This is a genomic window from Pseudaquidulcibacter saccharophilus (assembly GCF_019455445.1).
GTDB lineage: Bacteria > Pseudomonadota > Alphaproteobacteria > Caulobacterales > Aquidulcibacteraceae > Pseudaquidulcibacter > Pseudaquidulcibacter saccharophilus.
Window position 1 is genome coordinate 519,044 of record NZ_JAHWUS010000001.1, and the last position, 57,671, is coordinate 576,714.

Genomic DNA, 57,671 nt, shown 5'->3' on the forward strand with positions numbered 1-57,671 from the left:
AATATTACCGAAACTAAGGCCGCCATAATTATGGGTCATACCGATAAGGCCATCAAAATTTACTTCGCCATAAAATTCATTTCTTGTCATTGGTTTCCTCTTGGCAGCATTCTTATCGAGCCTATTTTTAAGGTCAATATAAACTGCCACAAACATTGGCGCACTCTTTGCAAATATTAGGGCAAATATGTGGTTGCAAAAAAGGATTTTGAACTATGCGTACCAAATTGGGATATATTTTGCCATTTTTATTGATTGCCACACCGGCATTGGCGCAAAATTGGTCATATAAACCTGCCCCTGGTGAATGGTATGTGCCATCTGCGAATGCGCATCGTGACAATATTCCGGAAACTACTGCACCAGTTGCAACAGAAGTTAAGCAAGACAAAGCAACGGCAAAGAAAAAAACAAATCCAATTGCGGCGCGCAAAGAAATGGCCGAAACCACCAATGATGTTTCGGATTGGCAATCAGTATATGGCCAGAAAAATGGTGAATTTTCACAAGACGCAATAAAAATTGATGATAAAACCGAAATCCGCAAGGCTAGCCAAATGGCGCAAAATAGTGTGGGGCTTCAAAAGGCATTAAGTTGCGCTGCGTCATTACAAATTGCGGCGCTTGCCGCCCCAGATTGGTCTGCTGAGCCAGGCGTTGCACAGGCAACCAATTTATGGCTAGAGCGCGTCTTTACCGAGGCCGACACCGCAGGGGTTGCCGGTGATAAAGTAAATGACATGGTTAAACAAGAAATGGATAAACAAACCAATGATGCGGTTTCTAATCCACAAAATTTAAACAAACGGGCCTTTGATTGCGCCACCAATATGCCAAGCTAGTTAATATTGCGCTTTGCAGTAAAATCTCCTAAACGGCTTTATGCTAAAACCCGCGCTTGATATAATTTTTAATGACGATGCAATAATTATTGTCAATAAACCTTCTGGACTTTTAAGCGTTCCTGGCAAGGCAGAAGATAATAAGGATTGCGTTGCATATCGAGCGTTGGAATATTTTCCCGATGCGTTGGTTGTTCACCGCCTTGATATGTCCACCTCTGGGCTTTTGGTTTTGGCGCGCGGGCTTGTGCCATTACGTCGGATTTCGCGGCAATTTGAAGATAGAAAAGTTTCCAAAAAATACATCGCCCTTTTGCATGGTGAATTGGAGCACGATGAAGGCATAATTGATGCGCCATTAATTGCTGATTGGGAAAATCGACCACGGCAAAAGGTTGATTATGAAATTGGCAAACCAAGCCTTACTAAATATCGGGTTTTATCACGTGAAAATAATGTTTCACGGGTTGAGTTTACACCAGTAACGGGACGCAGCCATCAATTAAGGGTGCATTCAATTCATATTGGACATCCAATTTGTGGTGATAAATTTTATATTGGTGAAGATGGTTTTGATCGCCTAAAGCTTCATGCAACTTATATTCATTTTGCCCACCCAATGACAGGTGAAAAAATATTTTTTGAATCCCCAGCACCATTCTGATAGAATGTAAAAATGGCAGAGATAATAAATCTAAAACAATTCAAAAAACAAAAAGCGCGCGAAGAAAAAGAAAAAAGCGCGCAAAATAATCGTATTTTATTTGGCACACCAAAATCTTTAAAAGACACCGCCAAAAAGCAGAATTTGCTTGAGCAAAAGCGGCTTGAAAGATTAAAACTAGATCAAGAAAAATCAGATGAGGGTGATGAATGATGCCCCTTTTGAAAAAATCATTCACTCTTGAAGGTCACAAAACCTCGGTCGCATTGGAAAGCGAGTTTTGGGAAATAATCCTTGGATATGCCGCCAAAAATAATCAATCTTTGGCCAGCATAATAAGTGATATTGATTTAAACCGTGGTGCAGAACCATTGGCAAGTTCGTTACGGCTGTTTTGCCTCAAAATTTTGCGTGATTAAACTTCACGTCGTGCCTTTAATGCCGCCATCAATGTGCCATCATCAATATGGTCTAGCTCACCACCTATTGGCAAGCCATGTGAAAGGCGGGTAACCTTTACCCCCTTATTTTCAAGAACTTCAGCAAGGTAATGCGTGGTCGATTGCCCGTCAATTGTTGCCGAAAGCGCCAAAATTACTTCGTTAATCTTGCCGTTTTCAATGCGTTCAATAAGTTGCGGAATGCGAAGGTCGCTTGGGCTAATGCCGTCCAGTGCATTTAATAAACCACCAAGCACATGATATTGCCCACGGAACCCGCCCGAACGTTCAAACGCCCATAAATCTGCAACATCGGCAATTACGCAAAGAACATTATGATCGCGTGTTTCATTGCTGCACACCGCGCAAGGATCAGAGGTATCAAGATTACCGCAAATCCCACAGGTGCAAACCTCATCATGGGCTGCCTGCATGGCGTCAATTAATGGTGCAAGCAAAACATCACGCTTTTTCAAAAGCTGTAACACCGCACGGCGTGCCGATTTAGGTCCAAGACCTTGGACCTTTGATAGGATATCAATCAGCTTTTGTAATTGTGGGCTAATATTATTACGAGACGTTCCAAACATATGATTGCTATGCCTTAATTCGTTTTGCTTTCAAAGTGGCTTTGACAATTGGCTTAAGATTTGCTTAACCTTGATTAATAATTGGTTAAAGGTGCGTTTTGATACATTTTGCACAACATCTAATGGAAGTATTAACCCAAAGTCTTGGGCCGCTTTGCGTTTTGTTTGCGCCAACCATTGCGATTGAAAAACACCTTAAAAAAGCTATTGAGAAGCATCAAACAGAAAAATCTTGCGAAAATCTCTAAAATTCAAAAAAATCTTGCATATTTTGGTTTGACACACCTGCTTGCCCGTTTTATTGCAGGGCGCATAAAGGTGTGAAATGACAAAAACTCTATTAACATTGCCAGGTGACGGTATTGGCCCCGAAGTTATCGAACAGGTAAACCGCGTTATTGATGCATTGAAATCTCGTCATGGTCTCGAGCTTTCGGTTGAAACTGCGCTGTTTGGGGGGGCATGTATTGATGCCGCCGGTGAACCAATTCAGGCTTCAACCATTAAACGTGCCAAAGAGGTGGAAGCGGTTTTGATGGGCGCTGTTGGCGGACCAAAATGGGCAGGTGTTGCCCGCGAAATTCGCCCCGAAGCCGGTCTTTTAAATCTTCGCAAGGAAATGGATGTTTTTGCGAACCTTCGCCCTGCGTTATGTTTTGAAGCACTTGCCGATGCATCTTCATTGAAAAAGCCGTTTGTCGAAGGGCTTGATATTATGTTTGTGCGCGAACTTTGCGGCGGTGTTTATTTTGGCAAGCCTAAAGGCGTTGATACCTTAGCAGATGGCACAAAAATCGGTTATGATAATGCGGTTTATACCACTGCGGAAATTGAACGCGTTGCCCATGTTGCCTTTAAATTAGCGCGTAAACGCGGCAATAAGGTTGCAAGTCTTGAGAAATCAAACGTTATGGATTCAGGGCTTTTATGGCGCGAAGTTGTAACCGAAGTTCATGCCAAAGACTATAAGGATGTAGTTTTGGAACACGTGCTTGCCGACAATGCGGCAATGCAATTGGTGCGCGATCCAAAACAATTTGACGTGCTTTTGACCGATAATTTATTCGGCGATATTTTGTCAGATTTGGCAGCGGCCTTAACTGGTTCGATTGGTCTTTTGCCATCTGCGGCACTGGGTGCGGATGGTATGGCGGGTCTTTATGAGCCTATTCACGGCTCTGCGCCTGATATTGCTGGTAAAGGTTTGGCAAACCCAATTGCGGCAATATTATCGCTTGAAATGGCGCTTCGCTATTCACTTGATGCGTCTGAAATTGCGGATAAATTGTTTGCGGCGGTTAAAGCAGCCCTTGAAAAAGGTGCCCGCACCAAAGATTTGGGCGGCGAATTATCAACCACGCAAATGGGCGATGCGATTATCGCGGAATTATAAAATTATTTAAACACCCACCCCCGCATTATTGTATAATGCTTGCTCAGGTGTTTAATAAAAAACGAAACAATTTTTTGAAAATACGATTTCCAAAAATTATTACATGCCAATCAAAAAGCCCAAGCAATGCTTGGGCTTTTTTAATCTGGAAGCGAAATAAAATCGTAAATGCAGTTTCCGATTTTATTTTTCGCATTTCTCAATGCCGCTGAGTGTTTAGCGAAGCGAGGCGGGTGGGGTTTAATATTACTCCGCCGCCACAGCCTTCACAGGATTTTCAAGGCGGGAAAGCATTTCTTTTGGAACTACTTGCCACACTTTTTGAATCTCAATGTCGAAATGTTCAAGAATGTCACGACCGCGTGCCGAGTTGGTGTTTTCAACATGCTCAAGCACCAATGATTTAAACATTTCAAGATAATATGGGGTTTCGATACGTTGATAGATTACGCTATCCGAATTGATGTTTTTCGGAAGCATATCATCCTCATCCCAAACAAAGGCCATACCGCCGGTCATACCTGCTGCAAAGTTGCCGCCATGTTTACCAAGGATAACCACTGTACCACCGGTCATATATTCGCAACCATTTGCGCCAACGCCTTCAACAACTGCGGTTGCGCCAGAGTTACGAACCGCAAAACGTTCGCCGGCACGGCCTGCGGCAAATAATTTGCCCGAAGTTGCACCATACATACAAGTGTTTCCGATAATCGCATTTTTATGCGGGGTTAGACCCGATGAACGGGAAGGGCGGAGCATGATGGTTGCACCTGACAAGCCTTTACCAACATAGTCATTTGCATCGCCAACCACATCAAGGGTTAGACCTTTTACACCAAATGCACCAAGTGACTGTCCGCAAGAACCCTCTAGTTTAACTACAAGGCGGCCTTCGGCAATGCCGTCCATACCAAATTTACGAACAATGTGCGATGATGCACGGGTTCCGATTGCACGCTGTACGTTGCGTACACGGTATGCCACTTGCATTTTTTCGCCACGTTCAAAAAATGGTTCGGCATCGTTGATGATTTGCTCATCCAATGCTTCTGGAACTTCGATGCGTGGTTTTGGTTTTGAGAAGTCAGAAGGAATAAAGCCTTCAACCTGTACCATAAGCGGGTTTAGATCGAGGTCGTCTAATGAAGACGGGCCACGTGAAACCTGTGCCAATAAATCGGTACGACCAATAACTTCATGAAGGTGTTTAAAGCCAAGTTCCGCCAAAATTTCGCGTACTTCTTCGGCAATGAAGCTCATAAGGTTGACCACTTTTTCAGGGTTCCCAGTGAATTTTTTGCGCAATGCCTCATCTTGAACGCAAACCCCAACCGGACAAGTGTTTGATTGGCATTGGCGCACCATGATACAGCCCATGGCAACCAATGATGCAGTTCCGATACCATATTCTTCTGCACCCAACATTGCCGCCATTACGATGTCGCGACCGTTTCTTAGGCCGCCATCAGTACGCAACAAGACTTGGTCACGAAGATTGTTAAGGGTTAGGACCTGATGGGCTTCGGCAAGGCCAAGTTCCCACGGTAAACCTGCATATTTGATTGAAGTTTGTGGTGATGCACCAGTACCACCAACACCACCAGAAATTAGGATGATGTCCGCTTTTGCTTTGGCAACACCTGCTGCAACAGTTCCAACACCTGCTTGTGATACCAATTTAACGCAAACTTTGGCGATTGGGTTGATTTGTTTCAAATCATAAATCAATTGCGCCAAATCTTCGATAGAATAAATATCGTGGTGTGGCGGTGGTGAAATAAGGGTAACGCCAGGGGTTGCGTGACGAAGTTTTGCGATAAATTCAGTCACTTTAAAGCCCGGAAGCTGACCACCTTCACCCGGTTTTGCACCTTGGGCGACCTTGATTTCAATTTCACGACATTGGTTCAGATATTCGGCGGTAACGCCAAAACGACCAGATGCAATCTGTTTAACCGCAGAGTTAGGGTTATCACCATTTGGTAATGGTTGATAACGTGCGCGGTCTTCACCGCCTTCACCAGATACAGATTTTGCACCGATGCGGTTCATTGCAATGTTCAATGTTCCGTGTGCCTCAGGTGATAATGCACCCAAAGACATGCCGGGGGTTACAAAACGTTTGCGGATGTTATTGATGCTTTCCACTTCTTCAAGTGGGACAGATGGATTGATTGGCTTGAAATCAAGCAAATCACGAATCTGCATCGGGTCACGACCTTCATAAGATTTAATATAAGTCTTATAGGCGTGGTATGATCCGGTATTACATGCGGTTTGTAGCAAGTGGATTTGTTTTGCTTCAAGCGCGTGTTGTTCGCCACCCGCGCGCAATTTATAAAAGCCGCCAATTGGCAATACATTGCGTGCGCTTTCCCATGCCATTTCATGTAATTCATAGCATTTTTTGGCAATACCAATCAGACCGATACCAGATACGCGTGATGGCATGCCGGGGAAGAACTCACTTGCCAAGGCACGGGAAAGCCCCAATGCCTCGAAATTATAGCCGCCACGATATGATGAAATAACCGAAATTCCCATTTTGGAAAGGATTTTCATTAGGCCAGCTTCGATAGCTTTTTTATAATTAACCACCGCTTGGTTAAGGCTTAAATCGCCCAAAAGACCACGTGCATGACGGTCGGCAATTGCTTCTTGCGCGATATAGGCATTGACGCATGTCGCACCCACACCAACCAATACCGCAAAATAATGGGTATCAAGACATTCCGCAGAACGCACGATGATTGAGCAATAAGTACGAAGACCCTTATCAACCAAATGCGCATGAACCCCGCCAGTTGCCAAAATCATTGGCACAGGGATTTTGCTTGCGCTTTGATATTCATCAGTAAGGATAATTTGGCTTTTGCCAGAACGAACTGCATCCTCAGCCTCGGCACGGATGCGTGATAATGCCTCTCTAAGGCCATCACCTGCTTTGGCAGGGTTTTTAGGCTTGTCAAAAGAGCAATCAATGAATGCCACGCTATCACCAAATACCGGAAGCATGCGGATATAGGTTCCGGTAGAGATGAATGGGCTTTCGACCACAAACACATCGGTTTGGGTTTCGTCTTGGGCAAGGATATTGCCAAGGTTTTTAAAGCGTGTTTTCAAGCTCATGACGCGCTCTTCACGAAGCGGGTCAATCGGTGGGTTGGTCACCTGAGAGAAGTTTTGCTTGAAGAAGTGCGATAAAGGACGATATTTTTTGGAAAGAATTGCCAATGCGGTGTCATCCCCCATCGAGCCAATTGCTTCTTTGCCTTCTTCTGCCATTGGTGCAAGAATGGTTTCCATATCTTCAAATGAGAAGCCAGCACCAACCTGACGGCGACGGAATTCATCTTTATCTTTGAATAATAAAGGCTCTTCACCAGGCCCGCATTTTTCTTCAAGTTCAAATACGTTTTCTAGCCATTTTTCATATGGGTGTGCCGCCGCAAGTTTATCAACCATTTCTTCGTGGCGATAAAGTTTTTTGTTATGAGTATCATAGGCAAGCATTTCACCAGGGCCCAATGCGCCATGTTCAAGCACGATTTTATTTTCAAGCGGGCACATACCGGTTTCAGAACCAACCGCCAAAATTTTATCTTCAGTGATTGAATAACGGAGTGGGCGTAGGCCATTTCTATCAAGACCGGCAACTGCCCAACGACCATCATAAATCGCCAATGCCGCTGGGCCATCCCATGGCTCCATAACCGCATTGCAATATGCATATAATGCGCGGTGTGATGGTTTCATAACCTCTTCATGTTTTGCCCACGCTTCGGGTACAAGTAATGATTTTGCCATTGGCGCACTGCGACCTGCGCGCACAAGAATTTCAAATGCGGCATCAAGTGCGGCCGAATCCGAAGAGCCCGGCTGAATAACTGGCTTAACATCTGGGCCATAGTCACCAAAAGTTTGTGACGCCATTTTTATTTGGTGGCTTTTCATCCAATTGATGTTGCCTTTGATGGTGTTGATTTCACCGTTATGGGCAAGCATACGGAATGGCTGCGCCAAGCGCCATTGTGGGAAAGTATTGGTTGAATAGCGTTGGTGATAAATCGCCACCGATGAAACAAAGCGTTCATCTTGAAGGTCAGGGTAGAAGGTATCAATATGTTCCGCCAAGAACATGCCTTTATAAACCACTGAACGTGATGAGAATGAGCAGATATAAAAATCAAGCAAATTCGCGGTTAATGCTTGTTTTTCGATACGGCGACGGCAAAGATAAAGTGCACGTTCTTTTTCGCCTGGGTCGCGACCTTGTGGGTCATAGAATAGGATTTGTTCAATTTCTGGACGAGTGTCATTTGCTTTTTGTCCGATAACTGAAATATCGACCGGAACTTGGCGCCAGCCATAAAGGTAAAAACCCGCGCGCAAAACTTCTGATTCAACAATGGTACGGGCGCGTTCTTGTGCGCCAAAATCGGTACGCGGCAAAAAGATTTGCCCTACGCAGATTGGCTCGTCAGATGGTTTGTGACCAGTTAGGCGCACTTGCTCACGGAAAAACTCTTGTGGCACATCAATGCGAATGCCTGCGCCATCGCCAGTTTTGCCATCGGCATCAACCGCACCACGGTGCCAAACGTTTTTAAGCGCCTTGATTGCCATTGCCACAACTTCACGGCGCTGAGTGGAATCAAGCGATACCACCATACCAACACCACAGGAATCTTTTTCATCCTCTGGGTTATAAGCGCCATTTTCAATAAGGGTGTCGCGCATTGCAAGATAATGTGCGGTTACATCGGAAACTTGGTTTTCTTTGGTCATCTGTGGAAACCCTTAAATTTATGCAGCTTTTGAATTAGCAAGAGATTTTAAATATTTGTGGATTTGGTCGGCGGCATCTTTGCCGTCTTTAAGTGCCCAAACCACCAATGATGCACCGCGTACAATGTCGCCTGCGGCGAAAACATTTTCCAATTCAGTTTGGAAAGTATTGGCGTTAACGCGCAACGTTCCCCATTTTGTGGTTTTCAATTCCGGTGCGCCAAAAGCGTTTGGCAAATCTTCCGGTTCAAAACCAAGGGCAGAAATAACCATATCCGCAGGAACAACTTCTTCAGAATTTTTAACTTCTTCGATGCCTTGACGTCCTGATCCATCCGCCTCGGTAAGGCGCATTTTAACAATATTTATGCCGGTGATTTTGCCGCCTTCTAGCACCAGATTTTTTGGTGCAGAAAGCCATTTGAATTCTACGCCTTCTTCTTCGGCGTTTTTCACTTCGCGGGCAGAACCCGGCATATTGGCTTTGTCGCGGCGGTAAAGGCATGTAACTGATTTTGCACCTTGGCGGATTGACGTGCGGACGCAATCCATGGCGGTATCGCCGCCGCCGATTACGACAACATTTTTACCCGCAGCATTCATTTCACCACTTTCAAAAGCGGGAACCTTGTCACCGAAACCATTTTTGTTGGAGGTAATAAGGAAATCCAACGCTTGTAGTGCGCCTTCATCGCCTGCAAGGCCTAATTTGCGTGCCTTATAAACACCAGTAGCGATAAGAACCGCATCATATTTTGCTTTTAAATCAGCAAATTTAATTGTGCCGCCAACATCGGCATTAAGTTCAAATTTAACACCGGCTTCTTCAAGTTGTTTAATCCGGCGGGTTATGACATCTTTTTCAAGTTTAAAGCCTGGGATGCCGTAAATTAACAATCCACCCGCACGGTCATGGCGGTCATAAACCGTAACTTGATAACCAAGGCCAGTTAAGACCTGTGCTGCTGCGATACCCGCAGGGCCAGAACCAATAATAGCAACCGATTGGTCACGTTGTTGTGGTGCTTTTAAAGAGCCAACCCAATCATTTTTAAATGCAGTTTCAGTAATAAAACGCTCAACTGCGCCAATGGTTACTGCGCCATGGGTTGATTGTTCGATTACGCAATTTCCTTCGCACAATCTGTCTTGTGGGCAGATGCGACCGCAAATTTCAGGCAAAGGATTGGTTGCTGATGAAATCTGATACGCCTCTTCAAGGCGGCCCGTTGCGGTCATGCGCAACCAGTCTGGAATATTGTTTTGCAAAGGACAGCCAGATTGGCAGAACGGAACGCCACATTGTGAACAGCGCGATGCCTGTTCTTCAGCTTTTTGTAAAATAAATTCGCCGTAAATTTCAAGAAAGTCGCTGGCACGCGTGTCTGCATCGCGCTTTTGCGGCATTTGTTGGTCTAATTTGACGAATTTAAGCATTGGTTCAGCCATGTTTGCACCTTTGGATTTTGGGGCTTGTAATTTATCGGGGGTTTTATCGACTAAAAACCATGATTTCAAATGAATTATGCAGAAAAGGGAAATGAAGAGCCCTAATTGTGGTGCTTGTAGTGAGTTGATTTTTTATAAAAGCAATTGACAATGCTTGAAAAGGGCGCAAAGTTTCCTTTAATTTATGTGGCATTATATTTTGTCAATTGCTAAAAACCATGCAATAGGAGCATGATAATCCTTATTAACAAAGGAACAAATATGAGCGCGCTAAAAGATTTTATTGATGCGGTAATTTTAGGCATTGTTGAGGGTATAACCGAATTTTTGCCCGTTTCTTCAACAGGACACCTTATTCTAGCCAAGGATTTGATGGGAAATAATTTCCCCGATACATTTGAAACAATGATTCAGCTTGGCGCAATTTTGGCGATTTGCGTGCTTTATTTTAAAAAACTCTGGCAAGTGGTTCTTGATTTACCGTCAAAACGTCAGGCGCAAATGTTTGCGGCGGGTATTATAATTGCATTTTTGCCGGCAATGTTAATTGGTGCAGTTGCACATGATTTTATCAAAGAAAGATTATTTAATCCGATTGTCGTTTCGATCTCTTTGATAGTTGGCGGTGTTATCATTATTCTTGCCGAACGGTTAATTCATAAAATTAAATTTGAAACAGTTGACGATATTGATATTAAAACTGCTTTTAAAATCGGTGTTGTGCAATGTCTTGCAATGATTCCTGGTACATCGCGTTCCGGGGCAACCATCATCGGTGCGTTGTTTTTAGGTGTTGGACGTAAAGCGGCGGCCGAATTTTCATTCTTTTTGGCAATTCCCACAATGGTTGGCGTATTTGCCTATGAGGCATTCAAAAGTCGCCATGAATTAATGGCATCCGGTGGGCATGAATTAATCTTGACCGCAGTTGGTTTTGTAGTTTCATTTATTTCTGCACTATTGGTTATCAAGCCATTTTTGAATTATGTGACACAAAAAGGATTTACCCCTTTTGCATATTACCGAATTGCAGCGGGTGTTGTAATGCTTGGCTATTTTTTAACCATCGGTCGGGGCTAAAGCACTTTTAAAACTATTTTGCCCATGGTTTGATTGGCGGCGATTTTTTCCAATGCAATTGACGCATCCTTTAATGGGAAAATCTCGTCAATCATGATTTTGTATTTGCCATTTTCAATCATGGGCCAAATGTCTCTTTGCACTTTTTTGGCAAGAGCGCCTTTTTCCTGATTGGCACGTGACCGCAAAACCGATCCAGTAATTGTAAGGCGTTTAAGCATTAGGCGCATTAAATTAACTTCGGTTTTTGCGCCTTCCAAGAATGCAATATAACAAAGCCGACCAAATTCATTCATTATATTGATATTTTTTTGGACATATTTCCCGCCCACCATATCAAGAATAACGTCAACGCCACCATTTTCTTTGACTATTTCTTCAAAGTCTTGGGTTTTGTAATTAATTGCAATATCCGCACCCAATGATTTGCAATATTCAGCCTTTTCGTCAGAGCCAACAGTAACAAAAACTTTTGCACCCCATGCCTTTGCCATTTGTATTGCCGCCGTTCCAATACCAGATGCCCCACCGTGTATTAACAATGTATCACTTGGTTTTAGTGCGCAGGCATCAAATATATTGGTATATACGGTGAAAATAGTCTCTGGCAGTGCAGCAGCTTGTTCAATCTTCAATCCTTTGGGTATGGGTAGGCAACAACCATAATATGCGGTCGCATATTCGGCATAGCCACCGCCTGATAATAGTGCGCAAACCATATCGCCAATCGCTAAGTTCTTAACATCCTTGCCAAAAGCGACGATTTCCCCCGCAACTTCAAGTCCCAAAATGGGTGATGCGCCTTTTGGCGGCGGGTATCCGCCTTTTAATTGTAATAAATCAGGTCGATTTACACCAGCAAATTGAACCTTTATCAAAACTTCGTCATCTTTTGGGACAGGTGTTTCAATTTGCCCCAATTGCAACGCATTGTTTTCAATAATAATTGCTTCACATTTTGGCATTCTTAACCTCATTGTCCCAAATTGATGGTTTGTCTTGAAATTATGGTTTTAATCTGTCATCTAATGAAACGGAAGTCCCCAATTAGTTGATACACATTAGGTAATGGAATCTAAATATGACAGATGATGACTTATTGCCAAAGGAAAATGCCAAACCATATGACCTTGACATTTACTCGATTGAGGAGTTGGAAGATAGGATTATACGCCTAAAAGAAGAAATCATTAGGTGCGAAGGCAAGATTGTATCAAAAAAAGCATCACTTGATGCAGCAAACGCGCTTTTTGGCAAAAAATAATTGTCGCCAAAAAATTTATATCTGGCATGGTGCTTGCAAGTAGCATCTAAAATAATGGGTAATTAGATGGTCATAGATATAGCAAATACCAATGATGAGAATGACAGAATTCGTGCTTTTGCCGGTTCAGACATGTTTGAAAAATTATTTACTGATGGCATGGATTTAGTTGAGGCCACTGCCGCTTACCTTGATGGAGAAGGGCGTTCGGAATCAAAAAAGCTCGATAAGGTTTTGGCATTGCAATATGCATCTGAATCTATGCGCCTTACGACGCGTTTGATGCAGGCGGCAAGCTGGCTTTTGGTGCAGCGCGCGGTTCGTGAAGGTGAAATGACGCCAACTGATGCCCGTGATTCCAAATATCGTATTGGTGCAAAGGCAATTTGTCTTTCTAGCCGCCAAATTTCATCTGAACTTCCAGCAAAATTGCTTGATTTATTGCATAAATCTGATGCACTTTATAAACGTATTGATCGCCTGGATAATGCAATGTTTGTTGAAAATGCCGAAGCTCCTGCTAATCCGGTTAGTGAGCAGATTCAGCGTCTTCACTCGGCATTCGGTTTTGGCGGTAAATAAGATTTTATGTCGGGTTTAAAAACCACAAACCCGACCACAAACCCCGAAATAATCACAAGAAAATATTGCGAAATCGGCAAAAGACCGTTCATTTTGGCTTTTAGCAATAAGTCAAAGCCATAAAGAATTGTGATTGGCACGATTATGCTAATTATTACCACCTGCCAAAGCTTTTGCATTTTAGTAATTAATGGCAAAAGCCATAATAATATGGCGGTTGGTAAAAAACCAAATACAAGACCAACCACACCACCGATTAACCCATTAAGCAATAGGGCGAAGATCTCATAATCGGTTGCCATAATTTCCTGATGTGGTGGCGGAAAAATATAATTATAAATCGCCAAGACGCAGGCAATTAAAAAGCCTGAGAAAATTGCATAAAATAATGATTGCAAAACCACCACCAACCATTTTGGCGTTGGCTTTTCTTGTGGTTTTGGTTTTTCATACCAATCATTATTATTTGTGGCTTGGGTCATGCTTTCCGTTAAATAATAGGCGTCAAATTGTCAGACTTGTGTGTTTTATCCTTTAGTCCTAATTATTATTGCAAAACATTCTGATAAACAATATTTAAAGGATGCAAAGCGCTGAATTTGCGTTTATAGGATTGCGCCAATAGAAATTTATACAAGCGGAACAAATATGCCAAACACAAAACCAAAAGTTATTGTTACACGCAGACTGCCAGAAGTGGTTGAAACCCGTATGAAAGAACTTTTCGATACGGAATTATCCCAAAATGACGAACCAATGAGCTATGAGCAATTGGTTGATGCTGTGGGGCGTTGCGATATTCTTGTTCCAACTGTTACCGATAGAATCGATTCCAAGGTTTTGTCCCGTGCGGGTGATCGCCTTAAACTTATTGCCCAATATGGTGCAGGTATTGATAATATTGATGTTGAAACCGCAAATCGCCGTGGCATAACCGTTACCAATACACCAGGTGTTTTAACCGAAGATACCGCAGATGTTACTATGGCGCTTATTCTTTCAGTTCCGCGTCGCCTGATAGAGGGTGCGGAAATTATTGATAATGATAAATTCACTGGCTGGTCGCCAACTTGGATGCTTGGACGTAGTGTTTCAAACAAACGCCTAGGCATTATCGGTATGGGGCGCATTGGTCAGGCGGTTGCCCGCCGTGCCAAGGCATTTGGCATGCAAATTCATTATCATAACCGCAAAAAAGTGGCACCTGCTATCGAGCAGGAGTTGGAGGCAACCTATTGGGAAAGCCTTGATCAAATGTTGGCGCGTATGGATATTGTATCGGTAAATTGCCCGCATACACCTGCGACTTATCATTTATTATCGGCGCGCCGTCTTCAGCTTTTGAAGCCTACTGCATATCTTATCAATACTGCACGTGGTGAAATTGTGGATGAGGCGGCATTGGCGCGTATGCTTGAAAAAGGTTTGCTTGCCGGCGCTGGTTTGGATGTTTTCGAACACGAGCCTGAAATTAATCCAAAACTTAAAAAGCTTTCAAATGTTGTATTGCTTCCGCACATGGGTTCTTCGACCATTGAATCACGGACGGCGATGGGTGAAAAAGTAATCATCAACATCAAAACTTTTGCCGATGGTCACAAGCCGCCTGATCGTGTTATTCCCGCGATGTTATAATTTCTTTGATTGTCGTCAAATTAAATAGCCCTGCAATGCAGGGCTATTTTGCTATTATAAAATAGATTTAATAATCATAATCTTGTCACAATCTTATATTGTGATTAGCGTGGCTGTTACAGGAGTTAGGTATGAAAAAATTATTCCCGCTTTTAATCGCCACGCCATTTTTTCTTGCTGCTTGTGTTAATGTAAATGTTGGCAAAGATATGGTTTTAATAACCAACAAAAATGCAGAAGAACATAAGATTAATTTTGGGACGCAACGCACTTTTGACCAAGTTAAATTGCCTTATAATTTTAGTACGCAAAGGGGTGAATTGCAGGCTTCATTTGGTAAAATTGCATATTCACAGATACAGACAGATCGCAAAAAGCCGCTCGTGGTGTTTTGCGGTGGAAATGCATTTCGCCTAAATCACAGTGGCTATAAATATGCGCAAGCGCTCGCACAATATGGCGATGTTTTTGCCTTTGATTACCCTGGGCTTGGCGATAGTACCGGCGAAGCAACTAGGGCGCAATTTGAAGAGACTTTGAAATTAGTTTCGCAAAAAACCAAAGAAATTGCCGCGCAAAATAACGGCGGTAAGATTATTTATTATGGGCATTCATTTGGTGGTGGCGTATGTTCATCACTTGCACATGATAACCCTGATGCGATTGCATTAGTGCTTGCAGGAACTTTTGCTGATTATAACGACTTTGCAAAAACCAGATTTCCCGTTAGGTCCATCATTGCAAGATTAAATATCGCCGAAGATACCCCACAATTTATCATCCCGCAATTATTAGGGGAATTTAAAGGCCCGGTATTTGTAATCGCATCAAAAATAGATGACAGCGTTAAGTTCGAGGCAACGAAAATGCTTTATAATAAACTTGTGAAGCAGGGAAATACCGCAACGTTTATCCCGCTTGAAAATGCACCACACGGCTCTTTACCTGCCGATGCAGAAACATTGTCAAAACTGGCAATTTCATTACAAAGTTCTGGAATTGAATAATTAGGCGCTAAGTTTTGCCAATGCCGCAGCATATTGTGCCGCTTGTGAATTATAGGCCGCTACCGCTGCGGCACTTCCGGTTTTAGAACTTTTGGCCGCGGCTTTACTTTGTTTGCGTGCTGCAACCATATCTGGGTCATCGGAAATGGCGCGATAAGCACTTCTAATGCGGCTTAAAACACTCGATAATTGGCTTGAAACCAATGTTGCAGAAGCCTTGTCCGAAGTGTCAACTTCGCTTGGTAATTCAAGGGCAACAACAGGGATATTATTAGTTCCGGTTGTTACTGCGGTGGTTGATGCGGTTGAACCATTGGTAATAAAGCCTTCGTTTAGACCCAATTGTGCGAGAGCATCGGCCTTTGCACTGCCGGCCTTAAGCTCAATTGTGTTAGCGTTTTTGGCGCTTATTGAAAGATATTTATTGCCATTAGAGCCAGAAACGCTAGTGGTTCCATTAGAGCCAAGGTATTTCTTTATTTTATCTTGCAGGCTAACAAGGGTTTCCCCACTATCAATTGTAATTTTGCGATCGGTTTTACCATTTACTGATAGGTAGAAATAATCGCCCGCCCGAAGCCCTGTTAAATCAGTAAGCGATTTTGTGTTGTCAAAATTAAGCTCACCTTGCGGAAGGCCAAGAGCCTGCAATGATTTTGATTGGTTTTGGGTCGAAATAACGGTAACGTTTGAATTTGCCTCGCCAAGTGCGGCCACAGAATAAACCTGTGAACCATCGTTTAAGGCAAAGCCTTTTAACAAGGTTTGACGTGCAGTAGTATCTTTTGCCAATTCATCGGTTGTGCCTTCAAGGGCAACATTTACCAAATTGCCATCGACACTAAAGTTACGAACTGGGCTGCCAGCCAAATCTTCTGAGAAGGTTGTGGCCCCTGTCAAAAGATTTATCCCGCGTATTTGGTCATTAACATTACCAAGCGCTGTATTCCCGGCAACAATTGCATTGCCTGCGGCATCAATTTCAAGCCCCGAAATGGTTGCAACGCCGTTGCTGGAAGTTAGGTAGTCCGCGGCAGCGAAATTACCGGTTGCAGTGTCAAGGCGGCTTATATGCCCTTCTGTTTCAGTATTCCATGCAACATAGGCTTGGGAACCATTAACTTCGATGCCAACGGGTACGTCATTTCCAGAGGTGCCAATGGTTTTGGTGTAATTGACCGCGCCAATACTATCAAATGATTGAACATATACATCGGTTCCGCCATTAGTATCCGCGCCACCATATGCCATAGAGGTTTTACCAAGTACAAGGAGGTTGCCGCTGTCATCAAATTTAAGGTCTAACGCTTGGTCGGTTCCATACGCGCCTTTTTGATAATACCAAAGATCTTTGCCATCGGCGTCAAAAGTTGAAACAAATGAATCTGTGCCATTGCCTGTTGTTGATTTTTGGGTGTCACCCAAACCATTTACAGAGCCTGCAATTGCCACGGTTCCATCGTTTGAAACCGCAATTGAGTAACCAGTTGCCGAAGCCTCTGACCCCAAAGAGCGTGACCACACAACATTTCCAGCAGTGTCAATTTTTTGTAAAACTACGTCATTGGTATCTTTTGCGGCAAATTCTAGATTATTGGCATTGGTATATTTGCCATCAATGTTCGCAACAACATAAATATTGCCATCGGCATCTTTGGTCATTGCTTTTAAATTAAGGCCTTCGGTTGCGGTGAATGCGGTTGAAGAAACTTTTTCAGTTGACCCATCAGAGGCAAGGTCAATACGCGATAATACGCTTTGCACAACTTCATCGGCTGTCGATGTTGTGGTTTTAGTTGTTGTTGTGGTGGTTGATGTTGATTTGTTATAGGTCGCCGCACCCGCAACATAGATTGCGGTTTCTGTATCATTGCTGGCAGGGCCAAAAGTAACGTGTTCCCCGTTGCCAACAGTTACTTTAAAACTTTGCTGTTTGGTGTCGGCAACACCTTTAACGGTTGACGCCTTGGTGGTTTCCACACGGCTAAAACGGGTTTCAACACCGATTGTTGATAATTGCTCATTGATATAATTTGCAACATTGCCAACAGTTCTTTCAGTGCTTCCCATGCCAGAAAGGTCAACATCAACACTTTTGGTAACGTTATCCTCAGTAACAGAAACAGAAAATTTCACATTGCCCAAGAATTGTGATGGCACGGTATTTTCATCACCATTTGCAAGTACGTCGGTAGTATAAGTGGTAAGGGTTGAACCTAATTTATCGGTCTTCAAAGATGAATATTTTTTACCGGAAATTAGTGTTGCGCCATCAAGGCCATTTTTACGGCATTGTGCATCAATCTCGGCAAGACCGTCCTCAATGCGTTTTTGAACTTTCTCACGCATTTTGTCGGTCATGGTGCTGCTCGTTGCATAATCGGCAAGGGCTTTTAATTTATCAACCGCATTATAGAGCAAAAATAATTCATGGTCATTTGCACTTTTTACGCCAGAACCTGCACCTGAACCTAAGCCACCGGAAAATAGTGACGGTGTATTAAGTGTTTTGGTTGCGGTTTTAACAGTATCCGCTTTAACAACACTCGAATCCCATGGGGTAAGCTTTGTAATATTTGTTGTCTTCGGTGTTGTAGTGCTAGATGTGCTAGACGTAGTTGGGGTATAGCCTGAATATGAACTCAGGATAGATAGCGCTGTCGCTGCTGAATAGCTCGAAATTGCCACTTGTTAATACCCACAATACAAAATTATTTTGGGATAATAACAAAATAAAGTTACCCGAACTTTAATTAATCTTGCTTAATTTAAACGAAATTGGCTTATTTGATGCCGCGATAATCGGCAATTGCTTGTTCAATTTCATACATCAAATCCATCGAACGGTAAATAAAACCAGTATAGATTTGAATTGCCTTTGCACCTGCTTCAAGCTTTTTAACGGCATCATCACCTGACATAATGCCGCCAACGCCGATTAAATCAATTTCATCACCTAATTCAGATTTAAAAGCCTTCAAAACCTCGGTTGATTTTTCAAATAAAGGGCGACCTGATAAACCACCAGGGCGGGTTTTATTTGGGTTTTTAAGGGTTTCTGGGCGATCGATAGTCGTATTTGAAACAATTAATGCGTTAATTTTTGCCCATTTTACAAGTCGTGCAATATCGGCAATTTGTTTTTCATCCAAATCTGGCGCAACTTTTAAGAATAATGGGCGATGGCCGTGGGTTTTGGTCTGAATATCGCGGACTTCATTCACCGTTCCCAGTAAATCTTCCAGAGCGCCTGCACCCTGCAAATCCCTTAAACCCTTGGTGTTTGGGGAGGAAATATTCATAGTTATGTATGATGAGTGCAGCCACACGCGACGCACACCAAGCGCATAATCATTAATTTTATTTTCGGAATCCTTGTTGGCGCCAACATTTGCCCCAATAATGCCCGGTAAATGCGCGCGCTTACGTAAATGATCAACAAAGTCATGCAAGCCAACATTATTAAAGCCCATAGCATTAATAATGGCATCATCTTCCTTTAGGCGGAAAATACGTGGTTTTGGATTACCTGCTTGCGGAAGTGGTGTAACCGTTCCACATTCCACAAACCCAAAGCCAGCACGGAATAATGCGTCTGCAGCTTCTGCGTTTTTGTCAAATCCTGCGGCCATACCGATTGGGTTAGGAAGTGTAAGCCCGGCAATCTTGGTCTCAAGGCGTTGTTTTCTTTTAAAAACTGGCCCCGCACCAGTTGATAATGCTTTTATGGTTATTCGGTGCGCCGTTTCAGCGGGCAATTTCCTCATAATGCTGGCAGCTATTTTATACTTCATTTTTTTCTGCTCCTGATTTGGTTTGCCCGTTTTTAAGATATTCCAACATGACTTGCGGAATTATTGGTGTTGCCCCGTCATAATCGGCATCAAAGCATTCAATAATCTGGTTCATTTCAAGTGGGGCGTAAATATGTGGAAATTGCGCACCCCCGCGCGAAGTTTCCCATTTTATTGCTTCGCCACATTTTGCCAAATCAACCATTATAATCAAAAGATTATCAATCCCCGTGAAATATAATCGCAAAGTTCCGTTAAGTTGGTCTAGTGTTGAAAGGTGAATAAAGCCATCCTTCAAATCAAGTGCAGAACCAAAATAAGTCCCTGTCTGCTGTGCTTGTTGCCAGATATCTTTACGTTCGATTTTATAAGCTATTGATTGCATAGGACTAAATATGAAAATGTTCGAAATTTACGTCAAGGTCAATATTCTTCATTTTACTGTTATTGTGTCCATTTGTATATAAAATAAATCTGCCCAAAACGCATTATAATACAGTTTTTAAAGCCATGATTTAACTTTATTATATGCCCCGTCAATGTCACCTTTATCTACACTTGCCTTTAATTCTTTGGCACGGGTAACAAATACTTGCTCACTTTTTGAAGAAGGTTTTGCAGTCGCGCAAATCGCCAAAAGTTTTGAATAGGCATTTTCATAAGAATTGCGGTCAAGCATAATCAAGGATGAGGCAAAGGCGAATTTAATCATCACATTGTCATTATCTAACAGCATCGCTTTTTTATATTCATTGATGCCACTGTCTGCACTTGCGCCCAAAATTGCTGCTGAATTGCCACCGGTTGAAACTGCTTCCATGTGCCATGCCGCGCGCAATGCCCATGCTTCCCCATAATTTGGGTAAAGGCTTATGATATTATCAAGTTTCAATTTGCCAAGCTGTGGCAACCCTGCGGCAAAGCCTTTTATTTTCCCGGCCTTGCGCGCTTTTATAAGAGTAATTATGGCATCAATCAGTAATGCTTCTTTATGGGTTTTATTGATTTTTAGCGCCTTATTAACAAGTGACTGCGCCTCATTAAGGGTTTTATCACTTGCTTGTGACGGGCGATAAATTGAGGCTTCGGTAACCAAAGCCCGCGCTGCGAGCGCATAATTATCGGCATCATTGCGGGAATTGGCAATTGAGACAACGCCGCGATAATCACCATTATTAAATAATTGAAGCGCCCGCGGATTTAATTCTGCGGTTGCGGCACTTGTAATAAATACATTAAGGCAAAGACCAGATATTATTAAAGACCGCATTTTTGACGTCATTTCAATTTCTCATCAATCAGTGCAATTGTTGATTTAATACCGAAAAGGGCCGCAAAATTCCCGAATCTTGGACCAGTTTCTTGCCCCAAAAGCACTTCGTATAATGCTTTAAACCAGTCCCGCAAGTTTTCAAAGCCATTGTTTTTGCCAATTTCAAAAACTTGGGTTTGAATTGCCTCACCATCGTGGCTGTCACCCATTTCGGCAAGAACAGCACGAAGTTCAACAATTGCTTTACGCTCTTGTTCGGTTGGCGCACGGAATTTTTTGGTTGGCAATACAAAATCACGATAATATTCGATTGCATAGCCCGCAAGCTTATCAAGCAAAGGAGTTGCTTCTGGGCTTGCGTCAGGGGCATAAGATTTAATAAAGCCCCAAAGAACTTCTTTTGAACCCGCATCAGCCGCCGCAACAAGGTTTAGCAAAAGGCTGAATGAAATTGGTGAACCGACAGTCGGAACATTGCCCGAATGAATGTGCCACACTGGATTTTCAAAACGTTCCACCCAGCCTTGCTTTTGATAGGCGTCAAGGAATTGCAAATATTCGTCAACCGCTTTTGGAATTACATCAAAATAAAGTTTTTTGGCGGTTTTTGGTTTTGTGAATTGATACAGCGCCAGTGATTCTTCGGGTGCATATCTAAGCCATTGTTCAACCGCAATCCCGTTGCCTTTTGATTTTGAGATTTTTTCCCCCTTATCATCAAGGAAAAGCTCATAAACAAATTGTACCGGTGCTTCTTCGCCCAAGACTTTACAGATGCGCGAATAAACGCTGGCATTGGTTTGGTGATCTTTGCCAAACATTTCAAAATCAACGCCCAATGCCGCCCAACGCATACCAAAATCTGGCTTCCATTGAAGTTTTGCATTGCCGCCAGTTACCGGAATTGTGGTTTCGGTTCCGTCTTCATCATCAAAAGTGATAGTGCCGGCTTCTGCATCAATTCGTTTCATCGGTACATAAAGCACGCGACCAGTTTTTGGTGATATTGGCAAAAATGGCGAATAGGTTGCACGGCGCTCTTCACCCAAGGTTGGCAACATAATTTTCATTATGTCATCATACTTTTTTAGTGCGTTTAAAAGTGCCGCATCATATGCGCCAGATGTATATAATTCAGTTGCTGATTTGAATTCATATTCGAAACCAAAACTGTCCAAAAACCCTCTTAGCATTGCATTATTATGGTGGGCAAAGCTTTCAAATTTTTCAAATGGATCTGGAACTTTGGTCAATGGAAGTTGCAAATATTCCTGTAATTTTTCGTAATTCGGAATGTTATCAGGAACTTTGCGCATGCCGTCCATGTCATCAGATACGCAGATAAGTTTGGTTTTAACTTTGCCTTCGGTTAAAACTTCAAATGCATGTTTAACCATCGTGGTGCGGCAAACCTCACCAAAAGTTCCGATATGTGGCAAACCAGATGGGCCATAACCAGTTTCAAAAATCACGACATCCTTTGGCTTGCGTTTTAGGCGCTGTGCAATGGCGCGTGCCTGTTCAAAAGGCCATGCTTTTGCATTTTGTGCTAATTGCGCGAATTGGGTGTTATTGTCGCCAATATCAGTCATAATCTGCTTTCTGTATTACTACTTAAATAGAATTGTGGTTTTGTTTGCAAACCCTTTACATCAAAAATAACTTTTTGCCACATTTAAACGGCAGAATTTTCATATAAAGAACGTACATGGATAATATTTTTAAAAATTCTGCAATTGAAAATTTGGTTATATTTCGCCATGGCAAGGCGCAAAAAATTTATGACGCCGATGACGACTTTTCGCGCCAGCTTACGGAGCGTGGGCAAAGGGATGCGGAAAATCAGGCCGTTCGTCTGAAAGAGGCTGGCTTCAATGCCGATATGGCCTTGGTATCAACTGCGGCACGTGCTGCACAAACATGGGAAAAGGCGCATGGGGTTTTCCCTGATTGCCGCGCAAAATTATTGGATAAATTTTACCTTGCATCCCCAAAAGTCTATTTAAACGAGGCAATTTCATGCGGCGAAAAAAATGTGATGTTAATTGCCCATGATCCAGGTCTGCATGAATTATGCCGTTATTTTATGTTTGGTGGCGGGGCAATTAATTCTGAAGATATCAGCAATGAGCAGGCGTTATTATTATTTGAACTTCCAACAGCAGGGGTTGCATGGTTTACGCGCGATGATAATTCTAAAAGCGGCATGGTTTTAAAACATTATTTCAAACCTATAAAACAGGCGCAATAATCATTTTCCCCTGAATTATTTCTCGCACCGGTTAAAAACCCTGCCCTTTGAATTGTCATTGGTTGCAATTCCGTCTTTGACCATAATTAGCGGTGGATTATCAGGTAATTGCCCGATAAACGACCATTCTTGAATTTGATTTTGGCCAAGGATTTTATATTTCTCATAAGTATGATTGCACCCGACCGGCGCGCAGACACGGGTTTCAATTTCTACAAATTCACCTTTTATATCTGCTTTTAACATTTCTAGGCGTTCACCTTCGCCCTTTGCGCCATAGCCAACTTCGACTTTTGGTTTTTGTGGGTTGAAAATAAAGGATTGGAAATTGCCATCTTCATTACATTCTGTTGTACGCCAAGCCGAATTTTTAAGATATTGGGCCGCAGCCTTAGAATAGATTTGTGGTTTGGCTTTGGCATTATTTTTTGGCGCAGCAAATGAATTATTGACACCAATTGTTATCAAGCCAACCAAGCAAAGCGCGACCATCGTTTTAAAGTTTTTAATCATTTCATGCGCAATCTAATAAGTATAAATGAAACACCTGTGGAATTCATTATGATATGCAGGTAAAGATTATATAAACCTGTAAACAAGTGTTAAAAAAAGTATTTAAGGCACATGAAGAAAAACCTGTTTAAAACCATGCACCCGATCCTGCTTCTGGCGCTAATATGTGCCATGCTTGCAAGGATTTCGTCACCTGATTGGGCGAAAGTTATGCAATGGATTGTGCCAGATAATGATGATGCAATGCGTATTCTCGAAGTGCGGGCATGGCTTCACGGTCAGGGATTTTATGACTTATTAAATCACCGCCTTAACCCACCAAATGGCGGCGATATTCACTGGTCACGTGTGGGTGATTTACCGCTTGCGTTTGCGGAATTGGTTTTGCGCCCTTTTATGGGGGAAATACAGGCGGAAAAAATTGGGGCGTTTTTTACACCAGTTTTTCTGGGTGGCATTTTCGCAATTTGTCTTGGCCTTGTCGTTAGCCGCTTTGAAAAAGAACCTTTTTCTTATTATATTTCTGCGTTTTTGGGGCTTTTAACCGTTGGTGCGATGACCTATTTCCAACCGGCGCGGGTGGATCATCACGGTTTGCAAATTATTTTTGCGCTTTTGGCGCTTTGGGGTTTATTATCGCAAAATAAAAAAGGTGCTTTGGTTGCGGGGCTTGCGATTGCTCTATCGATAACCATTGGCTTTGAAACCGTGCCGATTGTGGCGGTTATGATTATTTGGGCTGCACTTGTATGGGGAGTGCGGGGCAATGGCGAATTCACCGCGATTTTTACGCTCTCCTTGGCATTTTTTGTAATTTGCGGCTTCTTAATAAATGTTTCACCACAAAACTATCTTATTGGGCAAAATGACAAGTTAAGCATTGCGCAAGTTTTGCCGATTTTGGCCGGCTCGGTTGGATTATTCCTATCAACCTTATTATTCTCATATACTTCGACAAGAACACGTTTTATCGCCCTTGTTGTGATTGGAATTGCCGTAATATTGGTTGCCGTACAATTCCCGATTTTGCTTGAAAAGCCATATTATCAAACTAGCCCATTATTGCATAAATTATGGCTTAATGCCGTTACCGAAACCCACCCACTTTATAAAGCACGTCCAGAGACGTCGATTACTTTGGGCTTTTTTGAGGTTATGGCATCAATCGCAGTTGCCATTAAAATCTTTATTCTATGGCGTGATAAAAGACGCGAAGAAATGGCGCTTGAAAATTGGCTATTATTGGGTGCAATTTTAATTTCTTTGACCCTTTTGGCATTTTTCTGGCAATTGCGTATGGCGGGTTTGGCACAAACGTTTGCCGCGGTTGTTGCCGCCGCACTTTTTGTAACTATTTTGAAAAATCAGGGGCTTTTGAATGCCCTTTTGGTATTGGTTGTAGTCAATCCAATGGTGCCAAATATGGTTGCCAATTTATACAATAAGGCAAAACCAAAAACCAGCAATTATGCAATTGGCGGCGGCGTAAGTTGTAAAGGGGTGAAGGCATTCTCGGCCCTTGCCGCATTGCCAGATGGCTTGGTTGCCTCACACATTGATTTTGGTGCGCAGGCCTTATTAACAACAAACCAAAAAGTGCTTGCTGCACCATATCACCGCAATCAAGGTAATATGGTTGCCTATTCAATTTTCCTTGCCAAACCTGATGAGGCACTGAAAATAATTCGTTCTCATGGGGTTGATTATTTGGGGCTTTGCACCAAATCTGCGGAAACTGAAATTATAAGCCGTGAAAGCCCAAATGGTCTTATGAAGCAATTGGTAAATAAAAAATATCCTGAATATCTTGAATTGGTTCCATCGCCAAACGGTTCAGGAATTGTGATTTGGAAAGTTAAAAAATGATTTTTGAAAGCCAAGTCGATTCCCAAGGTGTGAATTGCTTTTTTAGTGGTGAAAAACCATTATTTGCCTTTGGTGACGGTCAAATTTTTTATGATGACAAGCATTTAATTACGCTTGAAGATGGGGTTTATTCCGCCGCTTTATGCCCATTATCATTTGGCATGATTGCTTTGGGCGATGATGGCAAAATAACCCGTGTAAGATTAAATGGAAAAACCGAAGAAATTCACCACCTCAAAGGTGACTTTGCCGATTCAATAAAAGTAAATGCAAATTCAAAATTCCTAGCAGTGGCGCAAAGCCGTAATGTTGCTGTGATAAATCTTATTGATAATAGCCTGATTTTTGAATTCACCCCGCCCATGTCCCCCAATTATATTGCGTTTGATCAAAAGGGGGATAATTTGGTGGTTGGGCACGGCAAGGGAATGACTATTTATGACCTGAAAACCGGTGAAGATCCGCTTGATTTTCCAGTTCCAGGTGGTGTTTATGCCTGTGAATTTAGCCCAAATTTACAATTCATCGTTGCCGCATCAGGAGAACCGGCAATGGTTGGTTGGCGCTTAACAGATGGGGTTGCGTTCCGCATGGCTGGCTATCCTGCAAAACCGACATCTCTGGCATGGGTAGAAGGTGGCGCTGGTCTTGTGACATCTGGTGGGCCAGTTGGCGTTTTATGGCCCTTTGACACTTATGAGGGGCCGATAAATAAACCCGCCAAAACTTTCCGTACCCGAAGCGGCCTTGTTACTACTGTGGCATCGGCAAAGCATATGATTGCGCTTGGCTATAATGATGGTGGTGTCGATTTAATTGAAATCGGCGATGAAACCCCGCATTATATTGCCGGACCTATGCAAGATAATAATCAAGAAATTAACTTGCGGGCAGGCGATGCGCGCATTGTTGATTTGGCGTTTTCCCAAAATGCGCGCTTGCTTGCATATATTGCCGAAAATGGCAAGTTTGGTCTTAAAAAACTATTTTGACAAAAACTCACGAATTTTTGCAATGATATAATCTTGGGTTTCTGTATCCATATATGGGTGCATCGGTAATGACATAACGGCATCTGCCATATGTTCGGTAACAGGTAATTGCCCATAACCAGTGTTTACAAAATCAAGATATGGTCCCTGAACGTGCATTGGAATTGGGTAATAAGCGGCACTTGGGACACCATTTTCACGCAGATACGCCATTAATGCATCACGGTCAGGAACTTGGATTGTATATTGCGCCCAGTTTGAAACGCCGCCATCAATTACGATTGGTGCAACGCAAACGTCTTTTAAACCTTCATAATAACGGTCTGCAACAACATTACGTTTTTCAATTTCTTCGGAAAAAATCGCAATTTTTTCAAGTAATACTGCGGCCTGAATGGTATCAAGGCGGCTATTCATGCCAATGCGCATATTCATATATTTAGGGTCATGGTCAAAATTTTTGCCTTCAAGGTCATTTTTAACCGCTTTACCGTGAACACGGATTGAATCCATCATATGCCAATCATCTTCAGAATTTGTAATAACCGCGCCACCATCACCATAGCATCCCAAAGGTTTGGCAGGGAAGAAAGATGTAGTTTGTGCATCCGCCCATTCAATTGGATGTTTGCCGTTTAGTGTGCAGCCAAAACCTTGTGCCGAGTCTGAAATAAGTTTCAGGTTATATTTATCACAAATCGCGCGGATTTTTGGATAATCTGCCGCCTGCCCAAATAAGTCGACCGCAATAACGACTTTGGGCGTTAATTTTCCATCGGCAACAACTTTTTCAATGGCTTCTTCAAGTTTTACTGGGTCGATATTGTAAGTATCTTCAAGGATATCAACAAAAACGCCGGTCGCACCAGTCCATGGAATAACCTCTGCGGTGGCAGCAAATGTGAATGATGGGCAGAAAACGGCATCTCCGGCACCAATGCCCCATGCCATTAACGGTAAAACGATTGCATCAGTTCCATTCGCACATGAAAGGCCATATTTTGCGCCCGCGAATTCCGCTATTTTTGCCTCAAACTCTCTTACTTGTGGTCCCATTACAAAAGCACAAGAATCAACAACGCCCATAACCGCATTGTCAATTTTTTTACCAAGATATTCACGCTGTGCCTTTAGGTCGATGAAATTAATCGGCTTTTGCGGTTGGGTTGCCATGGTAAATCCTTATAAAAAAACTAATAAAAAATAATATATTGCGGCTTAATAAACCCAGAAATTCAATTAATAAAGTCACAAAATATTTTCCATTGTTACCACATTTTTTGAATTTTTAGTTAAATGTAAAAACCCTTAAAAAAACAGGAAATATATCAATTTGGGACTAAAAAATTACAATTTATTTACCTGTGGATAATAATATTAGGATTCACAAATAAAAAAAATCGTAAGGCAGAGCATTAATTTTCAGGTCAATTTCGAGGTGTAGGATGTTTTCGAAGAATAAAGGCAATACAAACGCAACTCTTGATGCGCTTAACGCGTCACAGGCTGTTATTGAATTTACCCCAACGGGTGAAATTTTAACGGCGAATGAAAACTTTTTAAAAACTGTTGGATACACCCTATCCGAAGTAGTTGGTGGGCATCACAGAATGTTTTGTGAGGCTAAATTTGTAAATAGCCCTGATTATAAAGAATTTTGGAATAATCTTGCAAGTGGTCGATTTAATGCCGGCGAATTCAAACGCATCGGCAAATCTGGAAATGTTATCTGGCTTCAAGCATCTTATAACCCAATCAAAGATGATCGTGGTAATGTGGTTAAGGTTATTAAATTTGCTGCCGATATTACCGATGCCAAAAATAAAGCAATCGATTCCCAAGGTAAAATTGATGCCATTAACCGTTCGCAGGCTGTAATCGAATTTACGCCAAAAGGTGAGGTGTTGTTTGCCAATGAAAACTTCCTGAAAACCCTTGGCTATAACCTTGGCGAAATTCAACATAAACACCATTCAATGTTCTGCGATACTGCCTATACCCAAAGCCCAGAATACAAAGCTTTCTGGAATGAACTTGCGGCAGGTAAATTCCAAGCTGCTGAATATAAGCGTATCGGTAAAGGCGGCAAAGAAGTTTATATCCAAGCATCATATAACCCAATTTTTGATGACACTGGTGCGGTTGTAAAAGTTGTTAAATTTGCAACCGATATTACACCAACCGTTCTTAAACGTCTTGCCAATGAGGGTTTAAGCAAAGGCATTAACGAAGATCTTGGACAAGTTGTAGGTGAAGTTAATACAGCATCAGAGATGACATCAAAGGCATCTGCTGCATCTGCTGAAACTGGGGCGATTGTGAATTCAGTTGCCGCCGCATCAGAAGAATTAAGCCAAAGTGTTCGTGAAATTTCTGCGAACATGACCAATGCCAAAGCAGCAGTTGAAAACGTATTTGAACATGCCGAAAACGCAAATAAATCTGCTGATATGCTAAACCGCTCAGCAGTTTCAATGAATGGCATTGTGACCATGATTCAAGAAATTGCACAGCAAATTAACATGCTTGCACTAAACGCAACAATTGAATCGGCACGTGCCGGTGAGGCAGGGCGTGGCTTTGCGGTTGTGGCATCAGAGGTTAAAACCCTTGCCAACCAAACCACAACCTCAACCCAAACCATCTCGGCAGAAATCCAAAAAATGCAAAGTGTTTCAACCGAAGTTGTGGAATCACTTGGCGTTATCTCAAGCTCTATGACAAATGTTTTGGACAATGTGGCATCGGTTGCGACCGCGATTGAGCAGCAGAATGCAGTTACCGGCGATATATCACAAAATATGCAGTCTGCAGTGGGTGCGGTGAACGAAATTACCCAATCACTAACCGAAATCAACAGCACATTTGAAACTGTTGCGGCGGCTTCTGATAAGGTTAAAAAAGACGTTGAGGCATTGGTTGCATAATTTGCAACATAGCCAAAAGAAAAGCCCCCGTTTGGGGGCTTTTTTTATGCCATTTCACCCAAAATTCGTACCCATGAACGAATTGCTTTGTTAAAGCTATTCACGTCATATTTTTCATTTGGGGAGTGAATATTATCATCCGGCAATGCAAAGCCAACCAAAAGTGCATCCATATCAAGGATTTCGCGAATATCGCTAACCACGGGGATTGATGCGCCGCATCCCATTAATGCCGGTGGTTTTTGCCATTCGTCATTCAATGCCTTTTCAACCGATTGTATCAATGGGTTGGTGGTGTCGATGGCAACACCGCGACCACCAGAATATTTTTTGAAAACAGCTTTGCAATCAGGTGGTAAAAGCGAATTAATATGTTTTTCGAACGCTTCCCAAACCTTGTCAGGATTTTGATTTCCAACAAGGCGGAATGAAACCTTGGCAAAGGCTTCGGACGGGATAACGGTTTTAAAACCATCACCAGTATAACCGCCATGAATGCCGCAAATCTCTGCGGTTGGGCGCGCCCATAATTGCTCTAGTGCAGTTAGACCCTTCTCACCCGCAGGTATAGAAAGCCCAACATCGCCCAAGAATTTTTTATCGTCAAACCCGAGAGATGCCCAATTTGCCTTTATTTCAGGGGTAAGGACAGGGACGCCATCATAAAAACCTTCTAAAGTAATATGACCATCATCATCGCGCATTTTGCCAAGCATATCGGCAAGCAAAACAATCGGGTTACGCGCCGGCCCGCCATAAAGACCAGAGTGTAAATCACGACTTGGGCCAATGATTTTTACTTCACCGGTAATATTACCACGCAAACCAATGGTAATTGCGGGTGTGGTTTCATCCCAGCGATCTGTGTCACAGATAAAGGCAACATCGGCTTTTAATTCTTCTTTATTTTCATGCATGAAAGGAATTAATGAAATCGTATCGGATTCTTCTTCGCCTTCTAAAAGCAAGGTAACACGGCACGGCAATTTCCCAGTGGTTTCAATCCATGCACGACATGCCTCAATAAAGGTAAGGGTCTGACCCTTATCATCAGACGAGCCGCGCCCAAAAATAACATCCTTGCCATTGATGTTTTTTATGCATGGTTCAAATGGTGGGCTGCTCCAAAGTTCAAGTGGATCAACTGGTTGCACATCATAGTGACCATAAAAAAGCACATGTTTATCGCTTTCGGTATTGTTATAATGCGCAACAACCAGCGGAAGCCCTTTGCCATCGCGTAATTTTGCCTCAAATCCAATCTCATTGAGCATATCAACAAGATATTGCCCGGCACGGATGCATTCGGGACGAAATTCCTTTTCCGAGGAAATTGAAGGGATTTTCATTAATTCAAAAAGATTATCGATAGATTTTTGAAGATTTTTTTCGGTAAAATCCAAAGCGCTAGAAGTTTTATCTTGGGTCATAGCTATATAATAGGAATTTTTAGCATTTTGTTAACCCATATATGTGAAATATTTAAATGAATGAACATTCATAAAGGATAAAATTATGCGCCGCTCTCCGCAAAAAGTTGAAGATATTGAAAAACAAATTGCCGATGCGGCACTGCGTCTTGGTAATAATATCGATGGTTATTCAATTCAGGAGCTTGCAAAAAAAGCGGAACTTGCAGTTGGAACGATTTACCGCGTTCTTCCAAACAAGCAGCAATTAGACAAATTGCTTGAAGAAAGATGTGAAGAAGTATTTTGTAAATTTATACTTGCGCCAATTCCTGCACGCCTTGATATGAAAGGTCGCTTTGCGCTTGTATTTGACCGCCTAACAGATTTTATCGAGCAAGAGCCAGAAGTTGCCGAATACCTTGCAACCCATGGCTTTAAAGATGATAGCAAGTTTAAAACCGCGATAACGGCATTCATTGATGAAGCGGCGGTTTCTGGCGATATAGATATTAAATTAAAGCCAATTGCCTTGTCTTTGATTTGGGGGCCGATTGCATCACTGCTTCAATGTCGTGGTGATAAAGAAAGCGCCAAAATACTTAAAGAAAGTGTTTGGGCGGCGTTAAAATCATAATTATTCGGCGTTTAATTTCGCCCAATAGGAATCTTCACCTAATTTCGCAATAAATTCCTGATGGGCTTTCGCTTCATCGGGGGTGATAAGGCTGGGTAGTGGTTTGGGGCGAATGCCACGCTTTTCAAACTCTTTTATCAAGCCGCCACGGCCGTTGCGCCCGCTATTATTATTTAAGAAGCCAAAACTCCGTTCACGGCCCCCTTTTAATTCCAGATAGACGGCCGCCAAAAGCCGTGCGTCGAGCAATGCGCCGTGCAATGTCCGATCTTTTAGGTCGATGTTAAAACGGCGACAAAGGGCATCAAGGTTTGCCGGTGCACCGGGAAATTGTTTGCGTGCAATAAGAACCGTATCAATACAGCGTTCTTTGGTGATTTCTGGCAAACCAAGTTGTTTTAATTCATAATTTATAAAGCCACGGTCGAATTCAGCATTGTGTGCCACAAGCTGGCTATCACCAATAAAGTCAAGCATGGCATCCGCAACCCGGGGGTCGCCAAAAGTTGGAAAGTCGGCAAGAAAGTCAGCGGATAGACCATGCACCCGAAATGCCTCCATTGGCATATCGCGCAATGGGTTGATATAGGTATGAAATGTCTTACCAGTCGGCACAAGGTCCATAAGTTCGACCATGCCGATTTCCACCAATTTATCCCCCTCCTCGGGGTTTAGACCCGTGGTTTCGGTATCGAAAACAATCTCACGCATTTTAGCCCCTAAGCGTTCTGTCGATTTGTCTTACTTTTCGTTTTGTCTCTTCAATTGATTTTGATGTATTAATAACAAAATCAGCACGTGCCGCTTTTTCGTCACCCGGCATTTGTTTTGCGACAATAGAAAGGAATTTCTCCTCGGTCATATTTGGTCGCAATAAAACGCGTTGTTTTTGGGTTTCAAAATCACAATTAACGACAATAATCTTGTCAAACTGCGATTCTGCTTTGGTTTCAAATAATAAAGGAATATCGACCAATACATAAGGCGGGTTCGATGGCGCAACTTCATTATAAAATTCTTGGCGGTTTTGGGCAACAAGTGGGTGAATATAGCTTTCAAGTTTTTTTAATGCATCGGGGTTGTTTAAAACGATTTTGCCCAGTGCCTCACGATTAATTTCTTTTTCGCCCAATATTACATCACCAAATTCTAGCCCCAACAATTCATAGGCGCGCCCACCCTTGCGATAAAGTTTATGAACCGCACTATCGGCATCCCATGTCGGTACACCAAGTTTTTTGAACATTTTAATTATCGTGGACTTTCCTGTGCCGATTGAACCGGTAATTGCGATTCGTTTCATGCCCCTTGCTTTCATTTTAATTGTGCTTTTAGGCGTTCAAGCCCCCGCATAAAATCGGGGCGCGATCCAAACCAAAATTCAAACGCCAAAACCCCTTGCCCTGCCAACATGCCAAGCCCGTTTAGACCACGTCTTTTTTGGTTGTTTGCCGCAATTGTGAATGCAGTTGGCGTTGGCATATAAACCATATCATAAATAATTGCGTCTTTGGTGGTTGGCGATAAATCAACATCCAATGCACCAACGCCTTTTAAACCCAATGTAGTGGCATTTATCACCAATGATGCACCGGAAAGGCCCTGTGCCATTTCATCCCAACCAAACACACTAAAAGTAATGTTGCGATTTCCAGCAAGAATTCGCCCGATATTCGCCAATTCTTCGCATTTCGAAATTGTGCGCCCAACAAAACGGATTTCACGTACTTCATCGCTTAAAAGTGCTGAAATAACGCCACGTGCCGCACCACCTGCACCAATTATGGCTATAATTTTACAAGCACTGCGCCAGCCTTTGAAATTATAATCCAAATCCACGGTCAAACCGATGCCATCGGTATTAATGGCTTCAAAATCGTCATCTTTTGCACGGATTGTGTTTGCCGCACCGATTGTTTTCACTTCATGGGAAGGGAAAGCAACAAGTTTTGCAATATCTTCTTTTAATGGCGCGGTTATGTTGCCGCCTTTAAAGCCAACTTTCTTCAAGCCATTCAATGCCTCGGCAAAATCTTGGGGCTTAACCTCCAGCCCGACAAAGACGGCATTTATGCCAAAATCATTTATCCACCCATTTTGCAAAATCGGTGATAGTGAATGTTTGGCGGGATAACCAAAAATCCCATAAAGTTCGGTTGATGCTTTTATCTTGCTCATGCTGCTACAATATTATGATTTCGTAAGAATGTCAGCAGTGGCAATAAAGGCAAGCCCAAAATTGCAAAATAATCACCGGAAATTTCTTCAAAAAGCTGTATACCCAAACCTTCTAATTGATAACAACCAACCGAAGAAAGAATTTTATCACCACTTTGGATGAGATAGCTTTCAAGAAATTCATCACTAAAGCTGCGCATTTTTAATTTTGGGGCGCTATCATGGCGCCATATAAATTCACCGCTTTTATAAATCACGATTGCATTTTGTAGATAATGGGTTTTGCCTCGAAAATGTTTAAGACGTTCGCGAGCTTCATCCATATCGGCTGCTTTGTCAAAAACCTCGCCATCAAGGGCCAGCATTTGATCGCAGCCAATTACAAAGGCATCGGGGTATTTACGTGATAGTTTTTGCGCCTTTAATTTTGCTAGTTCATGTGCCTGCTCGGACGGTTTTAACCCAGCTTCACGAAGTGCAATTTTTGCCATTTCCTCATCAACATTTGATGCAATGGCTTCAAATTTTACGCCCGCATTTTCAAGTACATGGCGACGAATTTTTGATTGGGAGGCAAGAATAAGACGTGTTTCACTCATGCCCGCAGCATTAGCAGAATTGTATTGATGGGCAAGGGGGGATTTAAATCAGTTCCAGTTCGGGGTTTGCTATTTGCTCTTTGGCAACTACTGGAAAATGGCAATTAATCCTTAGTTTTTCATTGTTGGACAAATCAATAGCGACCCAACCGCCGTGCATTTCGACAAACTTTTTAACCAATACAAGGCCAAGGCCGCCACGTTTTGAACCTTCAGTAAAGGCATCAAAGTCAAAATTACCAAACAGACCTAAATTGCTGTGATTAGGGCTCTCGATGAATAACTTAACGCTTTCGCCAATGCGTTTTGCCCCAATTGTAATTTCATCACCGGCAACTGCATTTCGCATCGCATTGCCTAAAAGATTGGCGACAATTTGCCTAAACCGTTTATCGTCCCCGCGAATTTTACCGACATTATCAGGGCAATCAATTACAAGATTAAATGTTGTTTCATTTAATTTGGTGGTTGAAGTTTCGGCAATTGTGGTGATGGCATCTTTTATATCAACATCGCCTAATTCTAATGCCGCTTGTCCTGCATCAATTATTGCAAGGTCAAGCAAATGCCCAACCATGGTTTCAAGCTGCTCACCGGCTTGTTTAATAAATTTCATTTGTTCGGTTTGGATATCGCTTAATTCACCCGAGAAGCCAGATGTCAATAAATCTGAATAGCCCAAAATAGTATTCAATGGCGTCCGTAATTGATATGAAACCTTTTCAAGGAAGGAGGTTTTAAGGCGGTCGGCCTCGGTTAAGGCGAGGGCTTTTTCGCGCAATAATGCCTCAATTTTGTGATGTGCTGTTACGTCAACAAAGGCAACCAAGGTTGCACCATCAGGTAGTGGGCGGGTAAGCCATGTTAGGTATGTGCCGTCATTACGCTCAATAGATCCTTGGGTTTCACGGCGGCCCTCAGGTGATGGGTCGCATACGCGTGCCCATAATTCGTCCCAGAAATTCTCATCGCCATAAAGGGTTTTAAGATTTTGGGCGAGGGCGGCAAAATCCCTATGCTCATCCATTGCGGCATCATCTAACTGCCACATTTTGCGGAATGAAACGTTTGCCAAAGTAAGTTTGCCATCACTGGAGAAAACCGCAATGCCTTCACGCAATTTATCAAGCGTGGTTCTTTGCACCTCGATTTGGGTTTTAAATTGCGCTTGTAATAGGGTTTTGTCGGAAATATCCTCATACAGGACCAAAAGACCACCGGTCGGTTGTCTTTGGCGCATTACGCGTAAAATGCGCCCGTCAGGCAGTGACCAAGTTTCGTCAGGGATTGCCTGTGTGGTTTGGTAATATGCCATTTCGGCGTTGCGCCATTCGATATAATTTCTTTGGTGTGGAAGGCGCGCGCGTTCGCGTAGGCGATCAAGAATTTCTGAATGGGTTGGCGCCTCATCCAGATAGCTTTCTTCAAAGCCCCATAGGCGCGCAAAAGCGTGGTTATAGGTTTTTAATTCGCGCGATGCGTCAAAAACTGCAACCGCATCAGTAAGCTGGTTGAGGGTTTCAAGGTTGGCACGTGCCTCACGTACAAGGATTTCATTGCGCGCATACTCATCCTCAATATCAATTGCCGCGCCGATAATACGGTCATAAATTGGGGCAAGGAAAATACGCATCATGCGGCGTTTGCCATCAATCGAAATTGCGCGTGTGTCGGTTACATGCTTGCCTTTTAGGGCGTCAAGAATGTCGGTGGCAATTTTACTATCAAGGCGGGCGTTTTCTTTTACCGCGTCATCGATATTTGCGATTTCAACGGCGTTTAAGAATGCCTTATTGCCCCATAAAAGTTGACCTTCTGAATTGCAAATAAAGACAGGGAAAGAAAAACTATTTGTGCCGCGCGCGCCGTAATTCACAGGTGCTTGGCGAAGCAAAAGAATCGCATTTGCACCATCGGTTTCGCCGGCAATTTCAAGACTATGGGCAAAGGTTTCAAATGATGAACCATTAGTTCGCAATGCTTTAATCTGTGCCTTTAAAGTTTCATTGCCCATAACAAGGGTTTCATAAATTTTATCAGCAGGACAACCAAGCAATGATGCAAAATGCTTTTGCAAATCTGTGTCACCGATTAATTCTGGTGGGTTGGCATCATCGGCATCGTCATCAATGCGCCATAACATGCCCAATGTGCGTGCATTGCGCAGCATTAAGAAAGAATCACCCAAATTTGCCTGTTCGGTACGATATATTTTTGATTGTTTGTTAAAACGCCAAGTATAATAGATACGCGCAACTAAAAGCCCTAGTGCAAAGGCGCTAAGGATGGTAACCAAAAGAAATATATGTGGCGGCAAATTCATAATTTAATTTTCTAATCAAAAATAATTTATGGTTAAAAATTTAATAATATGTTGTCATTTCGTATTTAGGCTGCTTTTTTACTGTAATAATATCATAATTCTGTTTTATTTGTTTTTTGATTAATGACGAAGATATTAAACCTATTATCAATATTCATTTTTGCCGTTGCCGGTGCGTATTTTGCCGGAAGCTTTTCTTTGCTTCTAAGCTATCGGCTTGCCAATATGGGCGCATCAATTCCCCTGCGTGAGGTGATTAACGCAATAATAGCGCTATGTTTATTCCTGATTTATGCAAAAGCGAATAAAGCGTTTCAAATTAATTGGGGTGGTTTTGGCGGTTTTTCGGCGGGTCTTGAAACCATAATTATGATTTTATCTGTGGCTTGGGGCGCACTATTTTATTCCAAGGCAATCAGTAATTTTACATTTGTCAAAGATTTTTCAATTCCAACTTTTGCAATTGCGTTGGTTTTAATGCTGCTTCATGCACTTGCCGAGCAAATATTGCTACAATGCGTATTACAAACCCGCGCCAAACAATTCTTTGGTGATAAGGTGGCAATAATTATTGCGGCAATTGGCTTTGCGGCATTGCAGGCGGCACAGGGTTATTATCAGCCATTATATATTTTTAATTCAATATGTCTTGGCTTGCTAATGGCGGTGTTGTTTGAGCGACATGGATTCTTGAGTGTTGTTGCCGCGCATGGTGTTTGGTCGTTCTTGGAGCTTGTGGTTAAACCGTCTGTGGTTAATATGCACTATAATTATAATTACCTTTTATGGCAGGGGCAGGATTCCTATGGATCACCGATTCTTGGCGGTTTGTGTATCATTGCTGCGATTATGATTTTTGGGTTAAAGAAAAATAATCTTGGCGAAAACGAAAATATCCTTTAATAGCCGCTTATGACACGTGAAACTATTACCCTTACCCCAGAGATTTTCAATTATATCAACGAAATCAATTATGACGAGCATGAAGCACAAAAGCTTTGTCGTGAAGAAACTGCGGAGCATCCGCGTGGCAATCTGCAAATTGCACGTGAACAAGGTGGCTTTATGGCATTTATGGTGCGTTTGATAGAGGCACGGATTGCGGTTGAGATTGGGGTTTTCACTGGTTATTCTGCGCTTACAACTGCGTTGGCATTGCGTAAGTCTGCTGGACCAGGGGCAAAAATGTTCGCCTTGGACATGTCGCATAAATATATTGATATTGCCAAAAAATATTGGGCGATGGCGGGTGTCGATGATGTTATTGAGCCGCGTATCGGACAGGCCGAAGAAAAATTAGACGAACTTATTGCCGAAGGGTACAAGGCCAATGTGGATTTCGTCTTTATCGATGCCGACAAGGCAAAATATCCAGTGTATTATGAAAAAGCGCTTGAGCTATTGCGCCCAGGTGGTCTTATGATTTTTGACAATATGCTGCGTCATGGCAAAGTTGTTGCCCCCGAAGCAGATGACAAAGAAACCAATGCCATCGTGAATTTAACCAAGGCAATTATGGAAGACCCGCGCGTTACCGCCAATCTTGTTGGTATTGGTGATGGGTTGTTAATGGCAAGAAAGAATAAATAATTAGATTATTTGTTCTACGCGTGTAACCTCTGGAACATAGTGCTTAATCATATTTTCAACACCGTTTTTCAAGGTAATTGTTGATGATGGGCAGCCAGAGCATGCACCGCGCATGCGTAAATAAACCACGCCGGTTTGCATATCAAATTCTTCAAATTCAATGTCGCCGCCATCTTGGGCAACAGCAGGGCGGACGCGGGTTTCAAGCAATTGTTCAATTTCTTCAACGATTTGCGCGGCCTCACCCTCATATTTTTTGGGTGACTTTACAGGCTTTTCATCAGAAACCCAAAGCGGAACATTGGATACAAAGCCGTCCATAATCGTGCCAAGGATTTCAGGTTTGATATGTGCCCATTCAATATCTGCGTTTTTTGAAACCGATATAAAATCTTCGCCAAACATAACCGAACGAACACCATCAATTTTGAAAAGCGTTTGCGCAAAAGGCGACATATCCGCGGAGATTGCACCATGAAATTCTAATATGCCGTCATAAACATGGCGACCTGGAATAAATTTCAACGTATTTGGGTTTGGCGTAGCTTCGGTTTGTATAAACATTAATTGTAACCTTGTTTATGCAACATATAGTGATGAGGGTGGGGTAAGGTCAAGTGCCAAAGAAATTAACTTGCCAGTTCGCTTATTTCGCTGTCGCTTAATTCTTCGGGGACAATCATAATCGCAATTGGGCGAACCCCAAGTGCCATTGTGCCACGTGTTGCCTCAACCACCAACGGACCCGGACCTTTTTTGGATGATGCCGCCGCAAGCAAAAGGGTTTTAATCGCAGCATCTTCGTTAATACATTCACGAAGTGCTTGATGGATTTCACCCTCTTTGATCAATAATTGCGGGACGATGCCCGTTCGTTGTTTTACGATTTGTGACAATTCCTGAAGGTTATCTAATGCCTCAAGCCGTAATTCTTCAAGAACACCGGCGCCAAGTGCCGACACCAATGAATTATCTGCCGAATTAATCACGCACATTATAACTAATGCTGAACCATTGCGCATTGCCCGTTCTGCCCCAAAGAGAACAGCGGTTCGGCATTCATGCGAACCATCGGCAATACACAGAATTTTTCTTTGTTCACCCATTTTTCACCTGTTTATTAATTTTGCAAAACAGCGGTGATTTCGCGCAATTTTGCCCGCGCCCGAAGGATATAAAACCCTTCCATTGCAAGGTGGTTTGGTATCAATAGTGCATCAGGTGCAGCGTTTTGCACGATTGGCGGACGCATTTGTGCCGCCATCGCAAGCTCGGTAAGCATTTCTGAATATAATTTATCAACGCCGCGTTGTTGCAGAACGCTGCCATAATCTTCACGTAGGGCGCGTAATACAATGAAATAACCATATGCCTCACCTTTGGCATAATAGAATAATTTATCGGCGCGGCGATCGATGAAAACCTTTCTGCCATCGTCCATTTGTTTATCAAGGGAATCAGAAACCCCGCCTAAATCAAGCGCGATATGGTCAAGCACGCCTTGAAGGTTATCGGCGCGAACTTCAAAAACTGCCTGCCCTGATGCAAGGCGGTTATTGTACCTTATCAATGCTTCACGTGCTTTGCGATACTCATGGTCGGCAGATGAAGTTGGTAGAGGGTCAAGAATCCAAGTTTCAGGAGAGCGCGATAAACCTTGACGTGCCGCCGCCATATCAACGTCTGCCTGTGAGGTGCCGCGTGTCCGTGCAAGGCGGTTTTCCATTTCATAAACAGTGGTTGAAAGCGCACGAATAAGACCAGATTGGAAATTCACCATATTGCCACCAAAACGCAGCATCGCCGCAGGTTCAAAAGGTTGAACATTTGGGGCCCATTTGGTTTTGTTAACTTCGCGGTCAATTAGCCCTGCAATAACCTCAACCGTGGTTGATTTGCCATTTGATGGTGCAGGAACCTTGTAATTTAATTGGTCATTAATGCGATGTGTAAATACCGCACCAAGGAAATAATATGCCGGAATGATGCCAAGCACCAAGACAAGAACCAAAATAGTTTTCCAAGATTTCTTTTTCTTTTTAGGTTCGGCATCGGGTGCTAATTGCGCGGGCGGAACATCCGAACCAGAAAAAGGGTCGGTTTTTGGTTTAGCTGTAAATAAACCGCGAACTTTGGCACCCAAAAGGCGCATACTTTGACCAATATCCATAAAAACCCCATATTTACCGAATTGCCCATAATGGGTAATTATTTCGGTGAAATTACACTGTATATTTCTTTGATTATAGTTTTACATTTTTTTTGAATTGCGACAAGCTGTATTTGTCTTTTCAAATCTTTATTTAGGTTTCTTAAAATGCAAATTATTATACCTGCCATTGTATTGGGTTTTTGGACGTTTTGCGTGCTTTTAATGATACCAATAACAAGATTTTGGGCGGTGGGGCATAAAAGCGCAACTGCCAAAGACTTCAAATTGGGTGAAACAGATAGACTGCCTGATTATGTGAAGTTGCCCAATCGCAATTATATGAATTTAACCGAGCTTCCGACGTTATTTTATTTCATAACAATTGTTATCCAGATGACTGGTGTCACAAACAATTTATTAGTTGGTTTGGCATGGGTTTATGTTGGAATGCGTATTGTGCATTCCATTGTGCATATATTTTTCAATCACGTTATTTTGCGGTTTCTTGTTTTCGCAATTGGGAATGTTGTCTTGCTCGCAATTTGGGGAATTGCCGCAATAAAGATTTTATTCCACGCCTGATAGGATTGCCACGGCTTCATCAAGTATAGTTTTGTTTGCCGCCGCAATAACCCGACCGCCACTTATGTTACGATTGCCCTTCCAATCGGTAAAGTGACCACCGGCGCATTCAATGATTGGCACAATTGCGGCAATATCAAATAATTTCAAACCGTTTTCAACCACAAGCCCAATATTACCCTGGGCCAATAAACCATATGCAGTGCAATCAAGACCGTAGCGGGTGATTGGTGCGCGGGCACGTAATTTACCAAATGCGTCTACCTCATCGCCTGTAAATAAAAACGGGTCAGTGGTTGCAAGCACACAAGTATCAAGTGTTACGCTCGGCTCAGTTTTGATAATTTTGCTTTTTGATTTTTGTTGCCATTTTGCTTTGCCGCCATCGCTTACAAACCTTTCACCAGTAAAGGGTTGGGCGATAATGCCAATTTTAGGCTCACCATTAAAATATGCACCAATTAACACGCCCCAAGTTGAGGTGCCGGCAACAAATGCGCGCGTGCCATCAATTGGGTCAAGAATCCATTGCCAGCCTGATGTGCCTTCTTTTTCGCCAAATTCTTCGCCAAAAATTGCATCATTTGGGCGGTATTTTTCAATCATTTCACGCATGATGGTTTCAGCGGCTTTATCAGCAAGTGTGACTGGATCATAACCACTTGTAGCCTTGTTATCGACACTTAATCTTGTGCGAAAATAAGGTAGGATTGCAGCACTAGCAGAGTCTGCAAGTTTGTGGGCAAAAGCAATTATTGTATCATTCGTCATTGTTATTATTTTCCAAAACTGTCCCAAAACTTTCGTTTAGGATATCCCTAAGTGCATTTCGCCAATCATCCAATTCAACACCATGTGAGAATAGCAATTTATCACAATTCAATGCGGCATTCTGAGTTATTATATTATTTGCATCGGATTCGTAATTCTGATTCCTGATTTCATCGCTGTGTTTTTGCGAAATTTCCTGACAATATGCTAAAATGTAACGCGCGAAGCGCAATTGTGAAGCAGTTCCCGAATTAGCAATATGAAAAGTCCCCCGCAAGTCACGATTGTCTTTCATACTATGCAAATTTGCAGCAACTTCAAATATGCCTTCAGCAAGGGAATGTACCGATGTCGGTGAGCCCATGCGCTTTCTAGCAACATAGGTCAGATCATTTTCCAATTCGGCAATCTTTACCATTTTTGTAAAGAAACTTTTTGAATCGGGGCCATATAGCCATGAAGTTCGCAAAATAACATGGTTTGGATTGAATTGCGCAATTGCATCCTCTGCCATAATGCCAATTCGTCCTATTTCACGTTCTGCTGAAGGTGCAGTGCTTTCTAGGTATCCATCTTCTGATTTGCCATCAAATACTTGATGGCCAGAAAGGTGAATGATTGGAATATTGGATGCCGCACTGGCCTTTGCCATATTTTGCACAAGGTCAATTAGTTCCAGCCTGTCACTACTAGTGATATTTTCGCTATAAAAATCAGGGTGTGAAATACCAATAAGGTTTATAAATAAATCAGCGTTGGTATTATTTATTTGGTCTTGCAAATCGGCAACGGAAAAGTCGCTATCTTCATGGGTTGATATAATTTCCGCGCCAAAAACCGAAGCCCTTTTTAAAAGGGACTCCGCTAACTGACCGGTATTACCAGCCACCAAAAAGCGCATTATTTTTCACCACTTAAATTCCCAATATGGGAGAGTAAGATATTAGGCGTTTGCAAGAATGGTTTCAAGACGCTCTAATTTTTCAGAGGTTGAAGCTTTATCTGCATCAGTTTTTGCATCGCGCAAATCTTCTTGTGCATTTTTAATTTCAGCTGCAACAGCGTCTTTATCAATTGATTTTAAATCAACTGCATCTTCGGCAAGGATAGTAACGCCATCTGGGGTTACATCGGCAATGCCACCACCAATATACATTTTTGATTCTGTGTTGCCTTCAAAAATTTTAATGATGCCTTTTTTAATCACGCTCATGGTTGCGGCATGCAATTTCAATGCGCCGAATTCACCGCTTTCCGCAGGAACAACAACCTGATCAACATCGCCTGAAAACAACTCACGCTCAGGAGAGACGAGAGAGAAGTGCATTTTATCGGTATCTACATTTGCCATATCAATATTTTCCTGTCGCCCCAATAAACAATAATTTTTTTGAGTTCAAGACCTTTTGCAACTAATAAGCACAAAAACAATAGTATATTAGTATTATTTCACCACAAAATCATCAGCAATTGATTTATCAATTTCAAAAGCCCATCCATCGGCATTTTTATTGATTTCATTTGCAAATTCGCTATTCGAAAGTGCTTTTATTTTAACCCAATAAAGGTGGTATTGTTCAATAAGCCTGATTTCAATTTTTTCACCATTCTTAAGCGTGACAATTTCACTGGCTTTTGGCGGTGAAGAAATCCTTGTGGCTGGCGCAACGTCTTTGAATTTGATTTTGCTAATTAATATTGCCGCGCGTGTGATATTGATTCCCGACTTTTCACTGGTTCTTTCATTAGCTTTAAAGTCACCCGTTGCATTGCGGATTATATCGAACTTATGCCCCATGGGTGTGGTTAATGAGGTTGCAACAATGTTTTCCGGTGAAACATTTAAAAAATCCAACTCAAGCCACTGTGAAATATCAGTCATATCAATTGAAATCGGTGACGCATTATAAACCTGATTTTCGCCCAGCACGCGGACATATGCGGCATCACCAACTTGACCAATATGGCTTCCGGCAATTAGCTGGTCTTGGGCATCAAAAAATTCAACAATATTTCCCCGGCCGAATTCAACGGGTTCTCCGACCTGAAGTGAATCAAATTTTGCGGGGTCAGAAGTCACCAAATCACCTTGTCGCAAATTTAACATCGCGTTGGTGAAGCTCTCTAAATAAGACTTTGAAACTTTGAAGCCTGACCGTTCCGGCATAATCCATTCATTACCTTGACGTATAAGCTGTATCGCACCTTTTGTGTGTGTTATCTTTATTCTGCGGACATCGCCTAATTGGTTTTCTAATTGTGGAAAAACCTTGATGGTTAGTGGTTTTTCACCATAAACCGTTTCGACGCTTTTGCGATTATGGTAAACATAAAAGACAATTGACGCAATTAATAAAGCGCCAATAAAAATCTTTAAATAATTAAGGAAAACATCAGTTTTTTTATTTGTCATGGTTTTTTTGTTATACTCATAGTTTTAATCTATGCAATTTCATTATATAGCGGGCAGATTATAACAAAAGAATTAGACTTAATGACAATGGCACCAAATAATATCGACCCCGTTAATTTCACAATTGATTTAATCAACTGCCCATCGGTAACACCAATCGAAGGCGGCGCACTTAATCTTTTAGAAGACGTTTTAAAGGATTTGGGTTTCAAAACCAAACGCTATGTTTTTGAAGATGTCGATAATCTTTATGCCCGCCTTGGTGATGCTTCACCAAATTTATGCTTTGCGGGGCATACCGATGTTGTGCCGACTGGTGATTTGAATAAATGGAATAATCCGCCTTTTGAAGCCAAAATAATTGATGGTGATTTATTTGGTCGCGGTGCGTGCGATATGAAAAGCGCAATTGCGGCATGGGTTGCGGCGGTTCAAAAATATTTAACAGAAATTGGCGCGCCCAAAGGCTCTATTTCTCTGCTAATAACTGGTGATGAAGAAGGGGCGGCAATTAATGGCACGCGCAAACTATTGCCGGCAATTGCCCAAGACGGTGAAAAAATAGATCATTGCATAGTTGGTGAGCCAACCTGCCCAGAGGTGTTGGGCGATATGATTAAAAATGGTCGCCGTGGGTCAATTAATTGCACCATTAATTCGCATGGCGTTCAAGGGCACGTTGCCTATCCAACACTGGCCAAAAACCCAATCCCGCCATTGGTTGAGGTTTTGCATCTTCTGCAAAGCAATAAATTAGACGATGGCGCAGAGGGTTTTCAACCTAGCAATCTTGAAATTGTAACGATTGATGTTGGCAATCCGGCAAGCAACGTTATCCCAGAGAATGCCACTGCGCGGTTTAATATTCGCTTTAACACTAATCATAGTGGCAATTCATTAAAACAATGGATTGAAAAGTCTTGTGACGATGTAAATGCCCGTATGAGTGCGGAATTAAAACCCGATATTGCCATTTCTGGTGAGCCATTTTTTACCAAGCCATGCCATTTTACCGATATAATTCAGGATGCCGCAAAGGAAATTACCGGATTAACCCCAGAATTATCGACCACTGGCGGCACATCTGATGCCCGCTTTATCAAGGATTATTGCCCAGTTGTTGAATTTGGTATTGTTGGTAAAACCTTGCATAAAATAAACGAAAATGTTGCGACCAAAGATATTTATGCTTTGCGCGATATTTATTATAAAATAATCGAAAAATATTTTAACTTATAATGGAGGTCACAATGCCAAAACCAATCGCAATCGCCGGGATTATGGGTGCAATGGGGCGCAATCTTGCTGCAATGGCTGCGGCGGATGGTCGTTTTATGTTGGTTGGCGGGACCGAGGCCCCGAATAGTGCCGCATTAAACAAGCACATTTCAGATGCTCTAAACCTCTTGAATGTAAGTGGTGAAATCTCTTCGGACATTACTGTTGCCGCAAAAAATGCAAAAGTCTTTATTGATTTTACGCGTCCCGCTGCGACCCTTGCCACTTTGGAGGCATTAAAAGCCACAGAATGTAAGGCCGTTGTTATCGGCACAACGGGTTTCAGCGAAGAAGAAAACAAAAAAATCAAAGCCTATGCCAAACATTTTGCCATTGTGAAAACAGGAAATTTTTCGCTGGGCGTAAATTTACTATCTGGCTTTGTTAAAAAAGCGGCGGCAGTTCTTGGTGAAGATTGGGACATTGAAATTATTGAGGCGCACCACCGCCGCAAGGTTGATGCACCGTCAGGCACAGCGATTCTTTTAGGTGAATCTGCGGCAGAGGGGCGTGGCAAACCATTATCAGAAATTCGCACCCCTGCCCGTGAAGGCATAACAGGCGCACGCGTTAAAGGCTCGATTGGATTTTCGGCAATTCGCGGTGGTGGCATTGTTGGCGAACACGATGTTCGGTTTGAATCAGAAACTGAAAGCCTGGTTTTATCGCACAAGGCATGGGACAGAAGCACTTTTGCAAAAGGTGCGCTAGAAGCCGCACTTTGGGTCGTCGATAAACCGCATGGATTATACGACATGCACGATGTGCTTGGATTATAGTATTCGCCGCACAAGTTTTTGTGCCTTTGCTTAAATTTAACGGCTTTTGCATGAAGTGTGCAGAAGCCGTTGTTTAATCGCCCACTGCACAAACATAATCATATCTTTATTTTTACCCCTTTTTTTTGCCTCATTTAATTCCTAAGTTGAATACTCATGAATTAAAGTTGCGGGAATAAAATGGCTAATAATACAACCTCTTTGACTCTTACCTTAGGTCCTGAACAGGGTTTGCAGCGTTATTTATCTGAAATCCGCAAGTTTCCAATGCTTGCCAAGGATGAGGAATACATGCTTGCAAGACGTTGGCGTGAACACGAAGATCCACAAGCTGCGGAACGCCTTGTGACATCGCATTTGCGTTTGGTGGCCAAAATGGCGATGGGTTATCGTGGTTATGGTTTACCAATGGCAGAGGTTATTTCCGAAGGTAATATCGGCCTTATGCAAGCGGTCAAGAAGTTTGACCCCGAAAAAGGTTTCCGCCTTGCAACCTATGCAATGTGGTGGATTCGCGCCTCTATTCAGGAATATGTATTGCGTACTTGGTCCCTTGTAAAAATGGGTACAACCGCCGCACAGAAAAAGCTGTTCTTTAATCTACGCCGTTTAAAAAATAAAATGCAGGCGGTTGAAGACGGTGATCTTCGTCCAGAACAACTTGAAGATATTTCAACTAAATTAGGCGTTTCTGAAGAAGAAGTTGTGAATATGAACCGCCGTATGTCTGGCCCAGATGCATCTTTGAACGTGCAAATTGGTGGCGAAGAGGGTGGCGCAGAATGGCAAGATTGGTTGGCATCAGATGAAGATTCACAAGAAACCGTCTTGGCACGCAATGAAGAATATGACGCACGCATGGAGCTTTTGACCACTGCAATGGCAAAACTTAATGAGCGTGAACAGAAAATTATTCGTGAACGCCGCCTAAAAGATAATCCAACAACTTTGGAAGATTTGGCCGAAGAGTTTCAGGTTTCACGTGAACGCATTCGCCAAATTGAGGTTCGCGCATTTGAAAAGCTACAAGATGCAATGCGCGAAATGGCGGCAGAGCGCGGATTAATAGAAACCGCATAACTCGCGCATTTATTTTATTTGCTCTTCGGTTTACGGAAAAGTCTGCAACTTTTCCTACCTCATCGTGCGCGAAATGGCGGCAGAGCGCGGATTAATAGAGACCGCATAATTCGCGCATTTATTTTATTTGCTCTTCGGTTTACGGAAAAGTCTGCAACTTTTCCTACCTCATCGTGCGCGAAATGGCGGCAGAACGCGGGCTGATAGAGACGGCTTAATCAAAACCATTAAGCCCTCTTATCAAAACCAATAAAATCCTCTATTTAAGCCAGATGAAAATTCTTGTAACCGGTGCGGCGGGTTTTATTGGTTCTTATGTTTCCCATTCATTGCTTGGCATGGGGCATGAGGTGACGGGTATTGATAATTTAAATGATTATTATGACCCGGCTTTAAAGGTTTCTCGCCTCGATAGTTTGCGCCCGCTTCAGGGTTTTGAATTTATCGAAATGGATCTGAATGAGATTAATTCCCGCAAGCCCGAACTTGGCGAATTTGAGATAATCATTCACCTTGCGGCACAAGCAGGCGTAAGATATTCCATTCAAAACCCATTTGCTTATGCTGATTCCAACCTTTCTGGGCATTTGCAGGTTTTGGAATTTGCGCGTGGTCATGCCCGCTCCCCGTTGGTGATTTATGCATCATCATCATCGGTTTACGGCAATAATTCTACCCCGCCATACAAAGAAACTGAATTTGTGAACAAGCCGGTTTCGCTTTATGCCGCCACCAAAATCGCGGGTGAGGCAATGTCTTATTCATATGCAAGTCTTTATGGCTTGCGGCAAATCGGCTTGCGGTTTTTTACCGTCTATGGCCCGTGGGGGCGCCCCGATATGGCGTATTGGGGCTTTAGTGATGCGATATTATCTGGCAAGCCAATAAAGGTTTTCAACAACGGCAAACTTCGCCGTGATTTTACCTATATTGACGATATTGTTGATGGCATAACCCGCATTGCAACACGCGGTGCGCATTTCGAAAATGTGCCGCACAAGGTCTATAATATCGGCAATAACAAGCCCGTCGAATTAATGACATTCATTGAAACCTTGGAAAGCGCATTGGGTAAAAAGGCAATCAAGGAATTTTTACCAATGCAAAAAGGCGATGTTTTTGAGACCTGTGCTGATATTGCGGCGATTTCCGATGATTACGGCTTTAAACCGACCACAGACATCAAGACAGGCCTGCAAAATTTCGCCGATTGGTTCTTGGGCTGGCGTGAACTATAATTCGTGCTTGTGTAAAAACTTGCATGCCTATTTAAAATAGTGTTGCGGTAAGGTGATTGCTGTGGCATCCATTGGTTGTATAACCAGTATGGAGGCGTGGCGTGGATTTTATTTTTCTTCCTTTTATTACAATGATGGTTCTTAATCCTGCGCCTGAAGCAAAGGTAACAGTTAATCAGGCTTCGAATCCTAAAGCTAATTCAATTAGTATTAAGCAGGATCTTAGCGAGCAGGAGAAAATGATTAGTGTTTACCGTAATGGTGAAGTAGTGGATTTTACAAAATCTGCGGGTCTTAACGCAAAAGAAATGGCTATGGTTGAAGAAGTGGCCGATGATGCAGTTGCTGCTTCACTTGGTTTGAAAAATCAGCACGATAAAGCATATTATAATAAATATGGTGACGCCTTAGCCGCGCTAACATTCTCAAGCAATGAAAAATTTCTTGATGGCGATTTAATTTCATTTAGATTATTCAATTGCGCTGATCCAAAAATAGAGGTTAGCAATATGGAAGGGCTTCCTTCTTTGGGTGGCGATTTTAAAATTCCGACAAAGGCAAATGGTGCATCAAAAGCCCTAGTTTCAGTGTTATATGAAGTTAAAAATACCAAGAACGATAATGGGCTATGTTGGCAGGCAAGTGTGAAACGCGATCTTGTTACAATTGGCAAGCTTAAAGAGCCTGTAAAATTTGACCCAAAAAAAGAGATGACGGAATTGGTTCTTTTACCAGTAAAATAATTCTGCGTTTATTTAATAAATTTCACGGCGATATGCTGACATTATTTCATAAATCCGCTATGGGCTGATTATGACAAATAACACCGAAATCACCCCCGAAATTATCGCTGAACACGGCATCAAGCCGGATGAGTATCAAATCATCCTCGACCGTCTTGGTCGTGCGCCGAATTTATTGGAACTTGGCATTTTCTCTGTCATGTGGTCGGAGCATTGTTCCTATAAATCATCACGCCGCCATTTGTCGAAATTTCCGGTTTCTGGACCATTGGTTATTCAGGGCCCTGGTGAGAATGCGGGTGTTATTGATATTGGTGATAATCAGGCCGCGATTTTCAAAATGGAATCGCATAACCACCCATCATTCATTGAACCATACCAGGGTGCGGCAACCGGTGTTGGCGGCATCATGCGCGATGTGTTTACAATGGGTGCGCGCCCTGTGGCGCTTGCCAATGCTTTGCGCTTTGGCGAAATGGAAAACCAGCACACAAAACGCCTTTTGAATGGCGTGGTTGCGGGTATTGGCGGTTATGGCAATTGTGTTGGGGTGCCAACTGTTTGCGGTGAAACCAATTTCCACGCATCTTATAACGGCAATATCCTTGTGAATGCGATGTGCGTTGGTTTAGCCGAGCAAGACAAGATTTTCTATTCACGCGGTGCCAAAGTTGGTTCGCCAATCGTTTATTTTGGTTCAAAAACTGGTCGTGATGGTATTCATGGTGCAACTATGGCATCGGCTGAATTTGATGTGGATTCGGATGAAAAGCGCCCAACTGTTCAGGTTGGTGACCCGTTCATGGAAAAATTGCTTATTGAGGCCACCCTTGAATTGATGCAAACCGATTGTATTGAGGCAATTCAGGATATGGGTGCTGCGGGCCTTACCTCTAGTTCTGTTGAAATGGCGGGCAAAGAAGGCCTTGGCATTGTTTTGAAAATGAATGATGTTCCGGTTCGCGAAACCCATATGACGCCATATGAAATGATGCTTTCCGAATCACAAGAACGTATGCTTGCCATCATTAAACCAGGGCAAGAACATATTGCCGAAGCAATCATGCAAAAATGGGATTTGGATTATGCGGTTATTGGCTATACCACCGATACCGGACGCATGGTTCTTGAGTTTGATGGTGAGGTTGTTTGCGACATTCCTGTTGGCCCATTGTCATCAGATGCACCAAACTATGATCGCCCTTGGGTTAAGCCCGAAGTTGAAAAACCAGTAACTGCGCGTGAAATCGGCGAATTGGGCGATTTGGGTGATGCGCTTTTAAAAATCCTTGCAAGCCCTGATATTTGTTCAAAACGTTGGATTTGGGAACAATATGACCGTCACGTTATGGCGGATACTTTGGCGGATTCTTCGCATGCTTCTGATGCTGCGCTTGTTCGCGTTCATGGCACAGACAAGGCATTGGCAATTACATGTGATTGCACCCCGCTTTATGTCAAAAACGACCCTTATGAAGGCGGTAAACAGGTTGTTGCCGAAAGCTATCGCAACATTATCGCAACTGGTGCAACCCCGATTGCAATTACCGATAATCTTAACTTTGGCTCACCAGAGCGCCCTGAAATCATGGGGCAGATTGTTATGGCAATCGAAGGCATGGCAGAAGCGTGTAAGGTTTTGGAATATCCGGTGGTTTCGGGCAACGTATCACTTTACAATGAGACAATGGGCACACCAATTTTGCCAACCCCTGTGGTCGGCGGTGTAGGCCTGATTAAAAATTATAATGATGCCATTGGGTATGGCGGCATTAATGAGGGTGACACCATTATCCTTATTGGCAATACCACTGATAATATGGGTGCGACCACTGCCATGAAAGTATTGGTTGGTCGTGAAGATGGTGCGCCGCCAAAAGTTGATTTGGTTTTGGAAAAACAGACTGGCGAAACCATTCTTGAGCTAAATGAAAAAGGTTTAATCGAAGCATGTCACGATTTGTCAAATGGTGGCTTGGCACTTGGCCTTGCGAAAATGACAATGGGCTCTGATATTGGTATTGTTGGTCAGGTGCAGGAAGATATTCCACTTAATGCCGCATTGTTTGCCGAAGATCAGGCGCGCTTCTTAATTGCCGTTGCCCCTGAAAATGAAGGTGCGGTGAACCAAATCCTATTTGATAAAGGACTTGCGTCACGCAAAATTGGGGTTGCCGCCGGCAATAGTCTTGAAATTGCTAAGGCATTCAAAATTCATAAAGACGATTTATGGAAAGCGTTTGAAGGCACATTAAAGGAATTTGTTGCTTAACAAAAAAAGCCCCCGAAAATATCGGGGGCTTTTTTAATTTAATGCTGTTTAGATTATTTGATTTCGTCTTTTGTTGAAACAATTTTTCCAACGAAATTATAATCGATTGCTTCTTGCGCGCTCATCCAATAGTCGCGGTCTGTATCGGCAACAATTCTTTCATAGGGTTGTCCGGTTGCTGCCGCGAAAATACGGTTTAGGCGTTCACGCATACGAATGATTTCGCGTGCCTGAATTTCCACATCAGATGCCATACCACCAACGCCGCCGCGTGGTTCATGCAAAAGGAAGCGGGTGTTTGGGGTGCAGAAACGGCGTTCAACCGGTGCCGCAGCAAAAATTAATGCGCCCGCAGATGCCGCCCAACCAGTTGCAAGAATATTCACAGGGGCAGATACGAATTTAATCATATCGTGAATCATATCACCGCTTTCAACGTGACCACCAGGTGAAGACAAAATAAGCAAAATTGGATCAGATGAAATTGCCGAAAGCGCAATCAAACGCTCGGTAACGCGGCGTGCCTGCGTATCATCAATTGCGCCCGTTAAAAGAATGGTACGGGAATCGAGTAATGCCTTTTCAAGCAAAGCAAGCGATGATTCCGGTGCTTTTGGGGTTTCTTCTTCATCAAGACGCATAAAAATTCTCCGAAAAACTCAAATATCTCTTTATTTAAGCCTTAAAGCTGTTGTTACAAGGTGTTCATACACGCCAATTCTTAACAAATGCAAATTTCACCTGCAAATTATGTGGATAAAGTTCTGTCACCAAGTGCGCAAAAATATTTATAAAATTTAAAACAGCGTTTAAAAGACAAAAAAATTTATTGGAAAAGGTCTGCAAATCTAAAAAGATTGCAATAAAGACTTGCTGAAACCTATTTTCCCGCTTAGTGAGGTTGCATGGTAAATACTGCAAATTTTCTGGATTTTGAAAAGCCACTTGTTGAGCTTGAAAAGAAAATCGATGAATTGACGGCTGCTGCGGCTGCTGGAACCGGCGCGAATGTGCGCGATGAAATCTCCAAACTTCGGGCGAAATCTAATAAAGCGCTCGCAGATTTATATGCCAACCTTGACCCTTGGAAAAAAACCAAGGTTGCCCGCCATCCTGATCGCCCGCATTATGTTGATTATGTGCGTTCTTTGGTAAAAGATTTTGTGCCGCTTGCGGGTGACAGAAATTTTGCCGACGATGAGGCAATTATGGGCGGTCTTGGCCGCTTTAAAGGTCGCAATTGTGTGATTATCGGCCATGAAAAAGGCAAAACCACTGACGAACGCCTAAAGCATAATTTTGGCATGGCGCGCCCCGAAGGTTATCGTAAGGCCATCCGCCTTATGGATATGGCGGAAAAATTTGGTCTTCCTGTAATTTCATTGGTTGATACCGCTGGTGCTTATCCCGGTCTTGATGCCGAAGAGCGCGGACAAGCTGAGGCAATTGCACGTTCAACTGAACGCTGTCTAACCCTTGGTGTGCCAATGGTTGCGGTTATTACCGGTGAAGGTGGTTCTGGTGGTGCGGTGGCGATTGCGTCTGCAAACTCTGTGCTAATGCTTGAAAACTCTATTTATTCGGTAATTTCACCCGAAGGTGCGGCATCAATCCTTTATCGTAGCAATGATAAAGCCAAAGATGCGGCAATTGGTATGAAAATCACTGCCCAAGATTTAAAAGGCCTTGGCGTTATTGATGAAATTATCCCTGAGCCATTGGGCGGCGCACATCGCCATTCTGATGCGGTTATTAAATCAGTTGGTGAAGCGGTTGATAAGGCATTAAAAGCTTTTGATGGAATGGATGCGGCGGCAATTAAGGCACATCGCCGTGAGCGATTCCTTAAAATCGGGCGTAGCTTACAGGCGTAAGAAATTCAAATCGTTACCTATATAAAAAGCCCTGCAATGCAGGGCTTTTTTATTATGATTTTGAAAATAAAGATGCCGCAACAAGTGCGGCATGACAAAATTCTTAATTCTTAATTCTTAATTCTTAATCGCTTCGCCCCCTCCGATTTGCTTTGCAAATCACCTCCCCCGCTTAGGGCAGGGGAGGAGATGGTTTTACCCCAACAAACTTGCCTTTGCATATTTCATTGGTGGTGAGCCAAATGCCAAAATACCATCATGGTATTTTTTAAGGTCGAAGTTTTTACCCATTTTCTTTTCATAAGCGGCGCGGGCGTCCAAATGCTCCATGAAGCCGACAAAATAGGTTGATAATTGGGTGTATGATAATTGTGCGCGCCGCCATTTGCCACGTGCCTCACTTTCTTCTTGGAAGGCGGTTTCGGTCAGAAGTTTCATCATTTCATCCTCTGTCATGCCCTCGCAATGGATTTTTTGATCAATAAGCGCGTTGGTGATGGTACGAAGTTGCACTTTTAACTGCACCAGTTTGTAAAGCGGGTCGTCGGCCTTAAAGCCCTGTTCAACCATCATGTTTTCGGCATAAACCGCCCAACCTTCTACAAATGAACCACTTGAAAGAATGGCGCGCAAAATTGATGGATAAGTATTGGCGTGGAAAATTTGCACATAATGCCCGGGCATTGCCTCATGCACGGCAATATCTTGAATACCGCGCAAACTATATTCTTTTAGGAATGAATCCGCTTGTTCTTTGCTCCAATCATCGGGAATTGGTGAAACCGCATAGAATGTTGGAAGGTTTTTGTCCAAAGGCCCGGGGCTGTCACAATATGCCACCGCATAGCCACGTTGGAACTCTGGCATTAAAATTACCTTCACGGGTCCATCAGGTAGGGTGATAAGGTCTTTCTCAATCACGAATTTACGCGCAACCTCGGTCATTGCGGTTGCAGTTTCAACTAGTGCGTTGCGCTCTGGCCGTGCTTCGGCTGCTTTGTTTATTGCGTTTTGAATTACTTTTTGAATTGTGTCTTCATCGGGTGTGGCAGGGATTGCACCCTCATAATAATTTTTTGCAATTTCAAACATTTGACCGCGCACGTATTTAATCCGATCAAGCGCTTTTTGTTTTATGTCTTCACGGGTTAAGTTTGATTGCAATACAAATTTAAGCTGTTTGTCAAAAACCTTTGCTCCAACCCTAAAATCACCCTTTGCAACGGGGACAAGGGTTTCATCAATCCATTTTTGGTGGGCATCAACTTCTTGATTATATTTGGCAATGATCGCCTTTAATTCTTCTTGTTCAGATGGCGCAAGGTTTTTTAATTCAGGAATAATCATTTCATCAATGATTGATTTTAAACCTTTGTTTTGTGCGGAATAGGTTATTGCATAAGGGGTTGGAACTTTCGCGGGTTTAATATTTGCGCGAACGGCGGCAAATAATGCGGGGGATTTTTTCATTCTTTCGCCGGCGGCAAGTAGGCGAAGGCGAATTGGCGCAAAATCACGCGCCATCAGGTTATAAATCGCGCTTCCAATCACGTTTTGGTAATAAAGTGGGTTCCATTCCCATTCTTTAAGGGTTTCAATATTCCAAATTTGTGATTTCAAAGAATTGACCAATAAATTATAATCAATTGCCACTGGTTTCGATAATGCCTTGCGGTTTATTTTCTCAAGCTTGGCAAGGAAGGTCTTTGCCTTTTGTGCGCTGCCTTGAATTGCTTGAATACCAAGGTCATCAACCATTTCATCATAATCATGTTTGCCAATTTGGGTCGCAGAAACGGGGGAGGATTTCAACATATCCTCAAGCCAATCCTTGGCAGTTTCGCCGAATAAATTATCAATTACATTGTCACTTTCTGCGGCATTGGCAAATAGTGGCAATGCCAGAATTGAACCAAGACCAAAATTTAATGCGCGGCGTGAAATTATCATTTGGAAACCTCTTTTATATTTCCCTTTGAAGCTGTTAATATTATCATATGGCTTTCAAGGGGCGGCTTGTTGTAATTGCAGATTATCGCAAAAACCTTTCCTGACAATAGCTTAAAATCATATTTGCGTTTATTCAAAAAAACTTCTAAACAGACCTCGCAAATTAAAGAGAAATCAAATGTCTGAAGAACAAGAAAAACCAAAACGCCCGCAACGTATTTTTTCCGGTGTGCAACCAACTGCAAACATTCACCTTGGTAATTATCTGGGCGCGATTAAGCGTTTCGTGCCTTTACAATATGAAATGGAATCAATTTTCTGTGTGGTTGATATGCACGCGATTACCGTGCCACAAGATCCAAAAAAACTTGTGCTACAAACCCGCGAAGTGGCGGCGGCGTATTTGGCGGCGGGTATTGACCCTGAAAAAAGTATCGTATTTGTCCAATCAAATGTTTCTGCCCATGCCGAACTTGCATGGATTTTAAATTGCGTGGCGCGTATGGGTTGGATGGAACGCATGACCCAATTTAAAGACAAGGCGGGCGAAAATTCAGAACGCGTGTCATTGGGTTTATTTGCGTATCCTGCGCTTATGGCGGCGGATATTTTGGCATATCATGCGACCCATGTTCCAGTTGGCGAAGATCAAAAACAGCATTTGGAATTGGCGCGCGACGTTGCGGCAAAATTCAATAATGATTTTAAAGCAAAGGGCTTTTTCCCGCTTCCTGAACCATTGATTGGTAAAGAGGCGGCACGCGTAATGAACCTTCAAGATGGTTCAAAGAAAATGTCAAAATCGGACCCTGCGGAACTTTCACGCATCAATCTTACCGATGATGCCGATACAATTTCCAAGAAATTCAAAAAGGCGCGCACCGACCAATTCCCAATGCCTGAAACAATGGATGAATTAAAAGCCCGCCCTGAGGTTGACAATTTGGTGGGGATTTATGCCGCCCTTGCAGAGACTACAAAAGAGGCTGTGGTGGCCGAATTTGCGGGCGCTGGCTTTGGATTGTTCAAACCAAAACTTGCGGATTTGGCGGTGGAAAAACTTGCACCTGTAAACGCCAAAATGCGCGATTATATGGATAACCATGACCATATCGACAAAATCCTTAGAGAAGGTGCGGAGCGTGCAAATGCAATCGCCGCTCCAATCTTGAAAAAGACTAAGGAATTAGTTGGTTTCTTTAGCTAATTTTTATTTTTTCTTCACAATCTTGCCCTAAATTCCCGATATCTTTAGTCAACAATAAAGGAGACTAAAGATGTCACAAGATTTTGAAGGCAAAGTTGCAATTGTAACCGGTGGTGGCTCGGGCATTGGGGCGGCGGTTGTTCGCGAATTACATTCGCGCGGTGCAAAGATTGTCATTGGTGATTACAAGATCGAAGGCGCAAACCATATTGCTGCCGAACTTGGTGACAAAGTCAAAGTTTTCAAAGTTGATGTTTCGGATGCCGCACAAGTTAAGGCAATGGTTGATTTTGCCGTTAAAGAATTTGGACACCTTAATTTAGCGGTTAATAACGCCGGTATCGGTGGTGAAGCAAACCCCATTGCAGACCTAAGTGTGGATGGTTGGTTACAAGTTATCAATACTAATTTGAATGGCGTATTTTACGGAACCAAATACGAAATTGCCGAAATGTTAAAACATGGCGGTGGTGCGATTGTTAATATGGCGTCGATTTTAGGTTCGGTTGGTTTTGCCAATTCTGCGGCATATGTTGCCGCAAAACATGGCGTTGTAGGTTTAACCAAAAATGCGGCACTTGAATATTCGCACAAGGGCGTGCGTATTAATGCGATTGGGCCAGGGTTCATTAAAACCCCACTTCTTGACGGCATTGGCAATGATGAGGTTTTGAACGCTGCACTTGTGCCACTTCATCCAATCGGCAGATTGGGGACACCTGAAGAAGTATCGGCACTTGTGTGTTTCTTACTATCTGATGCCGCAAGTTTCATCACAGGTTCTTATCACCTCGTGGATGGGGCATATACAGCAAAATAATCTCCACTTAACCCCGCCATTAATTAATATGACGGGGTTTTCATTTTGAACCAATGTCTTTGCGATTGGCTTCTAGCCTTGCAGTGGAAAATTCTTTTAGGATAAATATTAGGTATGATAATGAGAAACAATATAAAACTATTTTCGACCAGTATCTTGGCAATTGCGACCGTTTTCTTAATTCCGGTTTGTGCTAATGCGCAGCAGAATAATGCTCCCAAGGCAATTGATGCACCAATGAGCGCCTTTACATTGGCGCCATTGCCATATGCTTATGACGCGCTTGAACCCGCTATTGATACACAAACTATGACAATTCACCATGATAAACACCACCAAGCCTATGTTGATAATCTTAATAAGGCAATTGCTGCCAATCCTGCGCTTGGTGGGCAAAGCCTTGATCAATTAATTGTCAAAGCA

Annotated in this window: 56 protein-coding genes (2 of these 56 running past the window's edge); 28 read left to right on the plus strand and 28 right to left on the minus strand. The window is 42.7% G+C overall.

What is annotated here, in order from left to right:
• Positions 1-90: the 5' portion of an N-succinylarginine dihydrolase gene (astB, locus tag KXV15_RS02435; protein ID WP_240006568.1), read on the minus strand. It extends 1,248 nt beyond the left edge of the window; only the first 90 of its 1,338 coding nucleotides appear in the window; the start codon lies at positions 88-90; the stop codon falls past the left edge of the window.
• Positions 91-215: 125 nt separating this feature from the next.
• On the opposite strand from astB, the gene KXV15_RS02440 reads away from it, so the two are divergent.
• The 4 genes from KXV15_RS02440 to KXV15_RS02455 are packed head-to-tail and all read left to right on the plus strand — an operon-like array spanning position 216 to position 1,925.
• The gene (locus KXV15_RS02440; RefSeq protein WP_240006569.1) at positions 216-842 is read left to right on the plus strand and encodes a hypothetical protein; all 627 of its coding nucleotides are present in this window, start codon (positions 216-218) and stop codon (positions 840-842) included.
• 40 nt (positions 843-882) lie between these two features.
• On the plus strand, positions 883-1,506 hold the full coding sequence (locus KXV15_RS02445; RefSeq protein ID WP_240006570.1) for an RluA family pseudouridine synthase: 624 nt from the start codon (positions 883-885) through the stop codon (positions 1,504-1,506).
• A 12-nt stretch (positions 1,507-1,518) separates the two neighbouring features.
• The gene (locus KXV15_RS02450) at positions 1,519-1,719 is read left to right on the plus strand and encodes a DUF4169 family protein (protein ID WP_240006571.1); all 201 of its coding nucleotides are present in this window, start codon (positions 1,519-1,521) and stop codon (positions 1,717-1,719) included.
• Positions 1,716-1,925 carry a ribbon-helix-helix domain-containing protein gene (locus KXV15_RS02455; protein ID WP_240006572.1) on the plus strand — a complete coding sequence of 70 codons (210 nt, stop codon included), beginning with the start codon at positions 1,716-1,718 and terminating at the stop codon, positions 1,923-1,925. Before KXV15_RS02450 ends, KXV15_RS02455 begins: the two co-directional genes overlap by 4 nt.
• On the opposite strand, the gene recR is transcribed toward KXV15_RS02455, so the two are convergent.
• On the minus strand, positions 1,922-2,536 hold the full coding sequence (gene recR / locus KXV15_RS02460) for a recombination mediator RecR (protein ID WP_240006573.1): 615 nt from the start codon (positions 2,534-2,536) through the stop codon (positions 1,922-1,924). The two genes, KXV15_RS02455 and recR, sit on opposite strands and share 4 nt — an antisense overlap.
• 325 nt (positions 2,537-2,861) lie before the next feature.
• On the opposite strand from recR, the gene leuB reads away from it, so the two are divergent.
• Positions 2,862-3,929 carry a 3-isopropylmalate dehydrogenase gene (gene leuB / locus KXV15_RS02465; RefSeq protein ID WP_240006574.1) on the plus strand — a complete coding sequence of 356 codons (1,068 nt, stop codon included), beginning with the start codon at positions 2,862-2,864 and terminating at the stop codon, positions 3,927-3,929.
• A gap of 246 nt (positions 3,930-4,175) precedes the next feature.
• Here the strand turns inward: leuB and gltB are convergent, their stop codons facing one another.
• A complete protein-coding gene (gene gltB, locus KXV15_RS02470) occupies positions 4,176-8,720 on the minus strand; it encodes a glutamate synthase large subunit (protein ID WP_240006575.1) in 4,545 nt (1,514 codons plus the stop codon).
• Between the two features lie 18 nt (positions 8,721-8,738).
• On the minus strand, positions 8,739-10,169 hold the full coding sequence (locus KXV15_RS02475) for an NAD(P)-dependent oxidoreductase (RefSeq protein WP_240006576.1): 1,431 nt from the start codon (positions 10,167-10,169) through the stop codon (positions 8,739-8,741).
• Between the two features lie 261 nt (positions 10,170-10,430).
• Here KXV15_RS02475 and KXV15_RS02480 point away from each other — a divergent pair, with 261 nt between their 5' ends.
• Positions 10,431-11,249, plus strand: a complete 819-nt coding sequence (locus tag KXV15_RS02480; RefSeq protein WP_240006577.1) for an undecaprenyl-diphosphate phosphatase — start codon at positions 10,431-10,433, stop codon at positions 11,247-11,249.
• On the opposite strand, the gene KXV15_RS02485 is transcribed toward KXV15_RS02480, so the two are convergent.
• Positions 11,246-12,214, minus strand: coding sequence for an NAD(P)H-quinone oxidoreductase (locus KXV15_RS02485; RefSeq protein WP_240006578.1), 969 nt, complete (start codon positions 12,212-12,214; stop codon positions 11,246-11,248). The two genes, KXV15_RS02480 and KXV15_RS02485, sit on opposite strands and share 4 nt — an antisense overlap.
• Before the next feature lie 116 nt (positions 12,215-12,330).
• Between KXV15_RS02485 and KXV15_RS02490 the strand changes: the two genes are divergently transcribed.
• Complete coding sequence (locus KXV15_RS02490) at positions 12,331-12,513, plus strand: DUF1192 domain-containing protein (protein WP_240006579.1); 183 nt, start codon at positions 12,331-12,333, stop codon at positions 12,511-12,513.
• 66 nt (positions 12,514-12,579) lie between these two features.
• Positions 12,580-13,095 carry a protease adaptor protein RcdA gene (gene rcdA, locus KXV15_RS02495; RefSeq protein WP_240006580.1) on the plus strand — a complete coding sequence of 172 codons (516 nt, stop codon included), beginning with the start codon at positions 12,580-12,582 and terminating at the stop codon, positions 13,093-13,095.
• Here rcdA and KXV15_RS02500 read toward each other — a convergent pair.
• Complete coding sequence (locus tag KXV15_RS02500; protein WP_240006581.1) at positions 13,065-13,577, minus strand: hypothetical protein; 513 nt, start codon at positions 13,575-13,577, stop codon at positions 13,065-13,067. The two genes, rcdA and KXV15_RS02500, sit on opposite strands and share 31 nt — an antisense overlap.
• 166 nt (positions 13,578-13,743) lie before the next feature.
• Between KXV15_RS02500 and KXV15_RS02505 the strand changes: the two genes are divergently transcribed.
• Both KXV15_RS02505 and KXV15_RS02510 read left to right on the plus strand, forming a co-directional pair.
• Positions 13,744-14,730, plus strand: a complete 987-nt coding sequence (locus KXV15_RS02505; protein ID WP_240006582.1) for a 2-hydroxyacid dehydrogenase — start codon at positions 13,744-13,746, stop codon at positions 14,728-14,730.
• A 131-nt stretch (positions 14,731-14,861) separates the two neighbouring features.
• Positions 14,862-15,737, plus strand: coding sequence for an alpha/beta hydrolase family protein (locus KXV15_RS02510; protein ID WP_240006583.1), 876 nt, complete (start codon positions 14,862-14,864; stop codon positions 15,735-15,737).
• Here KXV15_RS02510 and KXV15_RS02515 read toward each other — a convergent pair whose 3' ends face one another.
• The 5 genes from KXV15_RS02515 to KXV15_RS02535 form a co-directional block, all read right to left on the minus strand.
• On the minus strand, positions 15,738-18,425 hold the full coding sequence (locus tag KXV15_RS02515) for an NHL repeat-containing protein (RefSeq protein WP_240006584.1): 2,688 nt from the start codon (positions 18,423-18,425) through the stop codon (positions 15,738-15,740). It lies immediately after the preceding gene.
• A 95-nt stretch (positions 18,426-18,520) separates the two neighbouring features.
• On the minus strand, positions 18,521-19,531 hold the full coding sequence (locus KXV15_RS02520; RefSeq protein ID WP_240006585.1) for a quinone-dependent dihydroorotate dehydrogenase: 1,011 nt from the start codon (positions 19,529-19,531) through the stop codon (positions 18,521-18,523).
• On the minus strand, positions 19,521-19,916 hold the full coding sequence (locus KXV15_RS02525; RefSeq protein ID WP_240006586.1) for a DUF952 domain-containing protein: 396 nt from the start codon (positions 19,914-19,916) through the stop codon (positions 19,521-19,523). The genes KXV15_RS02520 and KXV15_RS02525 overlap by 11 nt, the downstream gene beginning before the upstream one ends.
• A 117-nt stretch (positions 19,917-20,033) precedes the next feature.
• Complete coding sequence (locus KXV15_RS02530; protein WP_240006587.1) at positions 20,034-20,801, minus strand: hypothetical protein; 768 nt, start codon at positions 20,799-20,801, stop codon at positions 20,034-20,036.
• Positions 20,802-20,809: 8 nt separating this feature from the next.
• Positions 20,810-22,396, minus strand: a complete 1,587-nt coding sequence (locus KXV15_RS02535; protein WP_240006588.1) for a lysine--tRNA ligase — start codon at positions 22,394-22,396, stop codon at positions 20,810-20,812.
• Between the two features lie 116 nt (positions 22,397-22,512).
• Between KXV15_RS02535 and KXV15_RS02540 the strand changes: the two genes are divergently transcribed.
• A complete protein-coding gene (locus tag KXV15_RS02540; protein WP_240006589.1) occupies positions 22,513-23,055 on the plus strand; it encodes a SixA phosphatase family protein in 543 nt (180 codons plus the stop codon).
• Positions 23,056-23,070: 15 nt separating this feature from the next.
• Here KXV15_RS02540 and KXV15_RS02545 read toward each other — a convergent pair whose 3' ends face one another.
• A complete protein-coding gene (locus KXV15_RS02545) occupies positions 23,071-23,568 on the minus strand; it encodes a hypothetical protein (protein WP_240006590.1) in 498 nt (165 codons plus the stop codon).
• A 171-nt stretch (positions 23,569-23,739) separates the two neighbouring features.
• Here KXV15_RS02545 and KXV15_RS02550 point away from each other — a divergent pair, with 171 nt between their 5' ends.
• Positions 23,740-25,434 carry a hypothetical protein gene (locus KXV15_RS02550; RefSeq protein WP_240006591.1) on the plus strand — a complete coding sequence of 565 codons (1,695 nt, stop codon included), beginning with the start codon at positions 23,740-23,742 and terminating at the stop codon, positions 25,432-25,434.
• On the plus strand, positions 25,431-26,426 hold the full coding sequence (locus KXV15_RS02555) for a WD40 repeat domain-containing protein (protein WP_240006592.1): 996 nt from the start codon (positions 25,431-25,433) through the stop codon (positions 26,424-26,426). The genes KXV15_RS02550 and KXV15_RS02555 overlap by 4 nt, the downstream gene beginning before the upstream one ends.
• Here the strand turns inward: KXV15_RS02555 and KXV15_RS02560 are convergent.
• A complete protein-coding gene (locus KXV15_RS02560; protein ID WP_240006593.1) occupies positions 26,418-27,599 on the minus strand; it encodes a DegT/DnrJ/EryC1/StrS family aminotransferase in 1,182 nt (393 codons plus the stop codon). The genes KXV15_RS02555 and KXV15_RS02560 overlap by 9 nt on opposite strands.
• A 272-nt stretch (positions 27,600-27,871) precedes the next feature.
• Here KXV15_RS02560 and KXV15_RS02565 point away from each other — a divergent pair, with 272 nt between their 5' ends.
• The gene (locus tag KXV15_RS02565) at positions 27,872-29,353 is read left to right on the plus strand and encodes a methyl-accepting chemotaxis protein (protein ID WP_240006594.1); all 1,482 of its coding nucleotides are present in this window, start codon (positions 27,872-27,874) and stop codon (positions 29,351-29,353) included.
• Between the two features lie 44 nt (positions 29,354-29,397).
• Here the strand turns inward: KXV15_RS02565 and KXV15_RS02570 are convergent, their stop codons facing one another.
• Positions 29,398-30,783, minus strand: a complete 1,386-nt coding sequence (locus KXV15_RS02570; protein ID WP_240006595.1) for a M20/M25/M40 family metallo-hydrolase — start codon at positions 30,781-30,783, stop codon at positions 29,398-29,400.
• Between the two features lie 85 nt (positions 30,784-30,868).
• Here KXV15_RS02570 and KXV15_RS02575 point away from each other — a divergent pair, with 85 nt between their 5' ends.
• Positions 30,869-31,399: a TetR/AcrR family transcriptional regulator gene (locus KXV15_RS02575; protein WP_240006596.1), complete on the plus strand. Its 531-nt coding sequence runs from the start codon at positions 30,869-30,871 to the stop codon at positions 31,397-31,399.
• Here KXV15_RS02575 and dnaQ read toward each other — a convergent pair whose 3' ends face one another.
• Genes dnaQ through KXV15_RS02600 form a run of 5 tightly spaced genes read right to left on the minus strand, consistent with a single transcriptional unit; the run spans position 31,400 to position 36,499 of the window.
• Complete coding sequence (dnaQ, locus tag KXV15_RS02580; protein WP_240006597.1) at positions 31,400-32,110, minus strand: DNA polymerase III subunit epsilon; 711 nt, start codon at positions 32,108-32,110, stop codon at positions 31,400-31,402.
• 1 nt (position 32,111) lies between these two features.
• Positions 32,112-32,702 (minus strand): dephospho-CoA kinase, encoded by a 591-nt coding sequence (gene coaE, locus KXV15_RS02585; protein ID WP_240006598.1) that lies wholly within the window; start codon positions 32,700-32,702, stop codon positions 32,112-32,114.
• An 11-nt stretch (positions 32,703-32,713) separates the two neighbouring features.
• Positions 32,714-33,577: a shikimate dehydrogenase gene (gene aroE, locus KXV15_RS02590; protein ID WP_240006599.1), complete on the minus strand. Its 864-nt coding sequence runs from the start codon at positions 33,575-33,577 to the stop codon at positions 32,714-32,716.
• Positions 33,574-34,176, minus strand: coding sequence for a Maf family nucleotide pyrophosphatase (locus tag KXV15_RS02595; RefSeq protein ID WP_240006600.1), 603 nt, complete (start codon positions 34,174-34,176; stop codon positions 33,574-33,576). Before KXV15_RS02595 ends, aroE begins: the two co-directional genes overlap by 4 nt.
• Positions 34,177-34,219: 43 nt before the next feature.
• Positions 34,220-36,499 (minus strand): sensor histidine kinase, encoded by a 2,280-nt coding sequence (locus KXV15_RS02600; protein WP_240006601.1) that lies wholly within the window; start codon positions 36,497-36,499, stop codon positions 34,220-34,222.
• A 123-nt stretch (positions 36,500-36,622) separates the two neighbouring features.
• Between KXV15_RS02600 and KXV15_RS02605 the strand changes: the two genes are divergently transcribed.
• Together KXV15_RS02605 and KXV15_RS02610 are read left to right on the plus strand one after the other, a co-directional pair.
• Positions 36,623-37,402: a CPBP family glutamic-type intramembrane protease gene (locus KXV15_RS02605; protein ID WP_240006602.1), complete on the plus strand. Its 780-nt coding sequence runs from the start codon at positions 36,623-36,625 to the stop codon at positions 37,400-37,402.
• A gap of 9 nt (positions 37,403-37,411) precedes the next feature.
• Complete coding sequence (locus KXV15_RS02610) at positions 37,412-38,089, plus strand: O-methyltransferase (RefSeq protein ID WP_240006603.1); 678 nt, start codon at positions 37,412-37,414, stop codon at positions 38,087-38,089.
• On the opposite strand, the gene KXV15_RS02615 is transcribed toward KXV15_RS02610, so the two are convergent.
• The 3 genes from KXV15_RS02615 to KXV15_RS02625 form a co-directional block, all read right to left on the minus strand.
• A complete protein-coding gene (locus KXV15_RS02615; protein ID WP_240006604.1) occupies positions 38,090-38,653 on the minus strand; it encodes a NifU family protein in 564 nt (187 codons plus the stop codon).
• Between the two features lie 65 nt (positions 38,654-38,718).
• Entirely contained in the window at positions 38,719-39,195 is a 477-nt protein-coding gene (locus tag KXV15_RS02620) for a universal stress protein (protein ID WP_240006605.1), read from the minus strand.
• Between the two features lie 14 nt (positions 39,196-39,209).
• On the minus strand, positions 39,210-40,259 hold the full coding sequence (locus KXV15_RS02625; protein ID WP_240006606.1) for a DUF2333 family protein: 1,050 nt from the start codon (positions 40,257-40,259) through the stop codon (positions 39,210-39,212).
• A 147-nt stretch (positions 40,260-40,406) separates the two neighbouring features.
• Here KXV15_RS02625 and KXV15_RS02630 point away from each other — a divergent pair, with 147 nt between their 5' ends.
• Positions 40,407-40,823 carry an MAPEG family protein gene (locus KXV15_RS02630; RefSeq protein WP_275671530.1) on the plus strand — a complete coding sequence of 139 codons (417 nt, stop codon included), beginning with the start codon at positions 40,407-40,409 and terminating at the stop codon, positions 40,821-40,823.
• On the opposite strand, the gene KXV15_RS02635 is transcribed toward KXV15_RS02630, so the two are convergent.
• The 4 genes from KXV15_RS02635 to KXV15_RS02650 all read right to left on the minus strand — a co-directional run bounded on the left by KXV15_RS02635 (position 40,809) and on the right by KXV15_RS02650 (position 44,007).
• Positions 40,809-41,594, minus strand: a complete 786-nt coding sequence (locus KXV15_RS02635; RefSeq protein ID WP_240006608.1) for an inositol monophosphatase family protein — start codon at positions 41,592-41,594, stop codon at positions 40,809-40,811. The genes KXV15_RS02630 and KXV15_RS02635 overlap by 15 nt on opposite strands.
• Complete coding sequence (locus tag KXV15_RS02640) at positions 41,584-42,483, minus strand: SDR family oxidoreductase (RefSeq protein WP_240006609.1); 900 nt, start codon at positions 42,481-42,483, stop codon at positions 41,584-41,586. The genes KXV15_RS02635 and KXV15_RS02640 overlap by 11 nt, the downstream gene beginning before the upstream one ends.
• A 54-nt stretch (positions 42,484-42,537) precedes the next feature.
• Positions 42,538-42,945, minus strand: a complete 408-nt coding sequence (gene atpC, locus KXV15_RS02645) for an ATP synthase F1 subunit epsilon (RefSeq protein WP_240006610.1) — start codon at positions 42,943-42,945, stop codon at positions 42,538-42,540.
• A 93-nt stretch (positions 42,946-43,038) separates the two neighbouring features.
• Positions 43,039-44,007, minus strand: a complete 969-nt coding sequence (locus KXV15_RS02650) for a DUF4340 domain-containing protein (RefSeq protein WP_240006611.1) — start codon at positions 44,005-44,007, stop codon at positions 43,039-43,041.
• An 81-nt stretch (positions 44,008-44,088) separates the two neighbouring features.
• Between KXV15_RS02650 and dapE the strand changes: the two genes are divergently transcribed.
• From dapE to purL, 6 genes are all read left to right on the plus strand, one after another.
• Positions 44,089-45,246, plus strand: coding sequence for a succinyl-diaminopimelate desuccinylase (gene dapE, locus KXV15_RS02655; RefSeq protein ID WP_240006612.1), 1,158 nt, complete (start codon positions 44,089-44,091; stop codon positions 45,244-45,246).
• 11 nt (positions 45,247-45,257) lie between these two features.
• On the plus strand, positions 45,258-46,064 hold the full coding sequence (gene dapB, locus KXV15_RS02660) for a 4-hydroxy-tetrahydrodipicolinate reductase (protein WP_240006613.1): 807 nt from the start codon (positions 45,258-45,260) through the stop codon (positions 46,062-46,064).
• A gap of 180 nt (positions 46,065-46,244) precedes the next feature.
• Entirely contained in the window at positions 46,245-47,144 is a 900-nt protein-coding gene (gene rpoH / locus KXV15_RS02665) for an RNA polymerase sigma factor RpoH (protein ID WP_240006614.1), read from the plus strand.
• Between the two features lie 272 nt (positions 47,145-47,416).
• Entirely contained in the window at positions 47,417-48,382 is a 966-nt protein-coding gene (locus KXV15_RS02670) for an NAD-dependent epimerase/dehydratase family protein (protein ID WP_240006615.1), read from the plus strand.
• A gap of 101 nt (positions 48,383-48,483) precedes the next feature.
• Positions 48,484-49,125, plus strand: a complete 642-nt coding sequence (locus KXV15_RS02675) for a hypothetical protein (RefSeq protein WP_240006616.1) — start codon at positions 48,484-48,486, stop codon at positions 49,123-49,125.
• Positions 49,126-49,195: 70 nt separating this feature from the next.
• A complete protein-coding gene (gene purL, locus KXV15_RS02680; protein WP_240006617.1) occupies positions 49,196-51,397 on the plus strand; it encodes a phosphoribosylformylglycinamidine synthase subunit PurL in 2,202 nt (733 codons plus the stop codon).
• 53 nt (positions 51,398-51,450) lie between these two features.
• Here purL and KXV15_RS02685 read toward each other — a convergent pair whose 3' ends face one another.
• A complete protein-coding gene (locus KXV15_RS02685; RefSeq protein ID WP_240006618.1) occupies positions 51,451-52,038 on the minus strand; it encodes an ATP-dependent Clp protease proteolytic subunit in 588 nt (195 codons plus the stop codon).
• Positions 52,039-52,302: 264 nt separating this feature from the next.
• On the opposite strand from KXV15_RS02685, the gene KXV15_RS02690 reads away from it, so the two are divergent.
• On the plus strand, positions 52,303-53,271 hold the full coding sequence (locus tag KXV15_RS02690; protein ID WP_240006619.1) for an acetyl-CoA carboxylase carboxyltransferase subunit alpha: 969 nt from the start codon (positions 52,303-52,305) through the stop codon (positions 53,269-53,271).
• A gap of 195 nt (positions 53,272-53,466) precedes the next feature.
• Here KXV15_RS02690 and KXV15_RS02695 read toward each other — a convergent pair whose 3' ends face one another.
• Positions 53,467-55,221 carry a DUF885 domain-containing protein gene (locus KXV15_RS02695; protein WP_240006620.1) on the minus strand — a complete coding sequence of 585 codons (1,755 nt, stop codon included), beginning with the start codon at positions 55,219-55,221 and terminating at the stop codon, positions 53,467-53,469.
• 178 nt (positions 55,222-55,399) lie between these two features.
• Between KXV15_RS02695 and trpS the strand changes: the two genes are divergently transcribed.
• The 3 genes from trpS to KXV15_RS02710 all read left to right on the plus strand — a co-directional run.
• On the plus strand, positions 55,400-56,428 hold the full coding sequence (gene trpS / locus KXV15_RS02700; protein ID WP_240006621.1) for a tryptophan--tRNA ligase: 1,029 nt from the start codon (positions 55,400-55,402) through the stop codon (positions 56,426-56,428).
• A 70-nt stretch (positions 56,429-56,498) separates the two neighbouring features.
• Entirely contained in the window at positions 56,499-57,248 is a 750-nt protein-coding gene (locus tag KXV15_RS02705; RefSeq protein ID WP_240006622.1) for an SDR family NAD(P)-dependent oxidoreductase, read from the plus strand.
• Between the two features lie 120 nt (positions 57,249-57,368).
• Positions 57,369-57,671, plus strand: partial view of a superoxide dismutase gene (locus KXV15_RS02710; RefSeq protein ID WP_476704307.1) — the beginning only. Its footprint extends 438 nt past the window's final position; the window shows 303 of its 741 coding nt (coding positions 1-303); it begins with the start codon at positions 57,369-57,371; its stop codon lies beyond the right edge, outside the window.

What these genes read in the sequence shown, in the direction of transcription:
- KXV15_RS02455 (WP_240006572.1), top strand. Translation starts at nt 1,716, where the DNA reads ATGATGCCCCTTTTGAAAAAATCATTCACTCTTGAAGGTCACAAAACC.
- recR (WP_240006573.1), bottom strand. Translation starts at nt 2,536, where the DNA reads ATGTTTGGAACGTCTCGTAATAATATTAGCCCACAATTACAAAAGCTG.
- KXV15_RS02450 (WP_240006571.1), top strand. Translation starts at nt 1,519, where the DNA reads ATGGCAGAGATAATAAATCTAAAACAATTCAAAAAACAAAAAGCGCGC.
- atpC (WP_240006610.1), bottom strand. Translation starts at nt 42,945, where the DNA reads ATGGCAAATGTAGATACCGATAAAATGCACTTCTCTCTCGTCTCTCCT.
- KXV15_RS02620 (WP_240006605.1), bottom strand. Translation starts at nt 39,195, where the DNA reads ATGGGTGAACAAAGAAAAATTCTGTGTATTGCCGATGGTTCGCATGAA.
- KXV15_RS02690 (WP_240006619.1), top strand. Translation starts at nt 52,303, where the DNA reads ATGGTAAATACTGCAAATTTTCTGGATTTTGAAAAGCCACTTGTTGAG.
- coaE (WP_240006598.1), bottom strand. Translation starts at nt 32,702, where the DNA reads ATGAAACGAATCGCAATTACCGGTTCAATCGGCACAGGAAAGTCCACG.
- KXV15_RS02510 (WP_240006583.1), top strand. Translation starts at nt 14,862, where the DNA reads ATGAAAAAATTATTCCCGCTTTTAATCGCCACGCCATTTTTTCTTGCT.
- aroE (WP_240006599.1), bottom strand. Translation starts at nt 33,577, where the DNA reads ATGAGCAAGATAAAAGCATCAACCGAACTTTATGGGATTTTTGGTTAT.
- trpS (WP_240006621.1), top strand. Translation starts at nt 55,400, where the DNA reads ATGTCTGAAGAACAAGAAAAACCAAAACGCCCGCAACGTATTTTTTCC.
- dapE (WP_240006612.1), top strand. Translation starts at nt 44,089, where the DNA reads ATGACAATGGCACCAAATAATATCGACCCCGTTAATTTCACAATTGAT.
- KXV15_RS02475 (WP_240006576.1), bottom strand. Translation starts at nt 10,169, where the DNA reads ATGGCTGAACCAATGCTTAAATTCGTCAAATTAGACCAACAAATGCCG.
- rcdA (WP_240006580.1), top strand. Translation starts at nt 12,580, where the DNA reads ATGGTCATAGATATAGCAAATACCAATGATGAGAATGACAGAATTCGT.
- KXV15_RS02695 (WP_240006620.1), bottom strand. Translation starts at nt 55,221, where the DNA reads ATGATAATTTCACGCCGCGCATTAAATTTTGGTCTTGGTTCAATTCTG.
- KXV15_RS02555 (WP_240006592.1), top strand. Translation starts at nt 25,431, where the DNA reads ATGATTTTTGAAAGCCAAGTCGATTCCCAAGGTGTGAATTGCTTTTTT.
- KXV15_RS02485 (WP_240006578.1), bottom strand. Translation starts at nt 12,214, where the DNA reads ATGCCAAAATGTGAAGCAATTATTATTGAAAACAATGCGTTGCAATTG.
- KXV15_RS02520 (WP_240006585.1), bottom strand. Translation starts at nt 19,531, where the DNA reads ATGAAGTATAAAATAGCTGCCAGCATTATGAGGAAATTGCCCGCTGAA.
- rpoH (WP_240006614.1), top strand. Translation starts at nt 46,245, where the DNA reads ATGGCTAATAATACAACCTCTTTGACTCTTACCTTAGGTCCTGAACAG.
- KXV15_RS02525 (WP_240006586.1), bottom strand. Translation starts at nt 19,916, where the DNA reads ATGCAATCAATAGCTTATAAAATCGAACGTAAAGATATCTGGCAACAA.
- KXV15_RS02545 (WP_240006590.1), bottom strand. Translation starts at nt 23,568, where the DNA reads ATGATTAAAAACTTTAAAACGATGGTCGCGCTTTGCTTGGTTGGCTTG.
- gltB (WP_240006575.1), bottom strand. Translation starts at nt 8,720, where the DNA reads ATGACCAAAGAAAACCAAGTTTCCGATGTAACCGCACATTATCTTGCA.
- KXV15_RS02550 (WP_240006591.1), top strand. Translation starts at nt 23,740, where the DNA reads ATGCTTGCAAGGATTTCGTCACCTGATTGGGCGAAAGTTATGCAATGG.
- dapB (WP_240006613.1), top strand. Translation starts at nt 45,258, where the DNA reads ATGCCAAAACCAATCGCAATCGCCGGGATTATGGGTGCAATGGGGCGC.
- KXV15_RS02500 (WP_240006581.1), bottom strand. Translation starts at nt 13,577, where the DNA reads ATGACCCAAGCCACAAATAATAATGATTGGTATGAAAAACCAAAACCA.
- KXV15_RS02650 (WP_240006611.1), bottom strand. Translation starts at nt 44,007, where the DNA reads ATGACAAATAAAAAAACTGATGTTTTCCTTAATTATTTAAAGATTTTT.
- KXV15_RS02610 (WP_240006603.1), top strand. Translation starts at nt 37,412, where the DNA reads ATGACACGTGAAACTATTACCCTTACCCCAGAGATTTTCAATTATATC.
- KXV15_RS02560 (WP_240006593.1), bottom strand. Translation starts at nt 27,599, where the DNA reads ATGGCAACCCAACCGCAAAAGCCGATTAATTTCATCGACCTAAAGGCA.
- KXV15_RS02600 (WP_240006601.1), bottom strand. Translation starts at nt 36,499, where the DNA reads ATGAATTTGCCGCCACATATATTTCTTTTGGTTACCATCCTTAGCGCC.
- KXV15_RS02630 (WP_275671530.1), top strand. Translation starts at nt 40,407, where the DNA reads ATGCAAATTATTATACCTGCCATTGTATTGGGTTTTTGGACGTTTTGC.
- KXV15_RS02705 (WP_240006622.1), top strand. Translation starts at nt 56,499, where the DNA reads ATGTCACAAGATTTTGAAGGCAAAGTTGCAATTGTAACCGGTGGTGGC.
- KXV15_RS02685 (WP_240006618.1), bottom strand. Translation starts at nt 52,038, where the DNA reads ATGCGTCTTGATGAAGAAGAAACCCCAAAAGCACCGGAATCATCGCTT.
- KXV15_RS02530 (WP_240006587.1), bottom strand. Translation starts at nt 20,801, where the DNA reads ATGCGGTCTTTAATAATATCTGGTCTTTGCCTTAATGTATTTATTACA.
- KXV15_RS02615 (WP_240006604.1), bottom strand. Translation starts at nt 38,653, where the DNA reads ATGTTTATACAAACCGAAGCTACGCCAAACCCAAATACGTTGAAATTT.
- leuB (WP_240006574.1), top strand. Translation starts at nt 2,862, where the DNA reads ATGACAAAAACTCTATTAACATTGCCAGGTGACGGTATTGGCCCCGAA.
- purL (WP_240006617.1), top strand. Translation starts at nt 49,196, where the DNA reads ATGACAAATAACACCGAAATCACCCCCGAAATTATCGCTGAACACGGC.
- KXV15_RS02535 (WP_240006588.1), bottom strand. Translation starts at nt 22,396, where the DNA reads ATGACTGATATTGGCGACAATAACACCCAATTCGCGCAATTAGCACAA.
- KXV15_RS02480 (WP_240006577.1), top strand. Translation starts at nt 10,431, where the DNA reads ATGAGCGCGCTAAAAGATTTTATTGATGCGGTAATTTTAGGCATTGTT.
- KXV15_RS02540 (WP_240006589.1), top strand. Translation starts at nt 22,513, where the DNA reads ATGGATAATATTTTTAAAAATTCTGCAATTGAAAATTTGGTTATATTT.
- KXV15_RS02445 (WP_240006570.1), top strand. Translation starts at nt 883, where the DNA reads ATGCTAAAACCCGCGCTTGATATAATTTTTAATGACGATGCAATAATT.
- KXV15_RS02670 (WP_240006615.1), top strand. Translation starts at nt 47,417, where the DNA reads ATGAAAATTCTTGTAACCGGTGCGGCGGGTTTTATTGGTTCTTATGTT.
- KXV15_RS02605 (WP_240006602.1), top strand. Translation starts at nt 36,623, where the DNA reads ATGACGAAGATATTAAACCTATTATCAATATTCATTTTTGCCGTTGCC.
- KXV15_RS02490 (WP_240006579.1), top strand. Translation starts at nt 12,331, where the DNA reads ATGACAGATGATGACTTATTGCCAAAGGAAAATGCCAAACCATATGAC.
- KXV15_RS02575 (WP_240006596.1), top strand. Translation starts at nt 30,869, where the DNA reads ATGCGCCGCTCTCCGCAAAAAGTTGAAGATATTGAAAAACAAATTGCC.
- dnaQ (WP_240006597.1), bottom strand. Translation starts at nt 32,110, where the DNA reads ATGCGTGAGATTGTTTTCGATACCGAAACCACGGGTCTAAACCCCGAG.
- KXV15_RS02440 (WP_240006569.1), top strand. Translation starts at nt 216, where the DNA reads ATGCGTACCAAATTGGGATATATTTTGCCATTTTTATTGATTGCCACA.
- KXV15_RS02505 (WP_240006582.1), top strand. Translation starts at nt 13,744, where the DNA reads ATGCCAAACACAAAACCAAAAGTTATTGTTACACGCAGACTGCCAGAA.
- KXV15_RS02635 (WP_240006608.1), bottom strand. Translation starts at nt 41,594, where the DNA reads ATGACGAATGATACAATAATTGCTTTTGCCCACAAACTTGCAGACTCT.
- KXV15_RS02570 (WP_240006595.1), bottom strand. Translation starts at nt 30,783, where the DNA reads ATGACCCAAGATAAAACTTCTAGCGCTTTGGATTTTACCGAAAAAAAT.
- KXV15_RS02565 (WP_240006594.1), top strand. Translation starts at nt 27,872, where the DNA reads ATGTTTTCGAAGAATAAAGGCAATACAAACGCAACTCTTGATGCGCTT.
- KXV15_RS02625 (WP_240006606.1), bottom strand. Translation starts at nt 40,259, where the DNA reads ATGGATATTGGTCAAAGTATGCGCCTTTTGGGTGCCAAAGTTCGCGGT.
- KXV15_RS02595 (WP_240006600.1), bottom strand. Translation starts at nt 34,176, where the DNA reads ATGAGTGAAACACGTCTTATTCTTGCCTCCCAATCAAAAATTCGTCGC.